Source organism: Paraburkholderia sp. Ac-20340 (genome assembly GCF_017104965.1).
Taxonomy (GTDB): domain Bacteria; phylum Pseudomonadota; class Gammaproteobacteria; order Burkholderiales; family Burkholderiaceae; genus Paraburkholderia.
Genome location: NZ_JAAGPR010000003.1, coordinates 285,360 through 343,030, shown reverse-complemented (window position 1 = coordinate 343,030; position 57,671 = coordinate 285,360). Strand labels below are relative to the sequence as shown.

Annotated in this window: 47 protein-coding genes, 7 tRNA genes and 1 pseudogene (2 of these 55 cut by a window edge); 35 read left to right on the top strand and 20 right to left on the bottom strand. The window is 64.2% G+C overall.

Going from position 1 to position 57,671, the window contains the following annotated elements:
* The 9 genes from gltX to G3N59_RS06710 form a co-directional block, all read left to right on the top strand.
* Positions 1–1,212 carry the 3' portion of a glutamate--tRNA ligase gene (gltX, locus tag G3N59_RS06750; protein WP_205981776.1) on the top strand. The gene continues 210 nt to the left of window position 1, outside the view, so only the last 1,212 of its 1,422 coding nucleotides appear in the window; its start codon lies off the left edge, out of view; its stop codon occupies positions 1,210–1,212.
* 225 nt (positions 1,213–1,437) lie between these two features.
* A tRNA-Ala gene (locus G3N59_RS06745) sits at positions 1,438–1,513 on the top strand.
* A 55-nt stretch (positions 1,514–1,568) separates the two neighbouring features.
* A tRNA-Glu gene (locus G3N59_RS06740) sits at positions 1,569–1,644 on the top strand.
* A 72-nt stretch (positions 1,645–1,716) separates the two neighbouring features.
* A tRNA-Asp gene (locus G3N59_RS06735) sits at positions 1,717–1,793 on the top strand.
* 75 nt (positions 1,794–1,868) lie between these two features.
* Positions 1,869–1,944: transfer RNA gene (locus G3N59_RS06730), tRNA-Glu, on the top strand.
* Positions 1,945–2,026: 82 nt separating this feature from the next.
* Positions 2,027–2,103: transfer RNA gene (locus tag G3N59_RS06725), tRNA-Asp, on the top strand.
* Between the two features lie 78 nt (positions 2,104–2,181).
* A tRNA-Glu gene (locus G3N59_RS06720) sits at positions 2,182–2,257 on the top strand.
* Positions 2,258–2,334: 77 nt separating this feature from the next.
* Positions 2,335–2,411, top strand: a tRNA-Asp gene (locus tag G3N59_RS06715).
* Positions 2,412–2,575: 164 nt separating this feature from the next.
* Positions 2,576–3,040: a GNAT family N-acetyltransferase gene (locus G3N59_RS06710; RefSeq protein WP_205981775.1), complete on the top strand. Its 465-nt coding sequence runs from the start codon at positions 2,576–2,578 to the stop codon at positions 3,038–3,040.
* 43 nt (positions 3,041–3,083) lie between these two features.
* Here G3N59_RS06710 and G3N59_RS06705 read toward each other — a convergent pair whose 3' ends face one another.
* Complete coding sequence (locus tag G3N59_RS06705; RefSeq protein ID WP_205981774.1) at positions 3,084–3,983, bottom strand: helix-turn-helix transcriptional regulator; 900 nt, start codon at positions 3,981–3,983, stop codon at positions 3,084–3,086.
* Between the two features lie 212 nt (positions 3,984–4,195).
* Here G3N59_RS06705 and G3N59_RS06700 point away from each other — a divergent pair, with 212 nt between their 5' ends.
* Complete coding sequence (locus G3N59_RS06700; protein ID WP_205981773.1) at positions 4,196–4,597, top strand: gamma-glutamylcyclotransferase; 402 nt, start codon at positions 4,196–4,198, stop codon at positions 4,595–4,597.
* Positions 4,598–4,707: 110 nt separating this feature from the next.
* Here the strand turns inward: G3N59_RS06700 and aceB are convergent, their stop codons facing one another.
* Complete coding sequence (aceB, locus tag G3N59_RS06695; protein WP_205981772.1) at positions 4,708–6,300, bottom strand: malate synthase A; 1,593 nt, start codon at positions 6,298–6,300, stop codon at positions 4,708–4,710.
* 71 nt (positions 6,301–6,371) lie between these two features.
* Positions 6,372–7,148: a haloacid dehalogenase type II gene (locus G3N59_RS06690; protein ID WP_205981771.1), complete on the bottom strand. Its 777-nt coding sequence runs from the start codon at positions 7,146–7,148 to the stop codon at positions 6,372–6,374.
* Between the two features lie 141 nt (positions 7,149–7,289).
* Here G3N59_RS06690 and G3N59_RS06685 point away from each other — a divergent pair, with 141 nt between their 5' ends.
* A complete protein-coding gene (locus G3N59_RS06685; RefSeq protein ID WP_205981770.1) occupies positions 7,290–8,198 on the top strand; it encodes a LysR family transcriptional regulator in 909 nt (302 codons plus the stop codon).
* Positions 8,199–8,325: 127 nt separating this feature from the next.
* Complete coding sequence (locus G3N59_RS06680; RefSeq protein WP_205981769.1) at positions 8,326–8,760, top strand: universal stress protein; 435 nt, start codon at positions 8,326–8,328, stop codon at positions 8,758–8,760.
* Positions 8,761–8,936: 176 nt separating this feature from the next.
* Here G3N59_RS06680 and aceA read toward each other — a convergent pair whose 3' ends face one another.
* From aceA to G3N59_RS06665, 3 genes are all read right to left on the bottom strand, one after another.
* Positions 8,937–10,271, bottom strand: coding sequence for an isocitrate lyase (aceA, locus tag G3N59_RS06675; protein ID WP_205981768.1), 1,335 nt, complete (start codon positions 10,269–10,271; stop codon positions 8,937–8,939).
* Between the two features lie 450 nt (positions 10,272–10,721).
* Entirely contained in the window at positions 10,722–12,482 is a 1,761-nt protein-coding gene (locus G3N59_RS06670) for a DEAD/DEAH box helicase (RefSeq protein ID WP_205981767.1), read from the bottom strand.
* Between the two features lie 458 nt (positions 12,483–12,940).
* Complete coding sequence (locus G3N59_RS06665; protein WP_205981766.1) at positions 12,941–13,210, bottom strand: acyl-CoA-binding protein; 270 nt, start codon at positions 13,208–13,210, stop codon at positions 12,941–12,943.
* Positions 13,211–13,372: 162 nt separating this feature from the next.
* On the opposite strand from G3N59_RS06665, the gene tsaB reads away from it, so the two are divergent.
* From tsaB to G3N59_RS06645, 4 genes are read left to right on the top strand one after another with little or no spacing between them, the layout of a single operon-like run.
* Positions 13,373–14,209 carry a tRNA (adenosine(37)-N6)-threonylcarbamoyltransferase complex dimerization subunit type 1 TsaB gene (tsaB, locus tag G3N59_RS06660; RefSeq protein ID WP_205981765.1) on the top strand — a complete coding sequence of 279 codons (837 nt, stop codon included), beginning with the start codon at positions 13,373–13,375 and terminating at the stop codon, positions 14,207–14,209.
* Positions 14,206–14,700: a ribosomal protein S18-alanine N-acetyltransferase gene (rimI, locus tag G3N59_RS06655; RefSeq protein ID WP_167055936.1), complete on the top strand. Its 495-nt coding sequence runs from the start codon at positions 14,206–14,208 to the stop codon at positions 14,698–14,700. Before tsaB ends, rimI begins: the two co-directional genes overlap by 4 nt.
* Positions 14,687–15,664, top strand: a complete 978-nt coding sequence (locus tag G3N59_RS06650; RefSeq protein ID WP_205981764.1) for a uracil-DNA glycosylase — start codon at positions 14,687–14,689, stop codon at positions 15,662–15,664. The genes rimI and G3N59_RS06650 overlap by 14 nt, the downstream gene beginning before the upstream one ends.
* On the top strand, positions 15,661–16,761 hold the full coding sequence (locus tag G3N59_RS06645; protein ID WP_241023223.1) for a DUF1853 family protein: 1,101 nt from the start codon (positions 15,661–15,663) through the stop codon (positions 16,759–16,761). Before G3N59_RS06650 ends, G3N59_RS06645 begins: the two co-directional genes overlap by 4 nt.
* Positions 16,762–16,792: 31 nt before the next feature.
* Here G3N59_RS06645 and thiD read toward each other — a convergent pair whose 3' ends face one another.
* Positions 16,793–17,599 carry a bifunctional hydroxymethylpyrimidine kinase/phosphomethylpyrimidine kinase gene (gene thiD / locus G3N59_RS06640; RefSeq protein ID WP_205981763.1) on the bottom strand — a complete coding sequence of 269 codons (807 nt, stop codon included), beginning with the start codon at positions 17,597–17,599 and terminating at the stop codon, positions 16,793–16,795.
* A gap of 147 nt (positions 17,600–17,746) precedes the next feature.
* Positions 17,747–19,057 (bottom strand): lysophospholipid transporter LplT, encoded by a 1,311-nt coding sequence (gene lplT / locus G3N59_RS06635; RefSeq protein ID WP_205981762.1) that lies wholly within the window; start codon positions 19,055–19,057, stop codon positions 17,747–17,749.
* A gap of 218 nt (positions 19,058–19,275) precedes the next feature.
* On the opposite strand from lplT, the gene alr reads away from it, so the two are divergent.
* From alr to G3N59_RS06620, 3 genes are all read left to right on the top strand, one after another.
* Positions 19,276–20,346, top strand: coding sequence for an alanine racemase (alr, locus tag G3N59_RS06630; RefSeq protein WP_205981761.1), 1,071 nt, complete (start codon positions 19,276–19,278; stop codon positions 20,344–20,346).
* A 104-nt stretch (positions 20,347–20,450) separates the two neighbouring features.
* On the top strand, positions 20,451–21,827 hold the full coding sequence (radA, locus tag G3N59_RS06625) for a DNA repair protein RadA (protein ID WP_205981760.1): 1,377 nt from the start codon (positions 20,451–20,453) through the stop codon (positions 21,825–21,827).
* A gap of 134 nt (positions 21,828–21,961) precedes the next feature.
* The gene (locus G3N59_RS06620; RefSeq protein ID WP_205981759.1) at positions 21,962–22,225 is read left to right on the top strand and encodes a DUF2866 domain-containing protein; all 264 of its coding nucleotides are present in this window, start codon (positions 21,962–21,964) and stop codon (positions 22,223–22,225) included.
* A 127-nt stretch (positions 22,226–22,352) separates the two neighbouring features.
* Here G3N59_RS06620 and G3N59_RS06615 read toward each other — a convergent pair whose 3' ends face one another.
* Positions 22,353–23,540: a CaiB/BaiF CoA-transferase family protein gene (locus G3N59_RS06615; protein WP_205981899.1), complete on the bottom strand. Its 1,188-nt coding sequence runs from the start codon at positions 23,538–23,540 to the stop codon at positions 22,353–22,355.
* A 72-nt stretch (positions 23,541–23,612) separates the two neighbouring features.
* Complete coding sequence (locus G3N59_RS06610; protein ID WP_205981758.1) at positions 23,613–25,589, bottom strand: ATP-binding cassette domain-containing protein; 1,977 nt, start codon at positions 25,587–25,589, stop codon at positions 23,613–23,615.
* A 185-nt stretch (positions 25,590–25,774) separates the two neighbouring features.
* Between G3N59_RS06610 and G3N59_RS06605 the strand changes: the two genes are divergently transcribed.
* On the top strand, positions 25,775–26,266 hold the full coding sequence (locus G3N59_RS06605) for a glutathione peroxidase (protein ID WP_205981757.1): 492 nt from the start codon (positions 25,775–25,777) through the stop codon (positions 26,264–26,266).
* 20 nt (positions 26,267–26,286) lie between these two features.
* On the opposite strand, the gene cls is transcribed toward G3N59_RS06605, so the two are convergent.
* From cls to dapC, 6 genes are all read right to left on the bottom strand, one after another.
* A complete protein-coding gene (gene cls / locus G3N59_RS06600) occupies positions 26,287–27,753 on the bottom strand; it encodes a cardiolipin synthase (RefSeq protein ID WP_205981756.1) in 1,467 nt (488 codons plus the stop codon).
* A 194-nt stretch (positions 27,754–27,947) separates the two neighbouring features.
* Positions 27,948–28,844, bottom strand: coding sequence for a 50S ribosomal protein L3 N(5)-glutamine methyltransferase (gene prmB, locus G3N59_RS06595; protein ID WP_205981755.1), 897 nt, complete (start codon positions 28,842–28,844; stop codon positions 27,948–27,950).
* Positions 28,845–28,873: 29 nt separating this feature from the next.
* Positions 28,874–30,013, bottom strand: a complete 1,140-nt coding sequence (gene dapE, locus G3N59_RS06590; protein WP_205981754.1) for a succinyl-diaminopimelate desuccinylase — start codon at positions 30,011–30,013, stop codon at positions 28,874–28,876.
* 114 nt (positions 30,014–30,127) lie between these two features.
* Positions 30,128–30,493 carry an arsenate reductase gene (locus G3N59_RS06585; protein WP_205981753.1) on the bottom strand — a complete coding sequence of 122 codons (366 nt, stop codon included), beginning with the start codon at positions 30,491–30,493 and terminating at the stop codon, positions 30,128–30,130.
* Complete coding sequence (dapD, locus tag G3N59_RS06580) at positions 30,493–31,320, bottom strand: 2,3,4,5-tetrahydropyridine-2,6-dicarboxylate N-succinyltransferase (RefSeq protein ID WP_205981752.1); 828 nt, start codon at positions 31,318–31,320, stop codon at positions 30,493–30,495. Before dapD ends, G3N59_RS06585 begins: the two co-directional genes overlap by 1 nt.
* Before the next feature lie 91 nt (positions 31,321–31,411).
* Positions 31,412–32,635: a succinyldiaminopimelate transaminase gene (gene dapC / locus G3N59_RS06575; RefSeq protein ID WP_205981751.1), complete on the bottom strand. Its 1,224-nt coding sequence runs from the start codon at positions 32,633–32,635 to the stop codon at positions 31,412–31,414.
* Positions 32,636–32,915: 280 nt separating this feature from the next.
* Between dapC and G3N59_RS06570 the strand changes: the two genes are divergently transcribed.
* From G3N59_RS06570 to def, 5 genes are all read left to right on the top strand, one after another.
* Positions 32,916–34,070 (top strand): DMT family transporter, encoded by a 1,155-nt coding sequence (locus tag G3N59_RS06570; protein ID WP_205981750.1) that lies wholly within the window; start codon positions 32,916–32,918, stop codon positions 34,068–34,070.
* Between the two features lie 210 nt (positions 34,071–34,280).
* The gene (gene smc / locus G3N59_RS06565; protein ID WP_205981749.1) at positions 34,281–37,799 is read left to right on the top strand and encodes a chromosome segregation protein SMC; all 3,519 of its coding nucleotides are present in this window, start codon (positions 34,281–34,283) and stop codon (positions 37,797–37,799) included.
* 132 nt (positions 37,800–37,931) lie between these two features.
* On the top strand, positions 37,932–39,266 hold the full coding sequence (locus tag G3N59_RS06560; protein ID WP_205981748.1) for a cell division protein ZipA C-terminal FtsZ-binding domain-containing protein: 1,335 nt from the start codon (positions 37,932–37,934) through the stop codon (positions 39,264–39,266).
* A gap of 197 nt (positions 39,267–39,463) precedes the next feature.
* Positions 39,464–41,524, top strand: coding sequence for an NAD-dependent DNA ligase LigA (ligA, locus tag G3N59_RS06555; protein ID WP_205981747.1), 2,061 nt, complete (start codon positions 39,464–39,466; stop codon positions 41,522–41,524).
* On the top strand, positions 41,521–42,054 hold the full coding sequence (gene def / locus G3N59_RS06550) for a peptide deformylase (protein WP_027814833.1): 534 nt from the start codon (positions 41,521–41,523) through the stop codon (positions 42,052–42,054). Before ligA ends, def begins: the two co-directional genes overlap by 4 nt.
* A gap of 91 nt (positions 42,055–42,145) precedes the next feature.
* On the opposite strand, the gene G3N59_RS37430 is transcribed toward def, so the two are convergent.
* Together G3N59_RS37430 and G3N59_RS37425 are read right to left on the bottom strand one after the other, a co-directional pair.
* The gene (locus G3N59_RS37430) at positions 42,146–42,715 is read right to left on the bottom strand and encodes a pseudouridine synthase (RefSeq protein ID WP_346777856.1); all 570 of its coding nucleotides are present in this window, start codon (positions 42,713–42,715) and stop codon (positions 42,146–42,148) included.
* A gap of 99 nt (positions 42,716–42,814) precedes the next feature.
* Positions 42,815–42,877: pseudogene (locus tag G3N59_RS37425) on the bottom strand (hypothetical protein); the annotation flags it as partial.
* Positions 42,878–42,922: 45 nt separating this feature from the next.
* On the opposite strand from G3N59_RS37425, the gene G3N59_RS37420 reads away from it, so the two are divergent.
* Positions 42,923–44,212 (top strand): hypothetical protein, encoded by a 1,290-nt coding sequence (locus tag G3N59_RS37420; protein WP_346777853.1) that lies wholly within the window; start codon positions 42,923–42,925, stop codon positions 44,210–44,212.
* Positions 44,213–44,215: 3 nt separating this feature from the next.
* Here G3N59_RS37420 and G3N59_RS06540 read toward each other — a convergent pair whose 3' ends face one another.
* Complete coding sequence (locus tag G3N59_RS06540; RefSeq protein ID WP_205981745.1) at positions 44,216–46,795, bottom strand: [protein-PII] uridylyltransferase; 2,580 nt, start codon at positions 46,793–46,795, stop codon at positions 44,216–44,218.
* Between the two features lie 266 nt (positions 46,796–47,061).
* A complete protein-coding gene (gene map, locus G3N59_RS06535; protein ID WP_205981744.1) occupies positions 47,062–47,883 on the bottom strand; it encodes a type I methionyl aminopeptidase in 822 nt (273 codons plus the stop codon).
* Between the two features lie 367 nt (positions 47,884–48,250).
* On the opposite strand from map, the gene rpsB reads away from it, so the two are divergent.
* From rpsB to bamA, 9 genes are all read left to right on the top strand, one after another.
* Complete coding sequence (rpsB, locus tag G3N59_RS06530; RefSeq protein ID WP_205981743.1) at positions 48,251–49,006, top strand: 30S ribosomal protein S2; 756 nt, start codon at positions 48,251–48,253, stop codon at positions 49,004–49,006.
* Between the two features lie 213 nt (positions 49,007–49,219).
* Positions 49,220–50,101 carry a translation elongation factor Ts gene (gene tsf, locus G3N59_RS06525; RefSeq protein WP_205981742.1) on the top strand — a complete coding sequence of 294 codons (882 nt, stop codon included), beginning with the start codon at positions 49,220–49,222 and terminating at the stop codon, positions 50,099–50,101.
* A gap of 264 nt (positions 50,102–50,365) precedes the next feature.
* The gene (gene pyrH / locus G3N59_RS06520; RefSeq protein WP_027814826.1) at positions 50,366–51,082 is read left to right on the top strand and encodes a UMP kinase; all 717 of its coding nucleotides are present in this window, start codon (positions 50,366–50,368) and stop codon (positions 51,080–51,082) included.
* A 92-nt stretch (positions 51,083–51,174) separates the two neighbouring features.
* Entirely contained in the window at positions 51,175–51,735 is a 561-nt protein-coding gene (gene frr / locus G3N59_RS06515) for a ribosome recycling factor (protein WP_205981741.1), read from the top strand.
* A gap of 64 nt (positions 51,736–51,799) precedes the next feature.
* Positions 51,800–52,582, top strand: a complete 783-nt coding sequence (gene uppS / locus G3N59_RS06510) for a polyprenyl diphosphate synthase (protein ID WP_205981740.1) — start codon at positions 51,800–51,802, stop codon at positions 52,580–52,582.
* Positions 52,576–53,385, top strand: a complete 810-nt coding sequence (locus G3N59_RS06505; RefSeq protein ID WP_205981739.1) for a phosphatidate cytidylyltransferase — start codon at positions 52,576–52,578, stop codon at positions 53,383–53,385. The genes uppS and G3N59_RS06505 overlap by 7 nt, the downstream gene beginning before the upstream one ends.
* A gap of 24 nt (positions 53,386–53,409) precedes the next feature.
* Positions 53,410–54,588, top strand: coding sequence for a 1-deoxy-D-xylulose-5-phosphate reductoisomerase (locus G3N59_RS06500; RefSeq protein ID WP_205981738.1), 1,179 nt, complete (start codon positions 53,410–53,412; stop codon positions 54,586–54,588).
* A gap of 137 nt (positions 54,589–54,725) precedes the next feature.
* Entirely contained in the window at positions 54,726–56,150 is a 1,425-nt protein-coding gene (gene rseP / locus G3N59_RS06495) for an RIP metalloprotease RseP (RefSeq protein ID WP_205981737.1), read from the top strand.
* Between the two features lie 67 nt (positions 56,151–56,217).
* Positions 56,218–57,671, top strand: partial view of an outer membrane protein assembly factor BamA gene (gene bamA, locus G3N59_RS06490; protein ID WP_205981736.1) — the 5' portion only. 853 nt of this gene lie beyond the right edge of the window; the window shows 1,454 of its 2,307 coding nt (coding positions 1–1,454); its start codon is at positions 56,218–56,220; the stop codon falls past the right edge of the window.

Here is a 57,671-nt window from a genome sequence, read left to right as displayed (position 1 = left end):
TTCGACGAAGGCCCGTTCTACCAGATGCAGCGCATGGACCGTTATCGCGAAGTGCTCGCGCAGATGGAGCAGCAGGGCCTCGTGTACCCGTGCTACATGTCGACCGAAGAGCTCGACGCACTGCGCGAACGTCAGCGTGAAGCCGGCGAAAAGCCGCGCTACGACGGCACGTGGCGCCCGGAACCGGGCAAGGTGCTGCCGACGCCGCCCGCAGGCGTGCAGCCCGTGCTGCGCTTTCGCAACCCGCTGACGGGCGTGGTGGCATGGGATGACGCCGTGAAGGGCCGCGTCGAAATCTCGAACGAAGAACTCGACGACCTCGTGATCGCGCGCCCGGACGGCACGCCCACGTACAACTTCTGCGTGGTGGTGGACGACCTCGACATGAAGATCACGCACGTGATCCGTGGCGACGACCACGTCAACAACACGCCGCGCCAGATCAACATCCTGCGCGCGCTCGGCGGCGAGCCACCGGTCTACGCCCACCTGCCGACCGTGCTGAACGAGCAGGGCGAGAAGATGAGCAAGCGCCACGGCGCGATGAGCGTGATGGGTTACCGCGACGCCGGCTATCTGCCGGAAGCGGTGCTGAACTATCTGGCGCGTCTGGGCTGGTCGCATGGCGATGCGGAAGTGTTCACCTGCGAGCAGTTCGTCGACTGGTTCGATCTGGATCACCTCGGCAAGTCGCCGGCCCAGTACGACCACAACAAGCTGAACTGGCTCAACAACCACTACCTGAAGAGCGTCGATAACGCGCGTCTGGCCGGGCTGACCCGACCGTTCCTCGCCGAACTGGGTGTGGACGCCGCCGCGCTGGCGCAGGGCGCGCCGCTCGAAGGCGTGGTCGCGCTCTTCAAGGATCGCGCCAATACGATCAAGGAAGTGGCCGAAAGCGCAACGATGTTCTATCGCGAGCCGCAGCCGGAAGCCGAAGCGCTTACGCAGCACGTCACGGACGCCGTGCGTCCGGCACTGGCCGATCTGCTCGCGGCGCTCAAGGGCGCGCAGTGGGAGAAGGCGGAGATCTCGGCTGCATTCAAGGCGACGCTCGCCACGCACAAGCTCAAGATGCCGCAACTGGCGATGCCGGTGCGCCTCTTCGTGGCAGGCACGACGCACACCCCGGCGATCGACGCGGTGCTCGAATTGTTTGGCCGTGACGTGGTGCTGAGCCGCATCGAAAAGGGTATTTCTGCGGCTGTGTAAAAAAATTGAAGTTTTTCTTGCTCTGGCACTAGCGCCGGGGCAAGAAGTCCTGTAGTATTCGGTCTCCTCTGAACGGGGAACGCAAGAAAAGCAGCAGATCTTGCGAAAAGTACCTCGAATCAAGCAACGAAGTTTCGCCAAAACTTCAAAGCGTAGTAAAAAAATGATTCGAAAGTGCTTGACAAGCGAAAAAATGCAGTTTAAAATTTCGCTTCTGTTTTGCAAGGGGGTATAGCTCAGCTGGGAGAGCGCTTGCATGGCATGCAAGAGGTCAGCGGTTCGATCCCGCTTACCTCCACCAACAAAACAGTGTGTTTAGCAGTAAAGTGTAGCAAGGCATTATCTGCAAAGATCATGTCCCCTTCGTCTAGAGGCCTAGGACATCACCCTTTCACGGTGAGTACAGGGGTTCGAATCCCCTAGGGGACGCCAGACATGGCGTCGTCAACGAGGTTGACGGTGCGGCAGGTGAGGAAAGTGACTCTCATCTGTTGTGTCGAAGTTGGAGCGGTAGTTCAGTTGGTTAGAATACCGGCCTGTCACGCCGGGGGTCGCGGGTTCGAGTCCCGTCCGCTCCGCCAGATAGAAGCCCGCTCAGAAAGCGTGAGTGGGCTTTTTAGTTGTAGCTGTATAAGTTTAAGGCGTAAGCCTGTGTTGTCCCCTTCGTCTAGAGGCCTAGGACATCACCCTTTCACGGTGAGTACAGGGGTTCGAATCCCCTAGGGGACGCCAAATTCAAGTGGCGCCAAAGTAGTCAAGGCGACGCAGCCAGCGGGTGCGGTCAGTCTCGCAGGTGTAGTGGTCAAGCAGTACTGGAGCGGTAGTTCAGTTGGTTAGAATACCGGCCTGTCACGCCGGGGGTCGCGGGTTCGAGTCCCGTCCGCTCCGCCAGTTGATTGCTGCCAGAAACTTCGCGGAAGTTGTGCGAAAACTTCGGGTAGCATGTAGTTCAAGGCGTAAGCCTGTGTTGTCCCCTTCGTCTAGAGGCCTAGGACATCACCCTTTCACGGTGAGTACAGGGGTTCGAATCCCCTAGGGGACGCCAAATTCAAGTGGCGCCAAAGCAGTCAAGGCGACGCCGCCAGCGGGTCTAACCAACGCCCGTCGGTGATGCAGCAAGCTGGAGCGGTAGTTCAGTTGGTTAGAATACCGGCCTGTCACGCCGGGGGTCGCGGGTTCGAGTCCCGTCCGCTCCGCCAGATTAAAGCCCGCTGGGTCAAACCAGCGGGCTTTTTCTATTTCTCTTCCGCCTTCCTCGTCTGTCTTTTCCGCTTCCGTACGGACAAACGGCCATTGCCTGAGCCGGCGCGTTATCGTAGCGTTGTCGAAACTCTGATTTTTCGCGATTGCCGCCTTGCCTGCCATGTTCGCACCGAACGACATCCCGTCGCGCTTCCAGCTGCGTCACGCCACCATGGACGATTTCGAGTTCGCCGAGGCGCTCACGCGGCGCAACATGGGTGGCTACTATCAGCGGCATCATCTGATCTGGCGCGGCGATCTTTTTCTCGCCAGCTACCGCGAATCGGAAAATTTCATTCTCGAACTCGATGGCGACGCGATCGGCGTGCTGCGCGTGACGCAGGAGAACGATTCGCTGCACATTCGCGATGTGCAGATCGCTGAAGGCTATCGCGGCAACGGAGCGGGGACCTTCCTGCTCGATATCTCGCATCGCTGGGCGCGCGAACGCGGTCTGCGCGAACTGCAATTGCGCGTTTTCGTCGATAACCCGGCTGCGCGGCTGTATCTGCGCATGGGGTATCGGGTCGCGGGGCCGCGTCTGGCGCGGCTGGGTTCGATCCGGCACATGACGCGGCTGGTCTGATTCACGTGTCTTGAATCAGGCGTCGTGACCCAAGGGGCGTAATTCAGGCGTCACGAGGCGCTGACATCGGCGCGTCGTTGGTCAGTTCTTCTTCGCGCTGATCCGGTTCGCGCTCGCCGGTGCCACGCGCAATGAAGGCACGCGGACTCTCACCAAAGGCTCGCCGGAACATCGCGGAAAACGCGCTCTGGCTTTGATAGCCCAATTCCTGCGCCACCACCGACATCGGCTTGCCCTGATTGAGCAGCGGGATCGCGCGCGCGAGAATCGCCTGCTGACGCCATTGCGAAAAGCTCACCCCCAGTTCCTGACGAAACAGCCGCGCGATCGTGCGCGTGCTCGCACCCACCTGCGCGGCCCAGTGTTCGAGCGAACCGGGGCCCGCGGGATCGGCGATCAAGGCTTCGCAGAGCGACCGCAGGCGCTTTTCTTCGGGCATCGGCACGGCGAGCGGCAAAGGCGCGGAGCGCGTGATCTCGTCGAGCGCAACCGTGCCCAGCAACCTTTCGCGCGCAAGACCGAGCGCGCGCTCGTCGAAAGCGGCAATGGCTTCGCGCAGCAGCCCGGAGACTTCCACGACCCGGCAAGCGTCGAGCCCGGGCGGAATCACCGAGGCATCGACGTAAAGCGTGCGCAAAAACGCATCTTCGACGATGGAGACCTCGTGCGTAACATGAGGCGGCACCCAGATGGCGCGCGACGGCGGCACCATCCACGTCGTTCCGGGCGTCGCCATCCGCAACACGCCGCGCGACGCGTAGGCCAGTTGCGCCCAGGCGTGCGTGTGACGCGCGATCCGCACACCGGCCGCCATCGGCCGCGAGCGAACACGGAAAGGATGCTCGCCGGACGGTTCGAACTCGGGCGGAATATCGGCGAGTTCGGCGGGCGGCAACGTATCTTGCGCAGTGTGGGGAGCAGTGTGGGACGGCGGCGTAAGCATGGTGAGTCCGGGTGATTCTGTCGGCATCATTTTAGGCGGGTGTCGTATCTCGCGGACACCGCAGTGAGAATGCGCCCACAGCGATGATGACAAGCGCATAATTCAGCCGATCGTTTTTTGGGCCGCGCGCCGAACCCAGCTCTGGGACATCCGTGACATCCGTGACATCTGTGACGTTAAGGACGTCAGCGAAACTCGAAGGAACACACCGCATGAAATACGTATTCGTCTATGGCACGCTGCGCGCGGGCGAGATCAACGACATCAATCACGCCGCTGCGCGCAATGCGATCAGCCAGCCGCGTCTGGTCGGCCAGACGACGGTGGCGGGGCGGTTGTTCGACTTCGGGCGTTATCCCGGCATGGTCGCCGAGGCGTCCGAGTCAGCGGTGCTCGGCGATGTCTATGAAATCGACGAAGCGCTCGTGCCCGTGCTCGACGAAATCGAAGAGGTGTATCCGGGCGTCGAAGGCCTGTTCCTCGCCCGCGAGGTGAGCGTCGAAGTCGAAGGCGCGCAGATCGACTGCCTGTTCTATCCGGTCACGCAAAAAGCGGTCGAAGGCCTGACGCAGATTCAAGGCGGCGACTGGATCGCGCATCGGCTCGCACGCTAAACGCACGACGCAAAATATCCAGGTAGTAACGAAAAGGCCCGGCGGACTCGCATCCGCCGGGCCTTTTTCATCGCCTCGAGGTTTCAGGCGAAGGATCAAGCGACCTGCATTCAGATCTCTTCGTACAGCGGCAGCGTCAGGAATTCGACGAAGTTTTCCGAAGTCGACATCTCTTCGAAGATCTGCGCGGCGCGGTCGTACGGCTGCGTGTCGCCGCCCACCGATGCCTTCACCTTGTCCAGTTCCTGCGCAATCAGTTCGCGCACGAATCCGGCCGTGACCTTGCGGCCGTCTTCGAGCTTGCCCTTGGGTGAGCGAATCCACTGCCACACCTGCGAGCGCGAGATTTCAGCCGTTGCGGCGTCTTCCATCAGGTTGTGGATCGGCACGCAGCCATTGCCCGCGAGCCACGAACCCAGGTAGTGAATGCCGACGTTGATGTTGTTGCGCAAGCCCGCTTCGGTGATCGGCGCTTCCGGGCGGAAGTCCATCAGGTCCGCGCCCGTGACGTTCACGTCGGGACGCTGCTTGCCGATCTGGTTCGGCTTGTCGCCGAGCACCTTCACGAACTCTTCCATCGCGATGGGCACGAGACCCGGGTGCGCGACCCAGCCGCCGTCGTAACCGTCGCCCGCATCGCGCGCCTTGTCCGAACGCACGCCGCCCATGGCCTTGTCGTTCGCTGCCGGATCGTTCTTGATTGGGATCAGCGCGCTCATGCCGCCGATCGCCGGCGCGTTGCGCTTGTGGCAGGTCTTGAGCAGTTCGAGCGCGTAGGCGCGCATGAACGGCACGTTCATGGTGATCTGCGAACGGTCGGCGAGGCAGAAGTCCTGGTCGTTCTTGAACTTCTTGATCGCCGAGAAGATGTAGTCCCAGCGGCCGGCGTTCAGGCCCGAGCTGTGTTCGCGCAGTTCATAGAGGATTTCGTCCATCTCGAACGCGGCGAGAATCGTCTCGACCAGCACCGTCGCGCGGATCGTGCCGCGCGGGATGCCCACGCCTTCCTGCGCCGCCACGAAGATGTCGTTCCACAGACGCGCTTCGAGATGGCTTTCCATCTTCGGCAGATAGAAGTAGGGGCCGCTGCCGCGCGCGATCAGTTCCTTCGCGTTGTGGAACAGGAACAGCGCGAAGTCGAAGATGCCGCCGGAGACGCGCTGGCCGTCGACCGTCACGTGCTTTTCGTCGAGATGCCAGCCGCGCGGGCGCACGATCAGTGTGGCGATCTTGTCGTTGAGCTGATACGACTTGCCGTTCTGTTCCAGCGAGATCGTGCGGCGCACCGCGTCCTTGAGGTTGATCTGGCCGGTGATCTGGTTGTCCCAGTTCGGCGCGTTCGAATCCTCGAAGTCGGTCATGTAGGAATCCGCGCCCGAGTTCAGCGCGTTGATGATCATCTTGCGCTCGACCGGGCCGGTGATTTCCACACGGCGGCATTCGAGATCCTTCGGCAGCGCTGCGATCTTCCAGTCGCCTTCACGGATCGACTTCGTTTCTGCGAGGAAATCGGGACGCTCGCCCGCATCGAGGCGCTTCGTACGTTCGACGCGCGCCTTCAGCAATTCCTGCCGACGCGGCTCGAATGCGCGGTGCAGCTTCGCGACGAGTTCGAGTGCCTCGGGCGTGAGGATCTGTTCGAAGCCGGGTTGAATCTCGGCCGTGATCTGCATGCCTTGCGGCAGTTGCAACGTGTTCGCCATTTGCTAACTCCTTGGTCGGTCAGATGTAATTGCTTGGGTGTTGTTATTACCGTGCTGGCTGAACGCGGTCGTCATGCGCCCGGGCTGGGGCGGGGGCGGCTTCGTTCGGCGGTCGCTGCGGTGTCGAGAATGGCGGCGATAAAGGTGGAAAGCTCCGCCATGCCGCCGCCGGTGCCGTGCGGCGGCACGCCGAGTTCTTCGGCGGGCAGTCGCTGGCGGTTGATCCAGAAAGTGGTGTAGCCGAACCAGCCGGCGCCCGCGGCGTCCCAGCCATTCGACGAAACAAAGACGATGTCGCGCGGCGCGCAGTCGAACGCGGCCGTGCCCATTGCGTAGGCTGCGGCAGCTGGTTTGTAGGCGCGCACCGCATCCACCGACAGCACGTGATCGAACAGGCCGTTCATGCCCGCGCTCTTCACGGCAATGTCGAGCATCTGCGGATTGCCGTTCGACAGGATCGCCAGACCGAGGCGTGTGCCGTCTTCGCGCGGTTCGCGCAGGCGTCGCAGCGCTGGCAGCACGTCAGGGAAAGCCGAGAGGCAGGCGTATTCGTCCATCAGCCGCTTTTCGCCCGCGCCTGTGAGCGGCAGGTTCAGACGGCGCGCGGCGTAGCGCAGCGCGTCGAGCGTGATGTCCCAGAACGGCTTGTAACGCGCGCCCGCCGGGTCCGACAGCGTGCGCAATTGCGTGTACTCGATCTGCTTGAGACGCCAGAGCTGCGACAGTGCCTCGCCGTGAGCGGGGAACATCTGCTCGGCGGCCGCGACGACCGAATGCACGTCGAAAAGCGTGCCGTACGCGTCGAAGATCACAGCCTTGGGATAGTGGATTGTCGTTGTGGCCGACATAGCCGTGCACTCCATCAGAGGTCGAGGAGCATTGTATTCATGAGTGCAATGGTGGAAAAAGTCGGGATTGATCACTTGATCTTTTACTTTTACCCACCTAATCTGTGCGCCGAATTCATTGTTTCTGCTACAGGCGTGCTCATGGATCGCTTCAAACAGATCGAAACTTTCGCCACCGTCGCCGCAAAAGGCAGTCTTTCCGCGGCCGCGCAGGCCGAGGGCGTGGCGCCCGCCATCATCGGCAGGCGTATCGATGCGCTGGAGGAACGGCTGGGCGTCAAGCTGCTCGTGCGCACCACGCGACGCCTCACGCTGACGTTCGAGGGATCGGCGTTTCTGGAGGATTGCCAGCGCATCATCCACGAACTCCAGAACGCCGAGGCGAGTGTGTCGGCGGGCGGCGTGAAGGCGAGCGGGCACTTGCGCGTGTCGGCGCCGGCGGGTTTCGGGCGTCGCCACGTCGCGCCGCTCGTCCCCGATTTCACGACCGCGCACCCAGACGTGACGATCACGCTCGATTTGTCCGATCGTCTCGTCGATCTGGTCAACGAAGGCTTCGATTGCGCGGTGCGGCTGGGCGAACTGCCGGATTCGTCGCTGGTTTCGCTCAAGCTCGGCGAAAACCGCCGCGTGGTGGTGGCGTCGCCCGCTTATTTGTCGCGGCGCGGTGCGCCCGATACACCCGCCGATCTCGCGCGCCATAACTGTCTCGCGTTCGGCGCGAGCCTGAACCAGCAACGCGGCTGGACGTTCCAGGAAGAGGGCAAGGTGGTGCAGATTCGCGTGGCGGGCACCATGGAGTGCTCGGACGGAGCGGTGCTGCACGAATGGTGTCTCGAAGGCCACGGTCTGGCCTGGCGCTCGTGGTGGGAAGTCGGCGAGGATATTGCGGCGGGCCGGCTCGCGAGCGTGCTCGACGCCTACGCTGCGCCGCCCATCGGCATTCATGCGGTATTTCCGCAGCGCCGCCATTTGCCGCTGCGCGTGCGCCTCTTTCTCGACTATCTCAAGCATACCTACGGCCAACCGGGTTACTGGGGACAGGACTGAACGCGCGCTTCGTCAGTGCGCGTTTTCACTATGCGGAGAAGCCCGTAGGCGCGCCTTGCGGCGCTTCTTCGCGCACTACAATCGAAATGAGGCCAGCCCGCAGCCCCGAACAATGACGGAGGGCGCCATGTTCAAGCACATCCTCGTTCCGACCGACGGCTCGGATCTCTCGAAAAAGGCCATCGACGGCGCCATCGATCTGGCGCGTAGCGTGGGCGCGCGCATCACCGCCTACGCCTGTCTGCCGCAATATCCGTACTCGCCTTACGCCGATGTCGTGATCGAACTACCCGGCGATTTCCAGACGCGCAGTGAGCGAGAGGCGCGCGCGCATCTGGATGAAGTCGAGGAGGCCGCGCGCGGCGTGGGCGTGACCTGCGATAGCTGCGTCAGCGTGCATTCGTCGCCGTACATCGGCATCATCGAAGCGGCGGAAAACGCCGGTTGCGATGTCATCTTCATGGCTTCGCACGGGCGTCGCGGCCTGGGCAGCCTGTTGATCGGCAGCGAAACGCAGCGCGTGCTCACGCATACGAAGATTCCGGTGATCGTCTATCGCTAGCAGGCGGTTCGGTGCGCGACGTGCGTCAATACGTGCGGCAACTACAACGGCAACGGTAACCGGCGCGTCCCGCCAAGGACTCGCACGCCGGCCACCGCCGCCGTCTGCCACGATGAAACAACCCCACCTTTCGCGAAGCGGGAAGCGATGCGCCCCCGCTTCGGCCTGCCTCGCTATTACGCGACCTTCTGATCCTTCTGATCCGTCTGGTCTTTCGACTCGAAGAACTGCTCGTCTTCCGTCGATCCGTGCAGCGCCGTGGTCGACGCGTTGCGCTCGACCGTCTGCGTGACCGCGTCGAAATAGCCCGTGCCCACTTCGCGCTGGTGCTTCACAGCGGTGAAGCCCTTTTCGGCAGCGGCGAACTCGGCCTGCTGAAGCTCGACGAACGCACTCATGTTCTGGCGCGCATAGCCGTGCGCAAGGTTGAACATCGAGTAGTTCAGCGAATGGAAGCCAGCGAGCGTGATGAACTGGAACTTGTAGCCCATCGCGCCCAGTTCGCGCTGGAATCGGGCGATGGTCGCGTCGTCCAGATTCTTCTTCCAGTTGAACGACGGCGAACAGTTGTACGACAGCAGCTTGCCCGGGAATTCCTTGTGGATTGCTTCCGCGAACTGCTTGGCGAATTCCAGATCCGGCTTGCCGGTCTCGCACCAGATCATGTCGGCGTAGGGCGCGTAGGCCAGGCCGCGCGAGATCGACTGCTCGAGGCCGTTGCGCGTGCGGAAGAAGCCTTCGACGGTGCGCTCGCCGGTCAGGAAAGGCTTGTCGTTATCGTCGATGTCGGAGGTGACCAGGTCGGCGGCTTCGGCATCGGTGCGGGCGAGCAGCACGGTCGGCACGCCGCAGACATCGGCGGCCAGTCGCGCGGCCGTGAGCTTGGCGACGTTTTCGCGCGTCGGCACCAGCACCTTGCCGCCCATGTGACCGCACTTTTTCACCGAAGCGAGCTGGTCTTCGAAGTGCACGCCGGCCGCGCCCGCTTCGATCATCGCCTTCATCAGCTCGAACGCGTTGAGCACGCCGCCGAAGCCGGCTTCCGCGTCGGCCACGATCGGCTGGAAGAAGTCGACGTAGTCTTCGTCGCCGGGATTCTTGCCTTCCGACCACTGGATCTGATCCGCGCGGGTGAGCGTGTTGTTGATGCGCTTGACCACCTGCGGCACCGAGTTGGCGGGGTAGAGCGACTGGTCCGGGTACATTTCACCGGCCAGATTCGCGTCGCCCGCAACCTGCCAGCCCGACAGATAGATCGCCTTGAGCCCGGCTTTCACCTGCTGCATGGCCTGGTTGCCGGTGAGGGCGCCCAGCGCGTTGATGAACGGTTCGTTGTTGATGCCATGCCAGAGTTTGGCGGCGCCGTGCTTCGCGAGCGTGTGCTCGGGCTGGATCGAGCCACGCAGCCGCACCACGTCTTCAGCCGTGTAATCGCGCTTGATGCCCTTCCAGCGCGGGTCCGTGTCCCATTGCTGTTGAAGTTCCTGAGCCTGCTGTTGACGAGTCGACATGGTGAGCTCCTTCCGTTTACCTGATAGATGAACCGTTGTTCGGAACTGCTGAGCGGGTGAACTTCGTGAAGCGTGCGTCCCGTGCATGTCTGGAGGCGTTCGTTCCGCGAACTCTTATATAAGAGTCTAGGCAATTCGATCGCTCTGCAACAGGCCGCGAAAAGGGAATTTGTCGTCTTTTTATTCTATTTAAATCAACGACATATTGCGTGTGTTTCGCGATGAGAAACGTCGTTTTTTATCCTGCAATCGGGTACTTTGTGCCACGCAGCACGATATTTTACGAAGCAAAAAATTTTCCCGTATCGTGAAAGCGTGTCTGTAGACAAATTACTGCGGACAAAAAAAGACCGGTGCCTGAGCACCGGTCTTTTTTAACTGCGCTTCGTGACTCGCGCGAGACAGACGGAATCTTCATTCCGTCTGCATCATCGCGGTACGCGAATGGGCTTAGCTGTCGCGACGCGCGCCACGCGGGCCGTCGTTGCGACGCTGGCCGTAGCCGCCTTCACGGCGGCCGCCGCCGAAGCCTTCGCCACGCGGCTGGCCGTAGCCGCCACGATCGCCGCCTTCGCGACGCTGGGCGCCGTAGCCGCTGCTGTTGCCGCCGTCACGTTGGCCGTAGCCGCCGCGCGAGTTTTCCGAGCGGTTGCCCCAGCTATTGCCGTTGCGATCGCCGCCGTTGTTGTTACGGTCGCCAAAGCTGCGTTCGCCGTTCGAGCGGTCGCCGAAGCTGCGCTCGCCGCCGTTGCCGCCACGGTTGTTACCGTAGCCACCCGGCTTGCCGCCACCGTTGCCGAAGCGACGGCCACCGCCGTTGCCACCGCCCGGACGGCCACGGCCGCCAAAGCCGCGGTTCGACGGCGCTGCCTTGCGCGGCTCGAAGCCTTCGACGACGTTGACCGGCAGCGGAGCACGCACGAAACGCTCGATGCGCTTGAGCGCGCCTTGCTCGGCGTGATGCACGAGGCTCACTGCCGTGCCCGAACGGCCAGCACGGCCCGTACGGCCGATACGGTGGACGTAGTCTTCCGCGAACTTCGGCAGGTCGTAGTTGAACACGTGCGTGATGCCCGGGATGTCGATACCGCGAGCGGCGACGTCCGTTGCCACCAGCACGCGCACACGGCGCTCGCGCAGTGCACGGATCGTGCGGTTACGCGCGCCTTGCGGCAGGTCGCCGTGCAGGGCGGCCGTTTCGAAGCCAGCGTCGGCAAGCTTGCCGGCGAGCTGGTCGGCGTCCATCTTGGTTGCCGTGAACACGACAGCCTGGTCGAGGCTTTCGTCGCGCAGCAGATGGTCGAGCAGACGATCCTTGTGATCGCGGTCGTCGACGTAGTGCACGGTTTGCGCGATGTTCGAAGCCGCTTCGACCTTGCGGACGATCTCGATACGCTCCGGATCCTTCAGCAGGCGGCTGGTCACCGAAGCGATCTTGCCGTCGAGCGTTGCCGAGAACAGCATCGTCTGACGCGTTTCCGGCGTTGCGGCCACGATCGTGTCGATGTCGTCGATGAAGCCCATGTCCAGCATGCGGTCGGCTTCGTCGAGCACGAGCATCTTCAGCTCGGACAGGTCGATACGGCCACGCTCGAGGTGGTCGAGCAGACGGCCCGGCGTTGCCACCAGGATTTCGGGGTTCTTCGCGAGCAGCATCAGCTGCTGGCCGTAGGCCACGCCGCCCAGAATGCTGACGGTGCGCAGACGGCGCAGATGCTTGCCGTAGGTTGCGGCGGCCGTGGTCACCTGCATGGCGAGCTCACGCGTGGGCGTGAGAACGAGCAGGCCAGGACGGGCGACCGGTTGTTGCGGACGGCGCGAGCGGCCTTGCTGGCCTTGCGGTGCAGCGCCTTGCGGACGCGGCTCGCGCGGTTGTGCGGCTTGTGCCTTCTGGATCTGCGCGAAGCGCTCGATCGCAGGCAGCATGAAGGCTGCGGTCTTGCCCGAACCGGTCGGGCTGGAGACCAGCAGGTCGCGGCCCGCGATGCCGGCAGGAATGGCGCGTTCCTGCACGGGCGTCGGAGCCTTATAGCCCGCTGCGATCAGCGCGGAGACGATCTCCGGCGACAGACCGAGCGCCGCGAACGACGCGCCATCATTGGCGTCGGCGGCTTGCGCGGGAGCTTCAACAGAAGCGTCAGCAGCAGCGTCGAGACCGAGGGCGTCGTTAGCGATCGCGTCGAGGGGGCTTTGGGTATTGCTCGAAGTCATGAAAATCCTTGGTACACAGGAAATAGAACGTCGGCGCCAATCGGCATACCCAAGTCGTCTGATTTTGCGAGCAAATCGAAAAACGGGGGCAATCCGCACCCACGTAAAGGGCGGATTTTTTTCGTTAGAAGCTGTTTTGGGTGCGACTCTGACCGGGATTGGTCAGCCGCCAGCCTGATTCTTGACGGCCCGGAAAGCGGGCCACGGCAGGGGGGGACAGGTTCTAAACTGGATTGGAGCTTAACGCTACGTGGCGTATTGCTGATCGCAGAGGCGACCGGAGCGCAACGCAGCGTGCATTGTATCTCGTTTTGTTGCGTCGCGCCAGCGCGGCAAAGCCCTTATGTCCTGCGACAGCCTGACGCAAGGCGGCGGATGAGGAACGGGAAACGCGGGAGTTTGGGGCCAGATGCGCGACGTTCGTTGCATCGGGCCCTTTCAGATCGCTGCTGCGCGGATTAGCTGGCGGCGCCGCTCTTGAGCGATTCGACCAGTTCGATGTATTGCGTCTTCGCCTGAGCTTCGGCCGTGCCTTGCAGGGCGGCCCAGGCGTCGTACTTGTATTTGCCGACGATGTCGGTGAAGCCCGGCTTGTCGCCGTGCACATCGCCTTCGGTGGCCTGCTTGAAGAGGGCGTAGAGACGCAGCAGCGTCAGGTTGCCCGGACGCTCGGTCAGTTGCTGGACATCTTCCTGCGCCTGCGTAAATTGGGCGTTCACATCGCTCATTGTTTTCTTCTCCCTAAAAGATCGACATAGCCCGACGATGGTAGCAGCGCTATCCGGCATAGGGCTGGAACGATTCCTCCACTCTAGTCGGGCGTGCGCCGTCGGTGCACAGGGCATGCCCAGGCGGCGACTGCGCGGGAACGGCGCATTACAATAGCGGTCATGACTGAAACCGTGCTGCTTGCCCTCGATACCTCGACCGAATATTGCTCGGTCGCGCTGCTTCGCGCCGCCACGCCCGCTGGCGTCGCCGCTGACTCCACTCAAGCCGCCCCGGCTGGCCAGACGCTGCTCGAAGCGCGCGTCTGGGTGCGCCATGAGGCGACGGGCGCCGTGTCCAGCACGCGCCTGCTGCCGGCCATCGGCGAACTGCTCGCCGAGGCGGGCCTCGCGCTGGCCGATTGCGATGCGATCGCCTTCGGTTCCGGCCCCGGTTCCTTCACGGGACTGCGCACGGCGACCGGCGTGGCCCAGGGGCTCGCCTTCGGCCTGAATATTCCCGTCGTGCCGGTGAGCACGCTGCTCGTGTGCGCAGAAAGCGCGCGCCTGCGCGATGCGTCTGCGCTGCGTGTGCTCGCCGCGCTCGATGCGCGCATGGACGAAGCGTACTGGGCCGATTACGCCTGGGATGCGACTGCGGGCGACTGGCAGACGCTGCGCGCGGCCTCGCTCGACGCACCCGAAGCGATCGTCGCGCCCGATGCGCCGTTCACGCTGGCCGGCAATGCCGCGGCGGCGTTCGGCGCACGGCTGACGGCGTCGATGTCGGCGCACACCATCGACGCCGAGGCGCTGCCGCATGCCGTGCCGCTCGCCCATGCCGCGCTGCGCGCGTTCCGCGCCGGCCGCACGGTGCCCGCCGATCAGGCCGCGCCGGAATACGTGCGCAACAAGGTCGCGCAGACCACCGCCGAGCGCATGGCCGCGAAGGCGGAGAAGGACGCACAGAGCGGCGCTCAAATCGGCGCACAGGGCGGCACGAAAGAGGGCAATCGATGAGCGGCGTGCTGATGACGGATCGCTATCTGTCGCAGATGACCGAGAGCGACCTCGACGAGGTCGTCGTCATCGAGAAGTCCGCTTATGAATTTCCGTGGTCGCGCGGCAATTTCGAAGATTCGCTGCGCAACGGCTATTACGGCATCTGCATGCGCCATGTGACGGGCACGCTGATTGGCTATAGCGTGCTGATGCCCGTGGTCGACGAAATGCATCTGCTGAACCTGTGCGTCGCCCCGCAGGCGCAGGGCGTGGGCGCCGGTCTCGCGCTGCTGCGCGAGGGCGTACGTATCGCGCGCGTGCAGGGACTCGAAGGGCTGCTGCTCGAAGTGCGGCCGTCGAATCACCGGGCGATCCGGCTGTATGAGCAGTTCGGTTTCGTCACGATCGGGCGGCGCAAGAATTACTATCCGGCCCGTCATCACAGTCGCGAAGACGCGATCGTGATGCGTTTTTCTTTTGCACTGGAGGGCGCGGATGCCGCTCGATGAGATCGCCCTGGAAGAATTCGGCCTCGCGCCGCGCTGGGTACGCAAGGGCTTGACGGTCGCAGCGCCCGAGGCTGCGGCAGTGGACGTGGCGCCTGCGAGCGTCGTGGCCGAAGTGGTGGCGGCACCTGCTGCACCTGCGGCACGTGCCGCCGCGCCGGTCGAACGCGAGATGCCGCGCGCGCGCGTCGAAGAACGCGTTCCCGCGCAGCAAGAAACGCCGCCGCCGGTTCAGCCAGAACGCGTCGTGGCGAAGCCGCTTCAGCAGCCGGTTCAGCAAACCGCATCGGAAGAACCGCCGCCGTTCACCGAAGACGATTTCGCCTGGTTCGATTCCGTCGCCGAACCGGTGCTGCCGCACGACATCGAACCGGTGCGCGCACCGCGCGACGATACGGCCACGCTCGACTGGGATGCGCTCGCGGAACGCGTCGCGAATTGCACGCGCTGCCGTCTGTGCGAGAAGCGCACGAACACGGTGTTCGGCGTGGGCGATCGCGAAGCGGACTGGATGCTGATCGGCGAAGCGCCGGGCGAGAACGAAGACCGCCAGGGCGAGCCTTTCGTCGGCCAGGCGGGCAAGCTGCTCGACAATATGCTGCGTTCGCTGACGCTCTCGCGCACCCAGAACGTGTACATCGCCAACGTCATCAAGTGCCGGCCGCCCGGCAACCGCAATCCCGAGCCCGATGAAGTCGATCGCTGCGAGCCGTATCTGCAACGTCAGGTGGCGCTCGTGAAGCCGAAGATCATCGTCGCGATGGGGCGCTTTGCGGCGCAGAGTCTGCTCAAGACCGGCGATAGCATTGCTTCGCTGCGCTCTCGCGTGCATCAATACGAGGGCGTGCCGGTCATCGTCACGTATCACCCGGCGTATTTGTTGCGCAGTCTGCAGGACAAGTCGAAGGCGTGGAGCGATCTGTGCCTCGCGCGCGATACCTGGCGCTCGGCGGGCGGCGGTCAATGAGTGCGGCGCGGCCCGCGCATCCGATGGGCGATGAGCCGCACGCGCGATCGTTGGCAAGCTCGCTGGTCGATCGTCTGACCGATCCGGTGGTACGCGATCTCGCGTGGCTGCTGGACAGTGCCGATCTGCTGCGCGCGCAACCGGCCATGCCGCTCGCGCGTCCGTGGTCCGACGATGCAGAGGCCGCGCAAGTCACGGCCTGGCTCGTGCAACTCGATCACGATCCTTCCCGCTTGCACCGTTTGCACGCCGCGCTCGAAAGCGCGCGCGTGACGCGTCTTGGGCGTTACGCCGAAACCCTGCTTGGCTGGTATCTGGAGAACGGACCGGCGCTGCGGCTTGTCGCTGCGAACATCGCGTTACGCGGCGAGGGCCGGACGATCGGCGAATGCGACTTTCTTCTCGAAACGCCGGACGGCACGCGTGTGCATTGGGAACTGGCCGTGAAGTGTTTTCTGCATGCGGGCGCAGCGCATGAAAGCGCATCGCGGCTGGCGGATTACGTTGGGCCGAATCTGCGCGATCGGCTGGATCTGAAGTTTGCGCATCTGCGCGATCATCAACTGCGTCTGAGCGAGCTGCCCGAGCTGGCATCGCTGGGCTTTGCGGGGCAGTGGTGCGCGCAGATGTACATCAAAGGCTGGCTGTTTTATCGCGCCGGGACGCAGGTGGCCGATGCACCGGAACTTGCGCGCGAGCATGGTCGCGGCTGGTGGGTCACGCACGCTGACTGGAGCGCGTTCGCCGAGCGTAGCGATGCCGATGGCTGGAGCGTGCTGCCAAGATTGGCGTGGCTCGCTCCGCGTCGAATCGAAGCTCGAACGGCGTCTTCATTCGCAACTAACAGCCAAGTCAGTGCGGCTCAGCAAAGTGACGGCGATGCCGTGCCCGAGTCGACGTCAGCGCACCTCGCACGCATTGAGATACAAGCGCCGACAGACGCCGCGACGCTTTTTGCGAATCTAGAACGGGCTCACGAGCCGGTGATGGTCGTTGCATTCACCGCCGATGGCGCAGGCGGCTACGTCGAGCATTCGCGCGGTTTCATCGTCCCCGACGACTGGCCGGAGCGCGCACTGGCTTACGCGCGCTCGTAGCGCCTGATTCGTGGTGGCTGGCGCGAGCCGCTTACCACCAGCGCCAGAAGTGATGCACCGGCCCGACGCCATGGCCAACGTCCAGCCGGTCGCTCGCTTCGAGCGCGCCCGTCAGATACGTCTTCGCTTGTGCAACCGCATCGGCGAGCGTCGCCTGCTGCGGCCAGAGCGCGGCAATCGCCGACGACAGCGTGCAGCCCGTGCCGTGCGTATTCGTCACCGGCACACGCGGGCCGCCCAGGCGCACTGTGCCGGAGTCTTCGATCAACCAGTCGGGGCTATCGGCGCTGCCCAGATGGCCGCCTTTCATCAGCACCGCCTGGGCGCCGAGCGCGCGCAGCGCTTCGCCTTGTTCGACCATCGTCGCTTCATCGCTTGCCGCTTCGACGCCTAGCAGTGCTGCTGCCTCGGGCAGATTCGGCGTGACGATGCCCGCGAGCGGCAGCAACTCTTCACGCAGCGCCGCCACGGCTTCCGGCGCGAGCAGCGCGTGATTGCTCTTCGAAATCATCACGGTATCGAGCACGACGCGCGCCGGTTTGTGGCGGCGCAATGCATCGGCGACTGCGCGCACGATCGATGCGTTGGCAAGCATGCCGATCTTCACGGCATCGATGCGGATATCGTCGAATACCGCGTCGAGCTGTGCCGTGACGAACGCCGCGTCGGGCGCGTGAATCGCGCTCACGCCGCGCGTGTTCTGCGCCGTGAGCGCGGTGATCACGCTCGCGCCATACGCGCCGAGCGCGGAGAACGCCTTGAGGTCCGCCTGGATGCCGGCGCCGCCGCCGGAGTCGGAACCGGCGATCGTGAGGACGTGGGGAATCGGAGAAGTCATGTCAGCGTCGCTTACGCGCCGCGCACGCGAGGGGCTTCGATGTCGAGGCCGCGAATGCGCCGGCGCTGGAAGAGGTCGATACGGAGAACGTTAGCGGCGCGATCGCGCCGCCGTCGAAGAATGCCGATAAATGCAGTCCAGTGTGGCTCAGTGCCGATGATTTTCGCCGATCAGCGCGACCGAGTCGAACGCGCGCTGATTGGCCTGATGGCGGCGCATCACGAGCCACATCATCAGACAGACGAAGGTGCCGAACAGCACGATCACAAGCGTGACCGGCACGTCGAGCCAGACGAGCACGGCATAGAGACACAGCATCACGAGCACCGAGAGGTTCTCGTTGAAGTTCTGCACGGCGATCGAGTGACCGGCGGACAGCAGCACGTGGCCGCGATGCTGGAGCAGGGCGTTCATCGGCACGACGAAGAAGCCCGACAGTGCGCCCACCACCATCAGGAACAGATAGGCGCACAGCAGATAACCCGGAATGCGCATGTGGCCGATATGCAGACCCCAATGCGGCGGAAACAGATTGCGCGTGTAGAACGCCATGATCATCACGGCGATGCCCATCATGATGCCCACGGGCAGCACGGACAGCGATTTCTTCAGCGGAATGCGCGCTGCGGCGATCATTGCGCCAGCAGCCACACCGACGGCCACCACGGCCTGCAATACCGCGCCTTCCGATAGCGACATGCCAAGCGACACTTCGGCCCACTTGAGCACGATGAACTGCAGCGTCGCGCCCGCGCCCCAGAACAGCGTCGTGACCGCGAGCGAAATCTGGCCGAGCTTGTCGTGCCAGAGCGTGTTGAAACAATCGGCGAAATCGGTGATCAGGCGGATCACCCCATGTTCCTGGCGCGGATAACGCGCCCCGGTATCGGGGATGCGCAGATTGAAGAGCGCGGCAATCACATAGATGCCCATGATCACGAGCATCGCGGCTTCGGCGGGCGTGTTGATCGAGGCGGGCGTGTGGCGGATCACGTGCGCGGCGATATGCGGGCTGATCAGCGCGCCGCCCAGCACGGTGCCGAGAATAATCGAGCCGACCGTCGTGCCTTCGATCCAGCCATTGGCGGCCACGAGGCGCTCAGGCGGCAGCAGTTCGGTGAGGATGCCGTACTTGGCCGGCGAATAGGCCGCCGCGCCGAAACCCACGACGCCGTAGGCCAATAGCGGATGCGTGCCGGCCAGCATCATGGCGCAGCCGACAACCTTGATCGTATTGGTGATGAACATGACGCGCCCTTTGGGGCGCGAATCGGCGAAGGCGCCGACGAAAGCGGCAAGAACAACGTAGGACAGGACGAAGAACAGCTTGAGCAGCGGCGTCATCCAGTTCGGAGCGTGGAGGTCTTTCAGCAGTGCTATCGCAGCGATGAGGAGCGCATTGTCGGCCAACGACGAAAAAAACTGCGCGGCCATGATGGTGTAAAAGCCTTTTTTCATCTGATGCGATGCTGTCCTCGCTGCGGTCCGTCCGCCCCGGACGGGTGGAGGCATCCGGGCTTAATACGTTCGAAATGGGTTGTGCGCAGGGCTTTATATCACGAAAATAGCTGTATTCGGACTAGCACATTCCTTGACCGCCCATCAGGCGGGCCTGCCGGGCGCTGAAAACACCCTGTAAGCTCCTGATTAGAAAGCGTCTTTGCGAAAAAACTCCCATGCCGCGCCCCCTCTCAGCCACGATCCATACCGCCGCTCTCGCCAATAATCTCTCCGTCGTCCGGAAATACGCGCCGAAGTCGAAAATCTGGGCCGTGGTCAAGGCCAACGCCTACGGGCACGGGCTTGCGCGCGCTTTTCCCGGTCTGCGCGCCACCGACGGTTTCGGCCTGCTCGATCTCGAAGAAGCCGTGAAACTGCGCGAGCTCGGCTGGGCCGGGCCGATCCTGCTGCTGGAAGGCTTTTTCCGGCCTACCGATATCGACGTCATCGACCGCTATAGCCTCACGACGGTGGTGCATTGCGACGAGCAGATGCGCATGCTCGAAATGGCGCGGCTTTCGAAGCCGGTCAACGTGCAGCTCAAGATGAATAGCGGCATGAATCGCCTCGGCTATACGCCGGAAAAATACCGCGCGGCCTGGGAGCGCGCGCGCGCTTGCCCCGGCATCGGTCAGATCACGCTGATGACGCACTTCTCGGACGCCGACGCGCCGCGCGGTATCGGCGAGCAGATGGCAGCATTCGAGCGCGGCGCGCAAGGCATCGCCGGCACGCGCAGCCTCGCGAATTCGGCGGCTACGCTCTGGCATCCGTCGTCGCATTTCGACTGGGTGCGCCCCGGCATCATTCTTTATGGCGCTTCGCCGTCGGGCGTGGCGACGCTGCTTGACGGCACCGGTCTGCAACCGGCGATGACGCTGGCGTCGGAAATCATCGGCACGCAGACGGTCGCAGAAGGGCAGAGCGTGGGTTACGGCTCGACCTTCACGGCGCGCAAGACCATGCGCATCGGCGTGGTGGCCTGCGGCTATGCGGATGGTTATCCGCGCATTGCGCCCGAAGGCACGCCGGTGATCGTCGATGGCGTGCGCACACGCATCGTCGGCCGCGTTTCGATGGACATGATCACCGTCGACCTCACGCCGGTGCCGAACGCCGGCATGGGCACGCGTGTCGAACTCTGGGGCGCGAATCTGCCGATCGACGATGTGGCCGCCTCGTGCGGCACCATCGGCTACGAGCTGATGTGCGCGGTCGCGCCGCGCGTGCCGGTACGCGCGGAATAAGCGCTTCTGTATCTATATAGTGGGCTGTCGGGTAGTGCTCGACGGCCCGCTCATCTTTCGAACCCATCACAACGCAGGCGCGGACACGCGGCACGGCAACCAGCATGGCGAAGGCGAAGACGGTCTATATCTGTACGGAATGCGGCGGACAGGCACCCAAGTGGCAAGGGCAGTGCCCCGCCTGTAATGCCTGGAACACGCTGGTGGAAAGCGTGCCCGAGCCGGCCGGCAACCATCGCTACCAGGCGCTCGCCAAGAGCGCGCCGGTGCGCCGTCTCGCCGATATCGAAGCCTCGGACGTGCCGCGCTTTACCTCCGGTGTCGGTGAATTCGACCGGGTGCTGGGCGGCGGTCTGGTCGCGGGCGGCGTGGTGCTGATCGGCGGCGATCCGGGGATCGGCAAATCGACGCTGCTGCTGCAGTCGCTCGCCGAAATCGCGGCCGATCGACGCGCGCTCTATGTGAGCGGCGAAGAATCGGCGGCGCAGATTGCGTTGCGCGCGCAACGACTCGGGCTGCTGGAGAAAGGCTCGAAGATGAACGAGCTGCAACTGCTCGCCGAAATCCAGCTTGAAAAGATCCAGGCGACCATCGAAGCCGAAAAGCCCGACGTCGCCGTGATCGACTCGATCCAGACCATCTATTCCGAAGCGCTGACTTCGGCGCCCGGTTCGGTCGCGCAGGTGCGCGAGTGCGCGGCGCAACTGACGCGCATCGCCAAGCAGTCGGGCACGTCGATCATCATGGTCGGCCACGTGACGAAAGAGGGCAATCTCGCCGGGCCGCGCGTGCTGGAACACATCGTCGATACGGTGCTGTACTTCGAAGGCGATACGCATTCGTCGTTCCGGCTGGTGCGCGCGTTCAAGAACCGCTTCGGCGCGGTGAACGAGCTGGGCGTGTTCGCGATGACGGAGAAAGGCTTACGCGGTGTGGCCAATCCTTCTGCACTCTTTCTGTCGCAACACGAGCAGAGCGTGCCGGGTTCCTGTGTGATGGTCACGCAGGAAGGCTCGCGGCCGCTGCTGGTGGAAGTGCAGGCGCTGGTCGATACGGCCCAGGTGCCCAACCCGCGCCGCCTCGCGGTCGGGCTGGAGCAAAACCGTCTTGCGCTGCTGCTGGCCGTGCTGCATCGCCATGCCGGCATCGGCTGCTTCGATCAGGATGTGTTCCTCAATGCCGTGGGCGGCGTGAAGATCACCGAACCGGCCGCCGACCTGGCCGTGCTGCTGTCCATTCATTCCTCGATGCGTAACAAGGCGTTGCCCAAGGGTCTGATCGTTTTTGGCGAAGTGGGTCTGGCGGGCGAGATCCGTCCCTCGCCGCGCGGCCAGGATCGTCTGAAGGAAGCGGCCAAGCTCGGTTTCACCTGCGCGCTGATTCCGCGCGCCAATGCGCCGAAACAGCCGATCGAAGGTTTGAATGTGATCGCCGTCGAGCGAATTGAGGAAGCGATCGATCGCGTGCGCGAGTTCGACTGAACGCCGCGCGCTGGCCTGTTCTGGCGCGTAACGATTAGTAACAACCCCGGCGCGCGCTGTAACCAGAAAGTTTTGCGATTTCCCTATCCTTGCCCGCATGAGCAACCCCGCATCAAGCGGAAAGGATAGCGACTTTGAAACAGACAGAATCGTCCATTGGCGGTAGTTCGATCGTCGTGCGCGGCTGCCGGGTCTCCGAGCCGCTTATGCAGCCTTGGGGCAGCAGTTGCCGCATCGTCGAGTGGATCGACGGCGATGGCCGCATTTCGCGCCAGGTGGTGGCCGGCAACGTGACGCCTTCGCAGGTGCGCAGCACCATCGCCCACCATGTCGAAGGCCGCAAGCACGTGCTGTACGACGACGAACGTGCGCCGCGCCAGACGCTGCCGCGCAGATAGGCGTGCGCTTTCGCAGCAACATTTCCAGCAATGTTTTCAGCAGTACACAAGACAATGGGCGCACGATGCGCCCATTGCTCTTTTAATGCCTCGTTGGACGCTTCGCTTGATGCCTCGTTGAGCGCTTTCAGCCCCAAGGACCGTAATTGAACGGCTTCTTGCCCGCCTGGCCAGCTTGAGGATGAGCGCTGGTGGGCGAAACAGCGGGGGCGGGCGACGTGACGCCCATCGGTAGACGGGCAACGCTTGCGGGCGGCTGCGCTGCAGCCTGACGCTGCGCTTCGACTTCGTCGAGCAGCGCCTGCAGCACGTCGGCGTTAAAGAGCGGATGGTTGGCCGCCTCGCCGGGCTTGAGTACCGGCGAAACGCAGCAGTCGATCACTTCGAGGCGGTCGATCCACGTCTGTAACGGCTCCGACGCAATCACGGCGCCCAGATCGCGCGTGAGCGATACGGCGTCCGATCCGCCGATCGCCTGACCCAGACTCCAATGCCGTTGCGCCCAGTCCTCGCGCCCGAGCGCCGTGCACAAGGCCTGCCAGAACTTCAGTTCGAGCGCGCCGACTGCCAGCCAGCGATCGTCCTGCGTGCGGTAGAGGTTGTAGCAGGGCACGCCGCCGTTGAGCAGACCGCCGCCGGGCTGGAGCGCGGCCGCGTCGTCGTTGGCGAGCGCCACCTGCGCGACGACGTTGTTCGCGAACGCTTCGTGCGCCATCGAGATATCGACGAAACGGCCTTCGCCGCCGCGTGCGACCTGCCAGAGTGCGGCGAGGATCTGCGTGACGGCGGAGAGGGCGCCACCGAGCAGATCGGCGATCTGGAAATTCGCCAGCACCGGCGCGCCGTCGCGCCCGGCCACCTGATCGAGCACGCCCGCGTAGGCGACGTAGTTGAGGTCGTGGCCCGCGCGATCCGAGAACGGGCCGGTCGTGCCGTAGCCGGTGATGGCGCAGTACACCAGCTTGGGATTGGCCGCGCGCAGCGTTTCGTAACCGACGCCCAGCCGGTCCATCACGCCGGGGCGGAAACTTTCGACCAGCACGTCGGCGTCGCGCGCGAGCGCAAGCAGCACGGCGCGACCGCTTTCGGACTTCAGGTCGATACGGGTTTCGCGCTTGCCGCGATTGACCAGCCGGTAGAACGCACCTGGCCGGCCGGCGAGTTCATCGGAGGCGCTTTGCATCATGGTGCGTGCTGCGTCGCCCGCACCCGGCGGTTCGATCTTGAGCACATCGGCGCCCATTTCGGCCAGACGCAGCGTGGCCACAGGCCCGGGTAAAAGCCGGGTCAGATCGAGAACGCGTAGGCCCTGCAAGGCGGCGGGTGTCGACACTCGGATAGCTCCTGACGATAGCGCTGGCTGGCGTAGACAATAAAAAGTGGGCGCTTAGCCGATCTGCTCGAGTTCCTCGTGCGCTTCGAGCCAATCGGCTTCTAGCGCTTCCAGGCGTGCCTGCACTTCGGCCTGACGGCGGATCGATTCCGTCAGTTTGGCCTTCTGCGCGGGTTCGTAACTGGCTGGATCGGCGACGAACGCGTCCAGTGTGCCTTTTTCCGCGTTGAGCGCGTCCATTTCCTTTTCGATTTTGCCGATCTTCGCCTGCAAAGGCTTCTTCAGATGGCCGAGACGCTGGCGCGTTTCCGCTTCCTGGCGACGCTGTTCCTTGCGGTTCACGCCGCTGTCGTCAGCCCCTGCGCCGTTCGCTGTGTCATTGACCGTTCCGTCCGCATTCGCCGTGCCGCCTGCCGCCGCGGCTTTGAGCGCGGCGCGCTGTTCGGCCGCGTGTTGCAGTAGCCAGTCGCGGTAGTCGTCCAGATCGCCGTCGAAAGGCTGCAGGCGATGTTTGGCGACCAGCATGAACTGGTCGGTGGTGGCGCGCAGCAGATGCCGGTCGTGCGAGACCACGATCAGCGTGCCTTCGAACTGTGCGAGCGCCATCGTGAGCGCGTGACGCGTTTCGAGGTCGAGGTGGTTGGTCGGTTCGTCGAGCAGCAGCAGATTGGGCTTTTGCCAGATGATCAGCGCGAGCGCGAGACGCGCCTTTTCGCCGCCCGAAAAGGGCGCGATGGGCGCCGTGGCCATTTCGCCGGGGAAATTGAAGCAGCCGAGGAAGTCGCGCAGTTCCTGCTCGCGCGTGTCCGGTGCGAGGCGCGCAAGATGCTGGAGAGGTGTGTCGTCTGGGCGCAGCGTTTCGAGCTGATGCTGGGCGAAATAGCCGATCTGCAGGCCCTTGCCGGTGCGCAGTTCGCCCGAAAGCGGCTCGAGCGTGGCTGCGAGCGTCTTGATCAGCGTGGATTTGCCCTGGCCGTTCGCGCCCAGCAGACCGATGCGCTGGCCGTTCTGGATCGACAGCGCCACCCGTTCGACGATGGGCGTTTCGGTGCCGTCTTCGGCGCGATAGCCGCAGCGCACGCCGTCCATCACCAGCATGGGATTGGGCGCGGAATCCGGTGTGCGGAATTCGAATGTGAACGGCGAGGCCGCGTGCGCGGGCGCGATCAGCTCCATGCGCTCCAGCGCCTTGACGCGGCTTTGCGCCTGACGCGCCTTGGTGGCCTGGGCCTTGAAGCGGTTGATGAAGCTCTGCAGATGCGCGACGGTCTTCTGCTGCTTTTCGTAGGCGCTTTGCTGCAGCGCCAGTTGCTGCGCGCGCAGGATTTCGAACTGCGAGTAGTTGCCGCCGTAGCGCTTGATCTGCTGGTTTTCCAGATGCAGCGTGACGTTACAGACTGAGTCGAGGAATTCGCGGTCGTGCGAGATCACGACGAGCGTGCCGGGATAGCGGTGCAGCCAGTCTTCCAGCCAGACGATGGCGTCCAGATCCAGGTGGTTCGTGGGTTCGTCGAGCAGCAGCAGGTCGGAGCGGCACATCAGCGCCTGGGCGAGGTTCAGGCGCATACGCCAGCCGCCCGAGAAGCTCGCGACCGGCTGGCGGGTCTGATCCATCGTGAAGCCCAGGCCGAGCAGCAGCGCTTCGGCGCGCGCGGGCGCGGTGTAGCCGTCGGCGTCGGCGAAGGCGGCGTGGGCTTCGGCTTCGGCCGCGCCGTCGTGGGCCGCGGAAGCGGTGGCGATGCGCGCTTCGATCTCGCGCAGCGGCGCGTCGCCGTCCAGCGTGTAGTCGAGCGCGGTTTTATCGACGGCCGGGGTTTCCTGCGCGACGTGCGCGATTTCCCATGTGGGCGGCATGGAGAAGTCGCCGCCGTCCGCATGCAGCTCGCCGCGCAGCACGGCGAACAGCGTGGATTTGCCCGCGCCATTGGCGCCGATGAGACCGACTTTTTCGCCCGGATTGAGGGTGAACGAGGTCTGGTCGAAGAGCGGCTTGGTACCGCGGGCAAGACTGAATTGATTGAAGCGGATCACGGGAGCGCCAGCGCAGATAAAACGTAAAGCGCTATTTTAAACTGGCTCGCGCGCAGCCCGGGATTGGCCGAACGGCTAATGCGCAATCATCGGCAATCTCGCTGGACATTTCACTGGCCATCTGGCCAGGGTGCGGGCGGGATCGGTTCTCACGTAGACTGGCGCTTTCCTTGGGGAGGAGCCAGATGTCCACGGTCTATTCGTTCACCGCGCAACCGCTGGGTGGCGGCGCGCCAGTCAGCCTTGAAGACTACGCCGGCAAGGTGCTGCTGATCGTCAACACCGCGAGCGAGTGCGGGTTCACGCCGCAGTACGCGGGCCTGCAAAAGCTCTACGACCAGTACGCCTCGCGCGGGCTTGCGGTGCTCGGCTTTCCGTGCAACCAGTTCGGCAAACAGGAGCCGGGCGCAAGTGCGGAGATCGGCGCGTTCTGCGAGAAGAACTTTGGCGTGACGTTTCCGATGTTCGAGAAGATCGACGTGAACGGGGCAAATGCGCATCCGCTCTATAGCTGGCTCACGAGCGAAGCGCCGGGCCTGCTGGGGCTGGTCGGGCTCGAGCGCATCAAGTGGAATTTCACCAAGTTTCTCGTGGATCGCAGCGGCAAGGTCATCAAGCGCTACGCGCCGGTCACGAAGCCCGAAGCCATTGCCGCGGATATCGAAAAACTGCTGTAAAGCCGTGGTCTGAGGGAAGTCTAGAGAATCGGCGCGAACAGGCGCGCGATGTGCATCGCGATCTTGCGCCACGCGGGCGCATCGCGATATTCGCCGCGGTCGATCTCGAAACTCGCTTCGAAGTCGTGGCGCAGCATGGCCTCGACTTCCGATGCGAAGCCCGCGTGCACGGTCAGCACCATGATTTCGAAGTTCAGGCGGAACGAGCGGTTGTCCAGATTCGCGCTGCCGATGGCGGCGGCCGTATCGTCGATTAGCACGACCTTCTGGTGCAAAAAGCCCGGCTTGTAGCGAAAGATGCGGATGCCCGCGCGCACCGCGTCGTAGGCGTAAAGCGTGGAGGCTTCGAACACCACGTAGTGATCGCGCCGGCTTGGAATCAGGATGCGCACGTCCACACCGCGCAGTGCGGCCAGGCGCAGCGCGGCGAAGACGGCGGAATCCGGCACGAGGTAGGGCGTGGTGATCCAGATGCGCTTGTTCGCCGCGTTGATCGCTTCCACGAAGAAGAGCGAGCAGGTCTCCTGCCGATCGGCCGGGCCGGTGGGCATGACGAGGCAGGCCATGTCGTCGCCGTCGCGCGGCGTGACGGCGGGCGCTTCGCTGCCAGGCAGTTCCTGCGTGACCCAGTACCAGTCTTCGGTGAAGGCGAACTGGATGTTCGCCACCACGGGGCCGCGCAGTTCGATATGCGTGTCGCGCCACGGCGAAAGCGGCGGCTTGGCGCCCAGATATTCCACGCCTACGTTGTGGCCGCCGACAAAGGCGCGCTCGCCGTCCACCACGACGATCTTGCGATGGTTGCGGAAATTGAGCTGGAAACGGTTGACGATGCGCCGCCGCGTGGAGAACGGGTGCACTTCCACGCCGCCCGCGCGCAGGCTGCTCACATAGCTGGAGGGCAGATCGAAGCTGCCGATGCTGTCGTAGAGGAAGTACACACGCACGCCGCGCGCGGCACAGGCGAGCAGCAGATCCTTGAGCATGTCGCCGAGCGCATCGGCGCGCACGATGAAGAACTGCACGATCACGTACTGGCGCGCCTGTTCGATGGCGTCGAAGATCGCGGAAAACGTGGCTTCGCCGTTGACGAGCGTGCGCACCGCGTTGCCGGGCACGAGCGGCATGCCGCCGAGGTGCGAGAGCGTGCGGATCACGCGCGGGTTCAGCGCGTCGGCGGGCCCGTTCGCTTCCTGCGCGAAGCGCTCGCCCGATTCGCTGCCGAGCTGCCCGAGGTCGGGCGCGCGCGCCCGGGAGCGTAGCGTTTCGTTGCGCAGGCGCCGCGCATCCGCGTAACCGGCGAACTTGCTGCGGCCAAGGAATAAATACGGGATGAGCGTGAGGTAAGGCATCGTCGCGAGCGAGACAGCCCACGCGATCGCCCCTTGCGAGGTGCGGGTGACGAGAATGGCGTGACACGCGGCGACCAGTCCCAGCAGATGGACGGTGGCGAGCAGAATGCCGAGAGTGGACCAGTCGAATCGCATAGAGACGCGGGACGCTGCAGGAGCCGGGCAGCGCGTTCGTTCTTACAGACTTTCGCGCTGCGGCCTGAGCCGCAAGACGTCCTTGCCGCGTAAACCGGGAAACGTCCATCTTACCCAACCCAGCGGGATGAGGGCGCGCCCGGTATCAGGATCGCGCGCCACGAGTGCGGCGCGCGATGGGTACAAGCTGGCGCTTAGACCGGCAGGTCGCAGGCCTGGATCAGGAACACCTGATCGTCGCCGGCGCTCGTCGAGAGCCAGACGAGATCGAGGCCGCCAAACGCGGCTTCGACGTTCTCGCGCTCGTTGCCGATTTCGACCACGAGCACGCCGTTGTCGGTCAGCCAGTTGCGCGCTTCCTTGATGATGCGACGCACGATGTCCATGCCGTCCTCGCCGCCCGCGAGCGCCATTTCCGGCTCGTGACGGTATTCGGGCGGCAGCGCGTCCATCGAGCCCGCGTTCACGTACGGCGGATTCGTGATGATGACGTCGTAGCGGCGCTCGGCGAGCGGTGCGTACAGATCGCCTTCGAACAGCGAAATGCGCGCGTCGAGTTCATGCTCGTGCACGTTGCGCTTCGCGACTTCGAGTGCCGGAGCCGACAGATCGACGGCATCGATATCGGCATTCGGGAAGGCGTGCGCCGCGAGAATCGCGAGGCTCGCCGAACCGGTGCAGAGTTCGAGCACGGCGGTGACCTGCTCGGGATCTTCCACGTACGGCTGCAGGCCATCGGCCAGCAGTTCGCCGATAAACGAACGCGGCACGATCACGCGCTCGTCGACGTAAAAGCGCAGGCCGTGCATCCACGCTTCCTGCGTGATGTAGGCGGCCGGCACGCGCTCGGTCGCGCGGCGCTCGATCACGGCGAGCACCTTGTCGATTTCTTCGGGCGCGAGGCGCGCGTCGAGGAACGGATCGAGCAGGTCCAGCGGCAGATGCAGCGAGTGCAGGATCAGATACGCGGCTTCGTCGTAGGCATTGGTCGAGCCGTGGCCGAACGCGAGCTGCGCGGCGGAGAAACGCGAAACGCCGTAGCGCAGCAGATCGCGCACGGTGCTAAACGTCGTGGAAAGCGGTTGGGTCATATTGGGAACTCCAGCCTGGGCGCGGGCGCTCAGGCGATCAGTTGTTCGAGTACGCGGCGGTACACGTTCTTGAGCGGGTCGATGAACTTCACTTCGATATGCTCATCGATCTTGTGGATGCTGCCGTTGGGCGGGCCGAACTCCACGACCTGCTGGCACATGCGCGCGATGAAACGGCCGTCCGAGGTGCCGCCCGTGGTCGACAGTTCGGTGGTCACGCCGGTTTCGTCGAGAATCGCTTTTTCGAGCGCGTTCGACAGCGCGCCGCGCGGCGTCAGGAAGGGCAGGCCGCTCACGCTCCAGTGCAGATCGTATTCGAGACCGTGCTTGTCGAGGATCGCGTGCACGCGCTGCTGCAGGCCTTCCACGGTGCTGGCGGTCGAGAAACGGAAGTTGAACAGCACTTCGGCGTGGCCGGGAATCACGTTGCTCGCGCCCGTGCCGCTGTGCATGTTCGAGACCTGCCAGGTGGTCGGCGGAAAGTATTCGTTGCCGTCGTCCCATTTTTCGGCGACGAGTTCGGCCAGCGCCGGCGCCAGCAGATGCACGGGATTCTTCGCCAGATGCGGGTAGGCGATATGGCCTTGCACGCCCTTGACGACGAGCTTGCCCGACATCGAACCGCGGCGGCCGTTCTTCACGCAGTCGCCCAGCGTTGCCGACGAAGTCGGTTCGCCGACGATGCAGTAATCCATTTTCTCGCCGCGCGCCTGCAGCGCCTCGACCACCTTGACGGTGCCGTCGGTGGCCGGGCCTTCTTCATCGCTGGTGATGAGGAAGGCGATCGCGCCGCGATGTTGCGGATGCGCGGCCACGAACTCTTCGCTGGCCACGATGAACGCGGCGAGCGAGGTCTTCATGTCGGCGGCGCCGCGGCCATAGAGAATGCCGTCGCGATGATGGGGTTCGAACGGCGGCGAGCTCCATTGCTCGAGCGGGCCGGTCGGCACGACATCGGTATGGCCCGCGAAGGCGAGCAGCGGGCCGTCGGTGCCGGCCGCGCCGCGTTTGACGGCCCACAGGTTGGTCACGCCGTTGGATTCGATCGTTTCGCACGCGAAGCCGAGCGCGCTGAGGCGTTCGGTCATGATGCGCTGGCAGTGCTGGTCGTCGGGCGTCACGGACGCGCGCGCGATCAGGGCTTCGGTAAGGGCGAGGGTGGCGGACATGGAGGGACCGGTTGCAAATGAAAATGCCGGCACCGCTGACGAATCAGGGGCCGGCAACAGCTGGTGATGGCCTGGCTGTCCGATGGGCGTCTGGCGCTCATCGGATTCAACCCTTCAGGCAAAAATCGTTTCGAGCTGCTCGGCGGCAAAGCCGAGCGCCTTCACGCGGCCATTCACGACGATAACCGGACGCTTGATGATCGACGGCTTGTGGCTCATCAACGCAATCGCGCCGGCGGTCGAATCGGCTTCGGCCTTGTGCACTTCGGACAGGCCGCGCCAGGTCGTGCCGCGCTTGTTGATCAGCTGATCGAGCGACACGTCCTTGAGCCAGTCCTGCACCAGCGCGCTCGATACGCCGGCCTTCTTGAAGTCGTAAAACTCGAACTCGATGCCGTGCTCTTCCAGCCACACGCGGGCCTTCTTCACGGAATCGCAGTTCGGAATGCCGTATACGACAGTCTTTGCGGCCTTCGCCATCAGTCGCCTCGCAGCAGCTCGTTCAGGCCGACCTTGGCGCGCGTCTTGGCATCGACCTTCTTGACGATCACGGCGCAGTACAGGCTGTGCGAACCGTCCTTCGAAGGCAGGTTGCCGGCCACGACCACCGAGCCAGCCGGGATGCGGCCGTAGGTGATTTCGCCGGTTTCGCGGTCATAGATCTTGGTCGACTGGCCGAGGTACACGCCCATCGAGATGACCGAGTTTTCTTCGACGATCACGCCTTCCACGACTTCCGAGCGCGCGCCGATGAAGCAGTTGTCTTCGATGATGACCGGGTTGGCCTGCAGCGGCTCCAGCACGCCGCCGATGCCCACGCCGCCCGAAAGGTGCACGTTCTTGCCGATCTGCGCGCACGAACCGACGGTTGCCCACGTGTCGACCATCGTGCCTTCGTCGACGTATGCGCCGATGTTGGTGTACGACGGCATCAGCACGACGTTCTTGCCGATGAACGAGCCACGGCGCGCGATGGCCGGCGGCACGACGCGGAAGCCGCCTGCTGCAAAGTCTTCAGCCGTGTAGTTGGCGAACTTCGACGGCACCTTGTCGAAGAACTGCGTGAAGCCGCCTGCGGCCATCGGCGCGTTGTCTTCCAGGCGGAACGACAGCAGCACGGCCTTCTTCACCCACTGGTTGACGATCCAGTCGCCGTCCTTCTTTTCGGCGCAGCGCAGGGCGCCCTTGTCCAGCTCGGCGATGACGTGGGCGACGGCTTCACGCACGTCGTTCGGCGCGGACTTGGGCGAGAAGTCGGCGCGGTTTTCCCAGGCGGTGTCGATGATCTGCTGAAGTTGTTGCGACATGGTGGTGATTTCGTGAAATTGATGGTGGAAAGCGGAGTTGCGCGCGGCGGGTGGCAGGCGGGCTGCACACACCCCGCACGCAGGGAAAGCTTTACGGTTTGAGCGAGCGGCAGAAGTCGACGATGCGCTGCGCGCCCTCGATGCACTCCGCGACGTCGGCGACGAGCGCGAGGCGCACGAAACCGGCACCGGGATTCGCGCCATGCGCTTCGCGCGCGAGAAACGAGCCCGGCAGGACCGTCACATTATAGTCGGCGTAGAGGCGCTGGGCGAACGCGTCGTCCGTGAGGCCGGTGCGCGAGACATTGGCCCACAGGTAGAACGCGGCGTCCGGCAGCTTCACGTCGAGCACGTCGGCGAGCATCGGCGTGACGGTCGAGAACTTCTGCACGTATTTGGCGCGATTGTCGCGCACGTGCGCTTCGTCGCCCCAGGCGGCGATGCTAGCCGATTGCCAGACCGGCGACATGGCCGAGCCGTGATACGTGCGATAAAGCAGAAACTGCTTGAGGATCGCGGCGTCGCCGGCGACGAAGCCCGAGCGCATGCCCGGCGCGTTCGAGCGCTTCGACAGACTGGAGAGCATGACGAGACGCTCGAAGCCGCGGCCGAGCTGGCGGGCCGCTTCGAGACCGCCGAGCGGCGGCTTCGTTTCGTCGAAATAGATCTCCGAATAGCATTCGTCGGACGCAATCACGAAGCCGTATTTGTCGGACAGCGCGAACAGTTCGCGCCAGTCGTCGAGCGTGAGCACGGCGCCCGTCGGATTGCCCGGCGAGCAGACGAACAGCAGCTGCGTGCGCGCCCAGACGTCTTCCGGCACCTGCGAATAATCGCAGGCGAAGTTGCGGGCCGGATCGCTGTTCACGAAATACGGCTCGCCGCCTGCGAGCAGCGCGGCGCCTTCGTAGATCTGGTAGAACGGGTTCGGGCAGAGTACGATCGCCCGCTTCGCCGGGTCTTTCACGCCGGCCGTGGGGTCCACGACCGCCTGGGCGAGCGCGAACAGCGCTTCGCGCGAACCGGACACCGGCAGCACTTCGGTGGCGGCGTCGATCTTCGGCAGGCTGTAGCGCTCGGTCACCCATTTCGCGATCGCCTCGCGCAGCGCGGGCGTGCCGGCCGTGGCCGGATACACCGACAGACCGTCGAGCGAATTGACGATGGCGTCGCGGATCAGCGCGGGCGTCGGGTGTTTCGGCTCGCCGATCCCGAAGCTGATGTGGCGCAGGCCGGCATTCGGCGTGACGTCCTTGAAGAGCACGCGCAGCTTTTCGAAGGGATAGGACTGGAGGGTGTCGAGGAGCGGATTCACGGCTTGGCGGGCTAAATAGGCGAGCTGGAGCGAAAGACGGACAGGCAGCGGGCAGGGCGCAGCGGCGTCGGATCGACGCGCGTAGCGCGCGTTTGCGGCGCAGGTTGCGCGGCATCTGCGGCTGGAAAAGCGGGAATTATAACTTGGCGTTGTCTGGACGTTGCGCGGCATCAAGGCTGGCGCGGCAAGCCGGGCACGCATGAGACAGGAAAAAGGGCCTGGAAATGCAATCTGTGAAGGGTGCGCCGCGCGCAGTCGTGCGCTTGACCGGGGCCGCGCGATGAACGCGAATCTCAAAGCGGGCTGGCCTACGCTCGCGATTCTGATCGGCGCTTCGGTCTGGGGCGTGATCTGGTATCCGCTGCGCACGCTCGCGAGCTTCGGCCTGACGGGCACGGCCGCCGGCGCGGCCACGAGCGCGGCGGGCTGTCTGTTCGTGCTGTTGCTGCGCCGCCGCTCGATTTCGACCGTGCGCTGGCACTGGATCTTGCCGATGCTCGGGCTCGCGGCCGGCATCACCAATATCGGCTTTGTCTGGGGCGCGATCCACGGCGAAGTGATGCGCGTGCTGCTGCTGTTTTATCTCACGCCCGCATGGACCGCGATCTTCGCCCATTTCATCCTGCACGAACGCCTGTCGTGGTCGGGCGCGGCGCTCGCCGGGCTGTCGCTGCTGGGCGCGGTCATGATGCTCTGGTCGCCGAAACTGGGCGTGCCGCTGCCGGGCAGCGCGGCGGAGTGGGCCGGACTCGTGGCCGGCATGGGTTTCGCGATGAGTAACGTGCTGGTCGTCAAGACGAGCCGCATCCTGCCGCAGATGAAGCCGGAAATGCGCACGGCCGTGATTTTTGGCGGCGCGGCGATCTTCGGCGCGCTCGCTGCGTGCTTCGAGCCGCTGCCGGTGATTCACGCAGGCGAACCGGTCGCGCGGATCATGCTGCTGGTGCTGGTGCTCGGCCTGTTGCTCAGTTCGAACAATATGCTCGTGCAGTACGGTCTCGCGCGCGTACCTGCGAACCGCGCGTCGATCATCATGTTGTTCGAGATCGTCGTGACGGCGCTGTCGTCCTGGCTGCTGGCGGGCGAGACGCCGGGGCCGCGCGAATGGGCGGGCGGCGCGTGCATCGTGCTGGCCTCGCTGCTGTCGAGCTGGGTCCATCGCGCGCAGGACGCGAAACGCGAGGACGGCGCAGCGGGCAAACCGCACACGCCCCACGCAAGCGCCGATGCCAGCGCAATCGCGCACGCCCAGGCGAACCGGCTCGACGACGATGAGGGCGCGCCGGGTCAGCGCGGCGATCGCGCCAAAAATGCCGCAAACGCCGATGCCGGCGTCAGCGACGACGCCACACAAGCCGAAAGCGGCGCGAAAGACAGCGCGCCGCCCACGGCTTCTCCGCGCAGCGGGCAGAATGGCTCGCGTGCGATGGTATGATTGCCGCTGATCCTCGCCGGCCGGGGCGCGCAGGCTGTGTTTGATGCGCGCGGTGCGGCGAGCCGTGGCGGCTGCCCGAGATGCTTGATGTAGGCCTGATGCGGCGCGCTGCGCCGTCGTGCGACCGGTTGCGAGGTCGGCGGCGCGCGGCCTGCGACCACAGGCGCGGGCGGTCCCGTTCACCCTCCCTATTCCAACAGCGATATCGCCGTGCGTCTGACCTCGATTAAACTCGCTGGCTTCAAATCTTTCGTCGATCCCACGCATTTCCAGGTTCCGGGCCAACTCGTCGGAGTGGTCGGGCCGAATGGCTGTGGCAAATCGAACATCATCGACGCCGTGCGCTGGGTGCTCGGCGAATCCCGCGCGTCCGAGCTGCGCGGCGAGTCGATGCAGGACGTCATCTTCAACGGTTCCACGGCGCGCAAGCCCGGTAGCCGCGCCAGCGTCGAACTCGTGTTCGACAACGCGGACGGCCGCGCCGCCGGCCAGTGGGGCCAATATGCCGAAATCGCCGTCAAGCGCGTGCTCACGCGCGACGGCACGTCGAGCTACTACATCAACAATCTGCCGGCACGCCGCCGCGACATTCAGGACATCTTCCTCGGGACGGGTCTCGGGCCGCGCGCTTACGCGATCATCGGCCAGGGCATGATCGCGCGCATCATCGAAGCGAAGCCCGAAGAGCTGCGCGTGTTCCTCGAAGAAGCCGCTGGTGTCTCGAAGTACAAGGAACGCCGTCGCGAAACGGAAAACCGCCTGCACGACACGCGCGAGAATCTGACGCGCGTGGAAGACATCGTGCGCGAACTCTCGACCAACCTCGACAAGCTCGAAGGGCAGGCCGTGGTGGCGACGCGATTCCGCGAACTGCAGTCCGACGGCGAAGAAAAGCAGCGTCTGCTGTGGCTGTTGCGCAAGAACGAAGCGGCGGCCGAGCAGCAGCGCCAGCAGCGCGCGATCGAGCAGGCGCAGATCGACCTCGAGCGTCATACGGCGCAATTGCGCGAAGTCGAAGCGCAGCTCGAAACGCTGCGCGTCGCGCACTATTCGGCCAGCGACGCCATGCAGGGCGCGCAGGGTTCGCTCTACGAAGCGAACGCCGAAGTCAGCCGCCTCGAAGCCGAAATCAAGTTCATCGTCGAATCGCGCAACCGGGTGCAGGCGCAGATCGCCGCGCTCACCGCGCAGCGCGAGCAATGGCAGGTGCAGGCGCAAAAAGCCCAGGACGACATCGAAGACGCCGAAGAGCAACTGGCGATGGGCGAGGAAAAGGCGGCGGTCGCGGAAGAAGAAGCGGCCGCGAAACAGGAAGCCTTGCCTGCGCTCGAAAACCGCTGGCGCGATGCGCAGACGCAGCTGAACGAAGAGCGCGCGGGCATCGCGCGCACCGAACAGGCGATCAAGCTCGAAGCCGCGCATCAGCGTAACGCCGATCAAATGCTCCAGCAGCTTCAGCAGCGCGAAGAGCGTTTGAAGTCGGAAGCGGGCGGGCTCGATGCACCGGACGAAGTGCAGCTCGAAGAGTTGCGCATGCAGCTCGCCGAGCAGGAAGAAGTGCTGCACGACGCTCAGGGGCGTCTGGCCGATGCGCAGGAAAACGTGCCGCGTCTGGATGCGGAGCGGCGCGCCGCGCACGATCGCGTGAACGCGGAAAGCGCGCAAACGCACCAGCTCGAAGCCCGTCTGGCCGCGCTCAAGCAGTTGCAGGAAAACGTGCAGACCGAAGGCAAGATCCAGCCGTGGCTCGAACGCCACGAACTGGGTGCGTTGCCGCGTCTGTGGAAGAAGCTGCATGTCGACGCCGGTTGGGAAACCGCGCTCGAAGCGGTGCTGCGCGAGCGTCTCGCGGCGCTCGAAGTGTCGAATCTCGACTGGGTCAAGGCGTTCGCGAGCGACGCGCCGCCGGCCAAGCTCGCGTTCTATGCGCCGCCGCCCGCGGGTCTGACGCCGGCCGTGCCTGCCGGACTCACGCCGCTGCTCTCGCTCGTGCGTATCGACGATGCCGGCCTGCGCGCGGTGCTCAACGAATGGCTCGCGACGACCTTCGTGGCCGCCGATCTCGCCGAAGGTCTCGCGCAACGCGCGCAGTTGCCGGAAGGTGGCGTGTTCGTGGTGAAGGCCGGGCATATGGTCACGCGCGTGGGCGTGCAGCTCTACGCCGCGGATTCGGAACAGGCCGGCATGCTGGCGCGCCAGCAGGAAATCGAAAATCTGACGCGCCAGTTGCGCGCCCAGGCGCTGCTGGCGGACGAAGCCCGCTCGGCGGTGGTGCGCGCGGAAGCCGCGCATACCACGGCGGCGCAGCAGCTCGGCGAACTGCGCCAGCAGGCCGAACGCGCGACCCAGCGCGTGCACGCCTTGCAGATGGACGTGCTCAAGCTGACGCAGGCACACGAGCGCTACACGGCGCGCAGCACGCAGATCCGCGAAGAGCGCGAAGAGATTCGTGCGCAGACCGAAGAGCAGCGTGCGCTGCGTGCGGAATCGGAAGCGAACTTCGAGCGTCACGACAGCGACCTGGCCGAATTGCAGGCGCGCTTCGAAGATAACCAGCTCGCGTTCGAGGCGCTCGACGAAGACCTCGGCAATGCGCGCAACCAGGCGCGCGATCTCGAACGTGCGGCCGGCGATGCGCGCTTTGCGGCGCGCAACATGGCCAACCGCATCGAAGAGCTCAAGCGCAATATCCAGATCGCACACGATCAGAGCGAGCGCGTGGCCGCCTCGCTCGAAGACGCGCGCGCCGAACTGGAAACGATCAACGAGCAGACCGCTCACACGGGCCTGCAGGACGCGCTGGAAATTCGCGCGGAAAAGGAAGAAGCGCTGCGCAACGCGCGGGTGGAACTCGACGATCTGAGCGCCCGACTGCGCGCCGCCGACGAGACCCGCCTGAGCGCGGAACGCGCGCTGCAGCCGCTGCGCGACCGCATCACGGAACTGCAGCTCAAGGAACAGGCCGCGCGCCTGAACGGCGAACAGTTCATCGAGCAGCTTCAGGCGGCGGGTGTGGACGAAGCCGCGTTGCAGGAAAAGCTTTCGCCGGACCTGAAGGCGCCGTATCTGCAGGGCGAAGTCACGCGCATCAACAACGCGATTGCGGCGCTCGGCCCCGTCAACATGGCCGCGCTCGACGAACTGGCGGCGGCGAAGGAGCGCAAGAGCTTCCTCGACGCCCAATCGGCCGATCTGACGAGCGCGATCGAAACGCTCGAAGACGCGATCCGCAAGATCGACCAGGAAACCCGCACGCTGCTGCAAGGCACTTTCGACCAGGTGAACCACCATTTCGGCGAGCTGTTCCCGCGCCTGTTCGGTGGCGGCCAGGCGAAGCTCATCATGACCGGCGACGAAATTCTCGACGCCGGCGTGCAGGTGATGGCGCAGCCGCCGGGCAAGAAGAATTCGACGATTCACCTGCTGTCGGGCGGCGAGAAAGCGCTGACCGCCACGGCGCTCGTGTTCGCGATGTTCCAGCTCAATCCGGCGCCGTTCTGTCTGCTGGACGAAGTGGACGCGCCGCTCGACGACGCCAACACGGAGCGCTTCGCCAACCTCGTGCGCGCGATGTCGGACAAGACGCAGTTCCTCTTCATCTCGCACAACAAGATCGCGATGGAGATGGCGCAGCAACTGATCGGCGTGACGATGCAGGAGCAGGGCGTGTCGCGCATCGTGGCCGTAGACATGGAAACGGCGGCGGGTTTCGCACAAAATATCGGCTAAACGGTCGAAACGGTTTAGACATCCAAGGGACGGCGCGCGGCGCGACAGCCAGCGGCGCCACGCTTGCGGTTTGCGCAGCGGCACAGGCCGGTGCGCGCCGCCAGACAAGAAAGAATTGCAGATGGAGCATGCATGGATCAGTTGACTCTCGGGTTGATCGGCGCGGGTGCCGTAGTCGTCGGGGGCGTGGTGGTGTACAACGCGTGGCAGGGCGCCAGGGTGCGCCGTCGCATGCCGCGCCCGATGCCCGAGGAAGCCGTCGAATCGCCGTTGCGCGACGACCTGCAGGAACCTAGTCCGTTTATCGAACCGGCTCGCGCGCCTTCGCGTCGCGAGCCTTCGCTTGCGGGCCAGGGCGCGGAAGAAAGCGCAGAGCGCGTCGAACCGGGCTTCGGCACGGTTGCGCCTGCCGATACGCCCGTCGATATCCAGGCCGAGAACACCGCGCCGAACGGTTTTGCCGAAGGTGAAGCGGCGCAGGCTGAAGGCGCGGTATCGCCTAATGCCGCCGACGCAGCCGAAGCGGCTGTGGCAACGCCCGCCGAACATGACGAAACCGCTGCCGCGAAGGACGAAGCGCCGGCCAGCGACGAAGACGAGCGCGTCGAACCGGTGATGCCGGCTGCGACCACGATTTCTTCGGCGCCGCCCGCGATCGTCGATCGCCGTATCGACTGCATCGTGCCGATTCGCCTGGGCGGCGCGCTGCCCGGCGAGCGTGTGATTCCGCTCGCGCAGCGTCTGCGCCGCGCCGGCAGCAAGCCCGTGCACATCGAAGGCAAGCCGGAAGGCGGCGACGGCTGGGAGCTGCTGCAAAATGGCGTGCGCTACGAAGAACTGCGCGCGGCCGCGCAACTCGCGAACCGCAATGGCCCGCTCAACGAGCTGGAATTTTCGGAATTCGTCGCGGGCGTTCATCAACTGGCCGATGCGCTCGACGGTCTGCCCGAATTCCCGGACATGACCGAGACCGTGGCGATGGCGCGCGAACTCGACGGCTTTGCGGCGCAGTGCGACGCGCAGCTTTCGATCAACGTGCTGTCGGATGGCGCGCCGTGGTCGGCGAATTATGTGCAGGCGGTGTCGGCGCAGGACGGCCTGCTGCTGTCGCGCGACGGCACGCGTTTCGTGAAGCTCGACGCGAAGCAGAGCCCGGTGTTCATGCTGCAGTTCGGCGACACCAACTTCCTGCGCGACGACCTGACCTACAAGGGCGGCCAGATGATCACGCTGATCCTCGACGTGCCGGTGGCCGACGAGGACATCCTGCCGTTCCGCCTGATGTGCGATTACGCGCGCTCGCTCGCTGAGCGTATTGGCGGGCGCGTGGTGGACGACCAGCGCCGGCCGCTGCCGGAGTCGGTTCTGCAGAACATCGACAAGCAGCTCATGACGCTCTACGCGAAGCTCGAACAGGCCGGCATTCCGGCGGGTTCGGCGGCGACGCGCCGGCTCTTCAGCCAGTAACGCGGCCGGAGTCGGGCGAAAGCGGCCGGAAGCGGCCGTTCGCCCGCCTGAAAGGCGCGGTGCCATCGAGGCGCCGCGCCTTTTTCATTTTGCGGCCGGTTCGGCGGCGCACGAAGTTAGCCGTTCGGCGGATGCCACAGGCGCGGCTTCCTGAGATAATCTGACTCTTAAATCACTCGTCAGAAGCCGCAACCAGCATGGTCCGTCATCCCGCCCGTCCTACCGAAGCATCTCCCGCGACCGAGCGCGCGGCGTGGCTGCGCGCCGAACTCGAGCGCGCCAATCACGCTTATTACGTGCTCGACCAGCCCGAGTTGCCCGACGCGGAATACGACACGCTGTTCCGCGAACTGCAGGCGATCGAATCCGAACATCCAGATCTGATCACGCCCGATTCGCCCACCCAGCGTGTGGGCGGCGAAGCGTCGGCGGGCTTCGAGCCGGTTGTCCATGACGTGCCGATGCTCTCGCTCAACAACGGTTTCGCCGACGAAGACATCGCCGCATTCGACAAGCGCGTGCATGACACGCTTGGCAAGGCCGAAGGCGAGGCAGTCGACTACGCGTGCGAACTCAAGTTCGACGGTCTGGCGATTTCGCTGCGCTACGTGGATGGCGTGTTCGTGCAGGCGTCCACACGTGGCGACGGCACAACCGGCGAAAACGTTACCGAAAACGTGCGCACGATCCGGTCACTGCCGCTGCGCCTGAAGGGCGCGCGCGTGCCGAAGGTGCTCGACGTGCGCGGCGAAGTGCTGATGTTCCGCCGCGATTTCGCACGTATGAACGAGCGTCAGCGCGAAGCCGGCCAGAAGGAATTTGCCAATCCGCGCAATGCCGCGGCCGGCAGCCTGCGCCAGCTCGATTCGAAGATTACGGCGCAGCGTCCGCTGTCGTTCTTTGCGTATGGCATTGGCGTGCTGGAAGGCGAGCCGATGCCCGCCACGCACGGCGAACTGCTCGACTGGTACGCGGAAATGGGTCTGCCCGTGAACAGCGAACGCGCAGTCGTGAAGGGCGCGCAAGGTCTGCTCGACTTTTTCAGCGCCGTGGGCGAGAAGCGCGACGGCTTGCCGTACGACATCGACGGCGTGGTCTACAAGGTCAATCGCCGCGACGAACAGGATGCGCTCGGCTTCGTTTCGCGCGCGCCGCGTTTCGCGCTGGCCCACAAGTTTCCGGCTCAGGAAGCGCTCACGACCCTGCTCGCCATCGACGTGCAGGTGGGGCGCACGGGCGCCATCACGCCGGTTGCGCGTCTGGAGCCCGTGTTCGTGGGCGGCGCGACGGTCACCAACGCTACGCTGCATAACGAAGACGAAGTGCGCCGCAAGGACATCCGTATCGGCGATACGGTGATCGTGCGCCGTGCGGGCGATGTGATTCCCGAGGTGGTGGGCGCGCTGCTGGAGCGTCGCCCGGAAGACGCACACGAATTTGTGATGCCCACCGAATGCCCTGTGTGCGGTTCGCGCATCGAACGTCTGCCCGACGAAGCCATCGCGCGCTGTACCGGCGGTCTGTTCTGCCCGGCGCAGCGCAAGCAGGCGCTCTGGCACTTCGCGCAGCGCCGCGCACTCGATATCGACGGTCTGGGCGAAAAGATCCTCGACCAGCTGGTCGAACAGAACCTCGTGCGCACGCCGGCGGACCTGTTCAACCTGGGTTTCGCCACGCTCGCGGAACTCGACCGCATGGCAGAGAAATCGGCACAAAACCTGCTCGATTCACTGGAAAAAGCCAAGTCGACCACGCTCGCACGCTTTATTTATGCATTGGGCATTCGGCAGGTGGGCGAATCCACCGCGAAGGATCTGGCCAAATACTTCGGCTCGCTCGATCCGATCATGGACGCGAGCGTCGAGCAACTGCTCGAAGTGAAGGATGTGGGGCCGATCGTGGCGGAGTCGATTCACCAGTTCTTTGCGGAAGAACATAACCGCACGGTCATCGAGCAACTGCGCGCGCCCGGCAAGGTCACATGGCCAGAAGGTCCGCCCGCGCCCAAGGCGCCGGTGGGCGTGCTCGCGGGCAAGACGGTCGTGCTCACGGGCACGCTGCCGACGCTCACACGCGACGCGGCGAAAGAGATGCTGGAAGCGGCTGGCGCGAAGGTGGCCGGCTCGGTGTCGAAGAAGACCGACTACGTGGTGGCGGGTGCCGACGCGGGCAGCAAGCTCGCGAAAGCCGAGGAACTCGGCGTGCCGGTGCTCGACGAAGAAGGGTTGCACAAGCTCCTGGAGGGGCATTCAACATGATTCGCGAAATTCTCAGGATGGGCGATCCGCGCCTGCTCGGCATCGCCAGACCCGTCGATCATTTCGACACGCCGGAACTGCACGAGCTGATCGCCGACATGTTCGACACCATGCACGCGGCGAATGGCGCGGGGCTCGCTGCGCCGCAGATCGGCGTGGATCTGCAGGTGGTGATCTTCGGCTTCGAGCAGAACGAGCGTTATCCCGAAGCGCCAGCCGTGCCGCAAACGGTGCTGATCAACCCCGTGATCCATCCGCTTTCGCATGATATGGAAGAGGGCTGGGAAGGCTGTCTGTCGGTGCCGGGCATGCGCGGCGCGGTGAGCCGCTATTCGATGATCCGCTATAACGGCTACGACCAGTACGGCAAGCCGATCGAGCGCGTCGCGGAAGGTTTTCATGCGCGCGTGGTGCAGCACGAGTGCGATCACCTGATCGGCAAGCTGTATCCGATGCGCATTACCGACTTCTCGAAGTTTGGCTTTACCGAAGTGCTGTTCCCGGATCTCGATCCCAATAGCGACGATTGAATCACGCGGATGTAGCGCGCAATAAAAATGGGAGCCCGCGGCTCCCATTTTTTATGGCTCCGGCGCGTGGTCCGCGCCGGTGTCGTCAGGCTTAGAAGCCTTCGTCCGCCGACAGATAGCGCCACTGGCCTTGCGGCAGTGCGCCCAGCAGCACGTGGCCCATGCGCACGCGCTTGAGGCCGACGACGTGCAGGCCAACCAGCTCGCACATACGGCGAATCTGACGCTTCTTGCCTTCGCGCAGGACGAAACGCAGCTGCTCGCCGTTCTGCCAGCTGACCTGGGCGGGCTTGAGCGGCACGTCGTCGAGCGAAAGGCCGTGACGCAGTTTCGCCAGCAGATCGGCCGGGAAGTGCTGGTCGACTTCGGTCTCGATGTCGCCGTAGGTGACGCGCACGAGGTATTCCTTGTCGATGTCCGAGCTTTCGCCGATCAGTTGCTTGGCCACGCGACCGTCCTGCGTCAGGACGAGCAGACCGGTCGAGTCGATGTCGAGGCGGCCGGCCGGTGCGAGCGTGCGCAGGTGCTGGGCGGAGAAGCGGATGCCCGAGCGGTCGCCGTCCCAGTGGTTTTCACCGGTGATCAGCGTGGCGGCGGGCGCGTAGCCGTCTTCGGCCTGACCGGAGACGAAACCGATCGGCTTGTGCAGCAGGATCGTCACCTGACGCGCCTGGGCGGCGAGTGCAGCGGGATCGATTTCGATGCGCTGCTCGGGCGTGACCTTGGCGCCCAGCGTGTCGACGACGACGCCGTCGACGAAAACCCAGCCTTTTTCGATCCACTCGTCGGCTTCGCGGCGCGAGCACAGACCCAGCTCCGACATGCGCTTGGACAGACGCAGCGCGTTGTCGCCGTCGATTTCCTCGCGTTGGGCGCGGCGCGGTGCGTTGTCGAAGGACTTGCCTGCGGGCTTGTCACCGAACTTGCGCGCGGGGGCGCTGTTGCGGTCGGTGCGTTCGTTGCGATTGTCGCGGTCGCTGCCATAAGACGACTTCACCGGGCGGGCGAAGCGGCGATCGCTGGAATCGTCGCGCGGTCGGCGGTCACCACGGTCGTCACGGCCGCCAAACGGGCGGCGATCGCCACCTTCGTCACGGCGCGGGAAACGGCGCTCGCCGCTGTCCTCGCGCGGGCCGAAGGAGCGGCGCTCACCGCCTTCATCACGACGCGGGAATCGACGCTCACCGTCGCCTTCACGCGGCTTGAACGGACGACGCTCGCCATCTTCACGGGGACCAAACGAGCGGCGTTCACCACCTTCATCACGACGCGGGAATCGGCGCTCGCCGTCACCTTCGCGCGGCTTGAACGGACGGCGTTCGCCATCTTCACGCGGACCAAACGAGCGGCGTTCACCGCCTTCATCGCGGCGGGGGAAGCGGCGTTCACCATCGCCTTCGCGCGGCTTGAACGGACGACGCTCGCCATCTTCACGCGGCCCAAACGAGCGACGCTCACCGCCTTCATCGCGACGCGGGAAACGACGCTCACCGTCGCCTTCACGCGGCTTGAACGGACGACGCTCGCCATCCTCACGCGGCCCAAACGAGCGACGCTCACCGCCTTCATCGCGACGCGGGAAACGACGCTCACCGTCGCCTTCACGCGGCTTGAACGGACGACGTTCGCCATCTTCACGCGGGCCAAACGAGCGGCGTTCACCACCTTCATCACGACGCGGGAATCGGCGCTCACCATCGCCTTCACGCGGCTTGAACGGACGACGCTCGCCATCCTCACGCGGCCCAAACGAGCGACGTTCACCACCTTCATCACGACGCGGGAATCGGCGCTCGCCGTCACCTTCGCGCGGCTTGAACGGACGACGCTCGCCATCCTCACGTGGCCCAAACGAACGGCGCTCGCCGCTGCCTTCGCGCGACTGGAACGGACGGCGTTCACCGCCATCCTCGCGCGGGCGGAACGGGCGACGTTCGCCGCCATCGCGCTCGCGCGACATCGGCTTGCCGGCTGCGGGCTTCGCACCCGCCGGACGTCCTTGCCCTTGCGGCCGCCCTTCAGCAGGCCGCGCCTCCGCCGGCCGCACGGGCTTGCGCGCGGTCGTGGTACCGCGTCGGACGGGGGAGCGTTCCGGCGTGGCCGGGCGCGGGTGTTTGGCTGTGAGTTTGGCTCGCATGATTCAGGTAATTCGCTTTGACTTTCACACTGCTATCGCGCGCAGCAGTTCGGTTTCGACACGGATCTGCAGACGGTTATCGGAAAGCCCCGAGCCGTCCAGCAGGAATACGTCTTCGACGCGCTCGCCGAGCGTATTGATCCGCGCCGCATGGACGCCGACCCGGTGCTCGGCCAGCACGCGCGCGATCGAATAAAGAAGGCCCGGCCGGTCGTTCGCCGACACGGACAGGATGTAGTACTGGCCGCGCTCGTCGGCCCGCAGGTCGACGCGCGGCGTCACCGGGAAGGTGCGCGACAGTCGCGAAAGCCGTCCTTTCGACGGTTCCGGCAACACGTGGCTTTCGGCCGCGAGACGCTCGGCGAGTTCCTGTTCGACCAGGTTCGCGATGTCGCGGTAATGCACGTCGCCCTCGGTATGGGCGACGATAAAGTTGTCGAGCGCGTAGCCGTGGCGCGTCGTGCTCACGCGCGCGTCGAGCACGGACAGGCCGCTGCGGTCGAAGTACGCGCACATCGTCGCGAACAGATCGGGACGATCCTTCGCGTAGACGAGCACCTGCAGCGCTTCGCCGATCGGCGACGGGCGCGCGCGCACGACGGGCGAGGGCGTTTCCACATGGCGATAGAGCACGCGCGTCTGCCACGCGATATCGGCGGCATCGTGGCGCAGGAAGTAGCCGACATCGAGCTTGTCCCACAGCGCGCGGTGCGCGTGCTCGGGCACGGTCTCGAGGCGCAGCAGCGCGAGCGCCAGTTCCTGGCGCGTCTTGAGTTCCGAATGCGTATCGGGGCGCGCGCCGCCGAGCACGGCCAGCGTCGAGCGATACAGATCCTCGAGCAGCTTGCCCTTCCAGTTGTTCCAGACCTTCGGGCTGGTGCCGCGAATATCGGCCACGGTCAGCAGATAAAGCGCTGAAAGACGCCGCTCGGTGCCGACCATATCGGCGAAACGCTTGACCACTTCGGGGTCGCTCGTGTCCTGCTTCTGCGCGACCTGGCTCATGGTCAAGTGCTGCTGGACCAGCCAGACGATCAGGTCGGCATCTTCGGTGTCGATGCCGTGCTCGCGGCAAAAACGCCGCGCGTCGGCCATGCCGAGCTGCGAGTGATCGCCGCCGCGCCCCTTGGCGATATCGTGGAAAAGCGCCGCCACGTAGAGCACCCACGGGCGCTCGAAATTGGCGATCAGCTGGCTGCAGAACGGATACTCGTGCGCGTGTTCCGCCACCGCGAAGCGGCGGATATTGCGCAGCACCATCAGGATGTGCTGATCGACCGTGTAGACGTGATAGAGGTCATGCTGCATCTGCCCGACGATGCGCCGGAAGTTCAGCAGGTAGCGTCCCAGCACGCTCGTCTGGTTCATCAGCCGCATTGCATGCGTGATACCGGCCGGCTGCCTGAGGATCTCCATGAAGAGACGCCGGTTTTCGGGGTCGCGGCGCCAGTGCAGATCCATCTTGTCGCGCGCGTTGTAGAGCGCCCGCATGGTGCGCGCCGACAGTCCCTTCACGCCAGGCACCTGCTCATACAGCAGGAAGGCTTCGAGAATCGTGTGCGGTTCGCGCTCGAACACATCGTCGGTCACGATTTCGATCATGCCCTGTTTTTCGACGAAGTGGTCCGAGAGCGTGCGAGTGATGCCGCTCGTGCTCGGGAACAGTTGCGCTTCGATGTTCTGGATCAGGATGCTGGCGAGCTGGGTGACCGCTTTGGCCGCCCAGTAATAGCGCCGCATCAGCTGTTCGCTGGCGCGCCGCGCGGTGCTGGCCTTGAAGCCGAAGCTCTCTGCCACGGGCGTCTGCAAATCGAACACCAGAATGTCCTGACGGCGCCCGGCAATCACGTGCAGGCGCGCGCGCAGCGCCTTGAGGAACGACTCGTTGCGGCGCAACTCGCGCGCTTCGCGCGTGGTGATCAGGCCGCGTTGATCGAGTTCTTTCCAGCTGCTGCCGAAGGCCGCGGCTTCCGTGATCCAGATGATCAGTTGCAGATCGCGCAGGCCGCCGGGACTTTCCTTGACGTTCGGTTCCAGCGAATAGGGCGTGTCCTGAAAGCGCGCGTGGCGCTGGCGCATTTCCAGCACCTTCGCCTGGAAGAAGCTGCGCGGGTCCATGGCGTCGCGATAGCGCTGGGCGAAGTCGCCGAACAGCGTCGTGCTGCCGGTGATGCGGCGCGCTTCGAGCAGCGAAGTGCGCACGGTCACGTCGTTGGCCGCTTCTTCGAGACACTGCGAAACGCTGCGCACGCTGCTGCCGATTTCCAGTCCCAGATCCCAGGCTAGGCCGATAAAGCGCTCGATGCGCGCTTCCAGCGGTTCGAGTGCTTCGTCGTCGGGGAGCAGGACGAGGATATCGACGTCCGAGAACGGCGCCAGTTCGCCCCGGCCGAAGCCGCCGACGGCCACGAGCGCGAGCGATGCCGGCAATTCGCAGAGCGCCCACGCGCTGCGCAGCGTCTCGTCCGTGGTGCGGGCGAGGGCGTGCATCAGCGAATCGACATTGGACGCGCTTTTGAAGCGTTCGAGCAACTGGGCCTTGGCGGCCTTGTAGTCGGACTTCAGCGACGACGTATCGGGTGCGGCGACGGCGAGAACGCTCATGGGTCAGGGTGTGGTGGCGCGGTTGGAATGGCTGGGCCTTGCGTTCCTGGCGGCCGCTGGCTGGGCCGTTCGGGTTGGGGTGCCGCTTTCTGGCGGTGCGCGAGGCGGCGTCCCGCCTGCCTCTTGCCCGCTTCATGCATCAGTGATGCCGGTGTTGCCTTGCTGGCTTTGCGCGTGTGGCGCAAGCCCTGCTACGCCGCCCCGGTAAAGGTCAACTGGATCGACGCAGTTGGCCGGGCGGCTGGAGATGCTACCGATAAGGCCGATCAGGCCGTCGCGCCCGCTGCCTGCGCAACGATCGCCGGTTTGGCAGGCGTGCCTGCCGAAACCGTCAGCACTTCGTAGCCGGTTTCGGTGACGAGTACCGTGTGCTCCCACTGCGCGGACAGGCTGCGGTCCTTGGTCTTGACGGTCCACTGGTCCGGCATCGTGCGGATATCGCGGCGGCCGGCGTTGATCATCGGCTCGATGGTGAAGATCATGCCCGGCTGCAGTTCAACGCCCGTGCCGGCGCGGCCGTAGTGGAGCACCTGCGGCTCGTCGTGGAACACCGTGCCGATGCCGTGACCGCAATATTCGCGCACCACGCTATAACCTTGCGCTTCCGCATAACGCTGGATGGCATGGCCGATGTCGCCCAGATGGCCGCCCGGACGCACCTGATCGATGCCGAGCCACATGCATTCATACGTGGTCTGCACGAGGCGCTTCGCAAGGATCGAACCCTCGCCGACGATAAACATGCGGCTCGTATCGCCGAAATAACCATCCTTGATCACCGTGACGTCGATATTGAGCGTGTCACCGTTCTTCAGCGCCTTGTCGCCCGGAATACCGTGACAGATCACATCATTGATCGAGGTGCAGATTGCCTTCGGGTAGGGCGGGTAGCCGGGCGGCTGATAGTTCAGCGGCGCGGGCACCGTGCCTTGCACGTTGGTCATGTATTCGTGACAGAGCCGGTCGATTTCGCCGGTCGTGACGCCCGCCACTACGAAGGGCGTAATGTAGTCGAGCACCTCGCTCGCCAGCCGGCAGGCGACGCGCATTTGCGCGATGTCGTGTTCGTTCTTGATCGAAATGGCCATGGTGTGCGCCCGAAAATGCAGTCGAATATCGAATTATCGCACCTTATCCCCATGGTCGCTGGCTTTTGAGAATGGGCGAAACCATTTCACGAGGGTAATAGCCGTCTTGAGGCGTGCACAGTTTGCGTGCTATACTCTTCGGCTAAGTCGCTCCCGTCTCGTTCAAATGAGCGGTTCTGGTGAGAGATTGTGCCTGATGTCGCCGCAGGCAATAAATAAAGGGCGGCAAGTAGTAAATAGACGTAAAGCAAATTTGAAATCGCAAGCCGGTCGCACCCAGGGTGTCGGGCGTGCCAGTCCCGAAAGCAGGGCGGTGCACCGATACGGCAACCGGCTTCAGACCCAAACCCTAGCGGAGAATTGAAACATGGCAGTTACCATGCGCCAAATGCTGGAAGCAGGTGTCCACTTCGGTCACCAGACGCGCTTCTGGAACCCGAAGATGGCCCCCTTCATTTTCGGTCATCGCAACAAGATTCACATCATCAACCTCGAAAAGACGCTGCCGATGTACAACGACGCACTGAAGTATGTGCGTCAGCTGGCATCGAACCGTGGCACGATCCTGTTCGTCGGCACGAAGCGTCAATCGCGTGACACGATCGCTGAAGAGGCAAGCCGCGCTGGTATGCCGTTCGTGAACGCACGCTGGCTCGGCGGTATGATGACCAACTTCAAGACGCTGAAGGTTTCGATCAAGCGCCTGAAGGACATGGAAGCGGCTGTTGAGGCAGGCGAACTCGAAAAGATGAGCAAGAAGGAAGCGCTCCTGTTCGAACGCGAAATCGCCAAGCTGCAAAAGTCGATCGGCGGCGTGAAGGACATGGGCGGCATTCCGGACGCAATCTTCGTGGTTGACGTCGGCTACCACAAGATCGCTGTGACGGAAGCCAACAAGCTGGGCATCCCCGTTATCGCTGTGGTCGACACGAACCACTCGCCGGAAGGCATCGACTACGTCATCCCGGGTAACGACGACGCCAGCAAGGCCGTCGCCCTGTACACGCAAGGCGTGGCAGACGCGATCCTCGAAGGCCGTGCTAACTCGGTGAACGAAGTGGTTGCAGCCGCTCGCGGCAACGAAGGCGACGACGAGTTCGTCGAGGTCAACCCGGAGGCGTAAGCTGCCCCCGTGTCCGGCAAGAAAAGGGGGCTTTCCATAGGCCCCTTTTTTTTAAGCCGTGGCATTCGACGCCGCGTCATATGGGCGGCACCGTAGTCCTGTAGAAGCAGCTGTAAAAAAGCGTTTCAACACGGGCAAAAACGGAAACGAATTCCTGCCGGTTGCATCGAACCCTGCGACCGGCGCGTACCAGACAGACTCAAGGAGCGAATGATGGCGGCAATTACCGCAAGCATGGTGGCAGAACTGCGCGCGAAGACCGATGCGCCGATGATGGAATGCAAGAAGGCGCTGACGGAAGCCGACGGCGACCTGGCACGCGCTGAAGAACTCCTGCGCGTCAAGCTCGGCAACAAGGCGAGCAAGGCTGCATCGCGCGTTACGGCTGAAGGCGTGATCGCTTCGTTCATCGGTGCCAACGCTGGCGCCGTGGTCGAACTGAACTGCGAAACCGACTTCGTTGCGAAGAACGACGACTTCCTCGCATTCGCGAACACGGTGGCCGAGCTGGTCGCTACGCAAAACCCGGCTGACGTCGCCGCTCTGTCGGCTCTGCCGCTGGAAGGCTCGACGGTCGACGCAGTGCGTCTGGCACTGGTCGGCAAGATCGGCGAAAACGTTTCGATCCGTCGCTTCGCGCGCTTCGAAACCGCCAACAAGCTGGCTGCGTACCTGCACGGCACGCGTATCGGCGTGCTGGTCGAGTACACGGGCGCTGAAGAGCAGGTCGGCAAGGACGTGGCGATGCACATCGCTGCAATGAAGCCGGTTTCGCTGTCGTCGGACGACGTGCCGGCCGAGCTGATCGCCAAGGAGCGCAGCATCGCTGAGCAGAAGGCTGCTGAATCGGGCAAGCCGGCTGAAATCGTCGCCAAGATGGTTGACGGTTCGGTCCAGAAGTACCTGAAGGAAGTCTCGCTGCTGAACCAGCCGTTCGTTAAGAACGACAAGCAGACGATCGAACAGATGCTGAAGGCTGCTAACAGCTCGGTGCAGAAGTTCGCGCTGTTCGTCGTTGGCGAAGGCATCGAAAAGCGTCAAGACGACTTCGCAGCTGAAGTGGCCGCGCAAGTCGCTGCTGCAAAGCAGCAATAAAGGCCGCGCAAGCCTTTAAGCTTCACGCTTCAAAGCAGTCAAAGCTTTATCGCAGTACCGTAGCAAGCCGCGGTGGGGTTTCTCCGCCGCGGTGGGCAGCGTAGCGACGCCCGAGTAGCGCGCCAGGCATGGCGGCCATCCGCCGTGCCCGGTGTCGCAAATCTTCGCTATTTCTGGTGGCGCTTGCCCCAAGCAGTATTTCACCCCTACAGTTTCAAGTTATTGCCCTGTTAGTGCCTTTTGCGCGCGATCCTGGATACCTCCATGCCCACACCCGCCTATAAACGCGTCCTGCTCAAACTTTCCGGCGAAGCCCTGATGGGCGATGATGCCTTCGGCATCAATCGCGCCACGATCGAACGTATGGTGGCAGACGTGGCCGAGGTCGTGCGTCTGGGCACCCAGCTCGCCGTCGTGATCGGCGGCGGCAATATTTTCCGCGGCGTCGCGGGCGGCGCAGCCGGTATGGACCGCGCCACCGCCGACTACATGGGTATGCTCGCGACCATGATGAATGCGCTCGCGCTGCAGGACGCCATGCGTCACGCCGGCATCGAAGCGCGCGTGCAGTCCGCGCTGCGTATGGACCAGGTGGTCGAGCCGTACATCCGCCCCCGCGCGATCCGTCAACTCGAAGAAGGCAAGGTCGTGATTTTTGCGGCCGGCACGGGCAACCCGTTCTTCACGACCGACACCGCCGCTGCCCTGCGTGGCGCGGAAGTGGGCGCTGAAGTCGTGCTCAAGGCCACCAAGGTCGACGGCGTGTACTCGGCCGATCCCAAGAAGGACCCGACGGCCACGCGCTACTCGACGATCAGCTTCGACGAGGCAATCGGCCGCAATCTGCAGGTCATGGACGCCACGGCTTTCGCGCTGTGCCGCGACCAGAAGCTGCCTATCCGTGTTTTTTCGATCGTCAAGCCGGGTGCGCTCAAGCGCATCATTCAAGGCGAAGACGAAGGCACGCTCGTCCACGTGTAAACTCTCGTCTCACGCGAGATCGATCTCGGGCCGCGCCGCCCTCTATGCGCGCTGGCGGGCCCGTACCGTAATGAAGGTTCGGAGGTATCAAAATGGCTGTGGCTGACATCAAGAAGGGCGCTGAGCAGAAAATGCAGCGCTCGATCGAAGCGTTCAAGGGCGACCTGGCGAAGATCCGCACGGGCCGCGCACACACCGGTCTGCTCGACCACATTCAGGTCGACTACTACGGTTCGCCGGTGCCCATTTCGCAGGTCGCGAACATGACGCTCGTCGACGCGCGCACGATCGGCGTTCAGGCCTGGGAAAAGAAGATGGTCCCGGTCATCGAAAAGGCGATCCGCGACTCGGAACTCGGTCTGAACCCGGCAACGCACGGCGATCTGATCCGCGTGCCGATGCCCGCACTCACCGAAGAGCGCCGCAAGGAACTCACGAAGGTCGTCAAGAACGAAGGCGAAACGGCCAAGGTTGCCGTGCGTAACCTGCGTCGCGACGCCAACGAACAGCTCAAGAAGCTGGTCAAGGACAAGGAAATCTCGGAAGACGACGAGCGCCGCGGCAGCGACGACGTCCAGAAGCTGACGGACCGCTTCGTGACCGAGATCGACAAGCTCGTCCAGACGAAGGAAGCCGAAATCATGACGGTCTGAGGCCGCAAGGCTTTCAGTCCCGCCAGGGTTTCTCTTTCCTTATTGCAGTTTTAGTCCGACGGCCATGACCTATACCAGCTCAACTGTTCACGTGCCCGACGTGGCGGCAGTACCGCGCCACATCGCGATCATCATGGACGGCAACGGCCGTTGGGCAACGCAGCGCCGTCTGCCGCGCGTCGCAGGCCATACGCGTGGCGTCGATGCCGTGCGTTCGGTCGTCGAGGCCTGTGTCGCGCGCGGCGTCGAATTTGTCACCTTGTTCGCTTTCAGTTCCGAGAACTGGCGGCGTCCCACCGACGAAGTCTCTTTCCTGATGCGTCTGTTCGTCACCGCGCTCGAGCGCGAAGTGGCGCGCCTGCACGCGAACGGCATTCGCCTGCGCGTAGTGGGCGATCTGTCGATGTTCAACGAACGCATCCAGGACCTGATTCGCCGCGCGGAAACCAAGACCGCGCGCAATACCCGCCTCACGCTGACCATCGCCGCCAACTACGGCGGACGCTGGGACATCATGCAGGCCACCCGCAAGCTCGTCGAAGCTTCGGTGGCGGCAGGCGAGGCGGTGCCGGTGACCGAAGACACGGTCAGCCAGTATCTCGCGATGAACTACGCGCCGGAGCCGGATCTGTTCATCCGCACGGGCGGAGAACAGCGCGTGAGCAATTTCCTGCTGTGGCAGCTCGCCTACGCAGAATTCTATTTCACCGACACGTATTGGCCGGACTTCGATGCCGACGCGCTCAATCGCGCCATCGCGTCCTACTCCGATCGTGAACGCCGCTTCGGCCGCACCAGCGCCCAGGTCGTTACCCAATCCCAGAACGCCGACTCGCTTTCATGCTAAAGACCCGTGTCATCACGGCGATCGTCCTGCTGGCCGTCCTTCTGCCGGTCACGCTGTTCGCGCCGATGGCCGCCTTTGGCGCGCTGATCGGCCTCGTGGTGGTGTTCGCCGCGTGGGAATGGGCTCGCCTGCTCAAGGCCGGCAAGGCCGGTTCGATCGTCTACGCGGCCATCGCCGCCGTTATCGTCGCCGCTAGCACGCGCCTTGAATCGGCGCGTCCGCTCTATCAGGCCGCGGGCATTTTCTGGCTCGTCGCCGGGCCTTATGTGCTGGTGCGCAAGCCCGTGCTGGCCGCCGGCGCCTGGCGCGCTTTCCTGCTGGCCGCCGGCTTCGTCCTCTTTGCCGCCTGCTGGCACGCGCTGGTCGGCGCGCGCGCGATCGGCGTGGGTTTCGTGCTCTCGCTGCTGCTCGTGGTCTGGCTGGCCGATATCGGCGCATACTTCTCTGGCAAGGCATTCGGCAAGCATAAACTGGCGCCCTCGATCAGCCCCGGCAAGACCTGGGAAGGCGCGGTGGGCGGCTGGGCCGCCGTGATGATCGTGTCGGTCGCCGCGCTCGTGCTGCATGCCTTCGAGCCGACCCTGTATTCCGCGCTGGCTGCCCAGTTGGGTGTCGGCCGTGCGCTTTTCGTGCTTACCGTGCTGGTCGCGTTCAGCGTGATCGGCGATCTGTTCGAGTCGATGCTCAAGCGCCAGGCTGGCGTGAAGGATTCGAGCGGGCTTCTGCCGGGTCACGGTGGGGTGCTCGACCGCATCGACGCGCTGTTGCCGGTACTGCCGCTTGCCATGCTGTTGCTCGGCTAACGGTGTCCGGCTAGAGAATTGAAAATGCAAAAACGACTCACATTGCTCGGTTCCACGGGCTCGATCGGAGACAGCACGCTTGACGTGGTCGCACGTCATCCGGATCGCTTCTCGGTCTACGCGCTCACCGCGCACCGCAACGGCGACAAGCTCGTCGACCAATGTCTGCGCTTTGCGCCCGAAGTGGCCGTGGTCGGCGACGCCGCAACGGCCCAGGCGGTCGAAAGCAAGCTGCGCGCGGCCGGTTCGAAGACTGTCGTGACCTTCGGCCCGCAGGCGCTCATCGACGTGTCGAAGAGCGACGGCTGCGATACGGTCGTGGCGGCCATCGTCGGCGCGGCGGGTCTGGAACCGTCGCTTGCGGCGGCGAAGGCCGGCAAGCGCATCCTGCTCGCGAACAAGGAAGCGCTCGTGATGTCGGGCGACATCTTCATGGACACCGTGCGTGACAGCGGCGCGGTACTGCTGCCGCTCGACAGCGAGCACAACGCCGTGTTCCAGTGCATGCCGCACGACGGCAAGCACGGTGGCGTGACCAAAATCATTCTGACCGCGTCGGGCGGCCCGTTCCGCACGCGCGAGCCGTCCACGCTCGTGGACGTGACGCCGGAGCAGGCCTGCAAGCACCCGAACTGGTCGATGGGCCGCAAGATTTCGGTCGATTCCGCCACGATGATGAATAAGGGCCTCGAAGTGATCGAGGCGCATTACCTGTTCGATCTGCCGGGCGATCGCATCGACGTGCTGATCCACCCGCAAAGCGTGATCCACTCGATGGTCTCGTACGCGGACGGTTCGGTGCTCGCGCAACTGGGCAACCCCGACATGCGCACGCCGATCGCCCATGCGATGGCGTACCCGGATCGTATCGATTCGGGCGTCGCGCAGCTCGATCTCGCACAAGTTGCCACGCTCAATTTCGAGAAGCCGGATTACGAACGCTTCCCGTGTCTCGCGCTGGCGATGAAGGCCCTGGCCGAAGGCGGCGTGGCGAGCGCAACGCTGAACGCGGCGAACGAAGTCGCCGTGGAAGCGTTCCTCAACCGCCGTATCGGTTTCATGGCGATTGCGCAGACCGTCGACGCCGTGCTCAACGCGCTGCAAAACCGCAGCGCCACGAGCCTCGAAGTCGTGCTCGAAGCCGACGCCGCCGCGCGCCGCGCGGCACACAAGATCATCGACAGCCTGCCGGTGCCGGCTTAAGTCCTTTCAGGGCTGTGCCCGGAGCGTCTGTGTCACTCGCAGGCGTCCGGGCGTAACAAGAGGGTCCGCGCGGATTCCTCGGCCCGCAAGCAAGGCTCCCCCGCACTGGCGCGCTGCTTCCCGCACAGGAGGCGCATATGAATCTGCTCACCGAACTGGTGGCTTTCGTCGTGGCGATCGGCATTCTTGTCGTCGTCCACGAATATGGACACTACAGTGTCGCGCGCTTGTGCGGCGTCAAGGTTCTGCGATTTTCCATCGGCTTTGGTCGACCGCTCTTGCAGTGGGTCAGCAAAAAGACCGGCACCGAATGGACGATCTCAGCGCTGCCGCTCGGCGGCTACGTCAAGATGCTCGACGAGCGCGAGTACGCGGATCGCACCGATGCCGCCGCAGCCATTTCCCCCGAAGATCTCCCGCATGCCTTCAACCGGCAGTCGGTCGGCAAGCGCATTGCCATCGTCGCCGCGGGCCCGATCGCCAATTTCATTCTCGCCATCGTGCTGTTCGCGGTGGTCTACGCGAGCGGTGTGACCGAGCCTGCCGCTGTCGTGGCCGCGCCGCAGGCGCAGTCTGTCGCGGCGCGCGCGGGCTTCCAGGGCGGCGAGACCGTGCTGTCCGTGAGCGCGGCCAACGGCAATGGCATGGAGCCGGTGCGCTCCTGGGCCGATCTGCGCTGGAAACTGCTTTCCGCGGCCTTCGATCATCGTCATGTGGTGCTGGCCGCGCGCAACAGCAACGGCACGTCCGATTACGCGGTCGATCTCTCGCGTCTGGAGAGCAAGGATCTCGACGACGATTTCATGTCGAAGATCGGCTTCGAACCGGGCGGCGGCACGCTGCGCATCGCGGGCGTGGAGCCCGATAGCGCGGCCCAGCACGCTGGACTGGAGAAGGGCGACCGCCTGCGCGCGATCGATGGCCGACCCGTTGATAGCGCAAGCACTTTCATCGCTTACGTGAAGGCTCACGCGGGCAAGCCGGTGTCGCTCGACATCGTGCGGGGCGGCGAGACTTCGACGGCATCGCATGGTTCGAGCAACGGTCAGCCGATGACGATCGCCGTCACGCCGGCGGTCCAGCGCGACGACGAAACCGGCGCGGAAGTCGGCCGTATCGGTGCGGCGCTTGCCGCGCAGGGGCCGTCGGTGGAAGTGCGTTATGGGCCGCTCGAAAGCGCGCGCATGGGCGCGTATCGCACGTGGGATATCGGTCTGTATTCGCTGCGGATGTTCGGCCGCATGATCACGGGAGAGGCTTCGCTGAAGAATCTTTCGGGCCCCGTGACGATTGCTGACTATGCTGGAAAGAGCGCCAGACTCGGGCCTTCAGCTTTCCTTTCCTTTCTCGCCCTTGTCAGTATTAGCCTTGGCGTACTCAACCTGCTCCCAATTCCGGTATTGGACGGGGGGCATCTGTTATATTATGCGGTTGAAGCCGTAACGGGCAAAGCCGTCTCGGATCGCTGGCAGATGGTTCTGCAGCGAGCGGGTCTTGCCTGCATCGTCGCGCTGTCGGCGATCGCGTTGTTCAACGATCTGGCTCGGTTAATCCATTTCTAAAGAAATCTGGCGGCGTCCGAGGGTGGGCCGCCTGATCTGATGCAGCTATACACACTGGGGAAGCACGTTGTTTAGACCTCATCGCTTGGTTCCAAAAACAGTTGCGGCTGCGGCGCTTGCCGCACAAGGTCTCGTTGCTCATGCCGCAACGACGCCTTTCGTGGTTCAGGACATCCGCATCGAAGGACTGCAACGCGTAGAGCCGGGCACGGTCTTCGCGTACCTGCCGATCAAGCAGGGCGATACGTTCACCGACGACAAGGCCTCTGAAGCCATCCGCGCATTGTATGCGACCGGCTTCTTCAACGACGTGCGCATCGCCACCGAAGGTGGCGTAGTCGTCGTGCAGGTGCAGGAGCGTCCGGCGATCGGCACCATCGATTTCGCCGGCATCCACGAGTTCGACAAGGACAACCTCACGAAGGCGCTGCGCGCAGTCGGTCTTTCGCAAGGCCGCTACTACGACAAGGCGCTGGTCGACAAGGCCGAGCAGGAGCTCAAGCGCCAGTACCTGACGCGCGGTTTCTACGCCGCCGAAGTCACGACCACCGTCACGCCGATCGACCGCAACCGCGTCGGTCTGCTGTTCTCGGTCGTCGAAGGTCCGAGCGCGAAGATCCGCCAGATCAACTTCATCGGCAACAAGACGTACAGCACGGGCACGCTGCTCAGCGAAATGCAGCTGTCCACGCCGAACTGGTTCTCGTGGTACACGAAGAACGACCTCTACTCGAAGGAAAAGCTCACGGGCGACCTCGAGAACGTGCGCTCGTACTACCTGAATCACGGCTACCTCGAGTTCAACATCGACTCGACGCAGGTCTCGATCTCGCCCGACAAGAAGGACATGTACCTGACGATCGGGCTGCATGAAGGCGAGCCGTACAAGATCTCGGGCATCCATCTCGCCGGCAATCTGCTGGACCGCGAGGCGGAGCTCAACAAGCTGGTCAAGATCAAGGCGGGCGATCGCTTCTCGGCTGAAAAGCTGCAGGCTGCGACCAAGGCCATCGTCGACAAGCTCGGCGAATACGGCTATGCGTTCGCAACCGTGAATGCGCTGCCGCAGATCAACCAGGCCAATCACACGGTCGACCTCACGCTGCAGGTCGATCCGAGCCGCCGCGTCTACGTGCGCCGCATCAACGTGGTGGGCAACACCCGCACGCGCGACGAAGTCGTGCGCCGCGAAATGCGCCAGCTCGAAAGCTCGTGGTTCGATTCGAGCCGTCTCGCGCTGTCGAAGGACCGTATCAACCGTCTGGGCTACTTCACCGACGTCGACGTGACCACGGTGCCCGTGGAAGGCACGGCCGACCAGGTGGACGTGGACGTCAAGGTGGCCGAAAAGCCGACCGGCGCCATCACGCTGGGCGCGGGCTTCTCGTCGACCGACAAGGTGGTTCTCTCGGCAGGCGTCTCGCAGGACAACGTGTTCGGTTCGGGCACGTCGCTGTCGGTGAACGTCAACACCGCGAAGTCGTACCGCACGCTGGCTGTCACGCAGGTCGATCCGTACTT

Bases quoted from the DNA above. Each gene is read 5' to 3' on its own strand.
- rpsB (WP_205981743.1), top strand. From the start codon at position 48,251: ATGGCAGTTACCATGCGCCAAATGCTGGAAGCAGGTGTCCACTTCGGT.
- G3N59_RS06570 (WP_205981750.1), top strand. From the start codon at position 32,916: ATGAACGCGAATCTCAAAGCGGGCTGGCCTACGCTCGCGATTCTGATC.
- G3N59_RS06500 (WP_205981738.1), top strand. From the start codon at position 53,410: ATGCAAAAACGACTCACATTGCTCGGTTCCACGGGCTCGATCGGAGAC.
- G3N59_RS06690 (WP_205981771.1), bottom strand. From the start codon at position 7,148: ATGTCGGCCACAACGACAATCCACTATCCCAAGGCTGTGATCTTCGAC.
- G3N59_RS06710 (WP_205981775.1), top strand. From the start codon at position 2,576: ATGTTCGCACCGAACGACATCCCGTCGCGCTTCCAGCTGCGTCACGCC.
- frr (WP_205981741.1), top strand. From the start codon at position 51,175: ATGGCTGTGGCTGACATCAAGAAGGGCGCTGAGCAGAAAATGCAGCGC.
- aceB (WP_205981772.1), bottom strand. From the start codon at position 6,300: ATGGCGAACACGTTGCAACTGCCGCAAGGCATGCAGATCACGGCCGAG.
- G3N59_RS06505 (WP_205981739.1), top strand. From the start codon at position 52,576: ATGCTAAAGACCCGTGTCATCACGGCGATCGTCCTGCTGGCCGTCCTT.
- G3N59_RS06685 (WP_205981770.1), top strand. From the start codon at position 7,290: ATGGATCGCTTCAAACAGATCGAAACTTTCGCCACCGTCGCCGCAAAA.
- lplT (WP_205981762.1), bottom strand. From the start codon at position 19,057: ATGAAAAAAGGCTTTTACACCATCATGGCCGCGCAGTTTTTTTCGTCG.
- G3N59_RS06585 (WP_205981753.1), bottom strand. From the start codon at position 30,493: ATGGCGAAGGCCGCAAAGACTGTCGTATACGGCATTCCGAACTGCGAT.
- tsaB (WP_205981765.1), top strand. From the start codon at position 13,373: ATGACTGAAACCGTGCTGCTTGCCCTCGATACCTCGACCGAATATTGC.
- aceA (WP_205981768.1), bottom strand. From the start codon at position 10,271: ATGTCGACTCGTCAACAGCAGGCTCAGGAACTTCAACAGCAATGGGAC.
- cls (WP_205981756.1), bottom strand. From the start codon at position 27,753: ATGCGATTCGACTGGTCCACTCTCGGCATTCTGCTCGCCACCGTCCAT.
- G3N59_RS06680 (WP_205981769.1), top strand. From the start codon at position 8,326: ATGTTCAAGCACATCCTCGTTCCGACCGACGGCTCGGATCTCTCGAAA.
- G3N59_RS06665 (WP_205981766.1), bottom strand. From the start codon at position 13,210: ATGAGCGATGTGAACGCCCAATTTACGCAGGCGCAGGAAGATGTCCAG.
- def (WP_027814833.1), top strand. From the start codon at position 41,521: ATGATTCGCGAAATTCTCAGGATGGGCGATCCGCGCCTGCTCGGCATC.
- rimI (WP_167055936.1), top strand. From the start codon at position 14,206: ATGAGCGGCGTGCTGATGACGGATCGCTATCTGTCGCAGATGACCGAG.
- map (WP_205981744.1), bottom strand. From the start codon at position 47,883: ATGGCCATTTCGATCAAGAACGAACACGACATCGCGCAAATGCGCGTC.
- alr (WP_205981761.1), top strand. From the start codon at position 19,276: ATGCCGCGCCCCCTCTCAGCCACGATCCATACCGCCGCTCTCGCCAAT.
- G3N59_RS06670 (WP_205981767.1), bottom strand. From the start codon at position 12,482: ATGACTTCGAGCAATACCCAAAGCCCCCTCGACGCGATCGCTAACGAC.
- ligA (WP_205981747.1), top strand. From the start codon at position 39,464: ATGGTCCGTCATCCCGCCCGTCCTACCGAAGCATCTCCCGCGACCGAG.
- dapE (WP_205981754.1), bottom strand. From the start codon at position 30,013: ATGTCCGCCACCCTCGCCCTTACCGAAGCCCTGATCGCGCGCGCGTCC.
- G3N59_RS06560 (WP_205981748.1), top strand. From the start codon at position 37,932: ATGGATCAGTTGACTCTCGGGTTGATCGGCGCGGGTGCCGTAGTCGTC.
- uppS (WP_205981740.1), top strand. From the start codon at position 51,800: ATGACCTATACCAGCTCAACTGTTCACGTGCCCGACGTGGCGGCAGTA.
- prmB (WP_205981755.1), bottom strand. From the start codon at position 28,844: ATGACCCAACCGCTTTCCACGACGTTTAGCACCGTGCGCGATCTGCTG.
- radA (WP_205981760.1), top strand. From the start codon at position 20,451: ATGGCGAAGGCGAAGACGGTCTATATCTGTACGGAATGCGGCGGACAG.
- G3N59_RS06650 (WP_205981764.1), top strand. From the start codon at position 14,687: ATGCCGCTCGATGAGATCGCCCTGGAAGAATTCGGCCTCGCGCCGCGC.
- thiD (WP_205981763.1), bottom strand. From the start codon at position 17,599: ATGACTTCTCCGATTCCCCACGTCCTCACGATCGCCGGTTCCGACTCC.
- dapD (WP_205981752.1), bottom strand. From the start codon at position 31,320: ATGTCGCAACAACTTCAGCAGATCATCGACACCGCCTGGGAAAACCGC.
- G3N59_RS06705 (WP_205981774.1), bottom strand. From the start codon at position 3,983: ATGCTTACGCCGCCGTCCCACACTGCTCCCCACACTGCGCAAGATACG.
- tsf (WP_205981742.1), top strand. From the start codon at position 49,220: ATGGCGGCAATTACCGCAAGCATGGTGGCAGAACTGCGCGCGAAGACC.
- G3N59_RS06700 (WP_205981773.1), top strand. From the start codon at position 4,196: ATGAAATACGTATTCGTCTATGGCACGCTGCGCGCGGGCGAGATCAAC.
- rseP (WP_205981737.1), top strand. From the start codon at position 54,726: ATGAATCTGCTCACCGAACTGGTGGCTTTCGTCGTGGCGATCGGCATT.
- G3N59_RS06540 (WP_205981745.1), bottom strand. From the start codon at position 46,795: ATGAGCGTTCTCGCCGTCGCCGCACCCGATACGTCGTCGCTGAAGTCC.
- G3N59_RS06605 (WP_205981757.1), top strand. From the start codon at position 25,775: ATGTCCACGGTCTATTCGTTCACCGCGCAACCGCTGGGTGGCGGCGCG.
- pyrH (WP_027814826.1), top strand. From the start codon at position 50,366: ATGCCCACACCCGCCTATAAACGCGTCCTGCTCAAACTTTCCGGCGAA.
- G3N59_RS06645 (WP_241023223.1), top strand. From the start codon at position 15,661: ATGAGTGCGGCGCGGCCCGCGCATCCGATGGGCGATGAGCCGCACGCG.